Genomic DNA, 55,915 nt, shown 5'->3' with positions numbered 1-55,915 from the left:
ACCGGGGTGTTCTGCGCCTCCACGGGGGGCGTGACCGTCGCACAGGCGCTCAGCAGAACGGCGGCGCCGAAGGCGTAGGGCTTGCTCATGGGAATCGTGTGGTCCTGGTGCCCCGCGCGATCGGGATCAGGTGCGGGGCCGGTGCGAATGAAGGCCCATGAGGATACCGAAGCCCGCCATGATCGTCACGAGCGAGGTCCCGCCGTAGCTGACCAGCGGCAGCGGCACCCCGACCACCGGCAGGATGCCGCTGACCATGCCGGTGTTGACGAAGGCGTAGAAGAAGAACACCAGCGCCAGCGTGCCGCCGGTGATGCGCCCGAAGGTGTCCGGCGCGCGGCTCGCCAGCCACAGCGCGCGGGTGATCACGAAGAAGTACAGCGTCAGCAGGATGCACACGCCGATCAGGCCGAACTCCTCGGCGAGCGTCCCGAGGATGAAGTCGGTGTGGCTCTCGGGCAGGAACTCCAGGTGCGACTGCGTGCCGTTGAGCCAGCCCTTGCCGTAGATCCCCCCGGAGCCGATCGCGATCTTCGACTGGATGATGTGGTAGCCGGCGCCGAGCGGATCGGCTTCGGGGTCGAACAGCGTGCGCACGCGCTGGCGCTGGTACTCGCGCATGCCGTATTCCCAGAACAGCGGCGCCGCCACCGCGGCGATGGCGCCGAGGCCGATGATGATGCGCCAGGCGATACCCCCCAGGAACAGCGCGAACAGGCCGGCGGAGAGGATCACCAGCGCGGTGCCGAGGTCGGGCTGCTTGGCGATCAGCACGAAGGGCACGCCGGCCACCAGGGCGCCGACCAGCAGGTGGCCGAGACGCGGCGGCAGGGGCTTGTCGGCGAAGTGCCAGGCCATCATCAGCGGCACGCCGAGCTTCATGATCTCCGAGGGCTGGAAGCGCACGAAGCCGAGGTCGAGCCAGCGCTGCGCGCCCATCGAGATGTCGCCGAACGCGAGCACCGCCATCAGCAGCAGCAGCCCGATGAGGTAGATCCACGGCGTGGCGCGGCGCAGGTACTGCGTCGGTACCTGGGCGAGGGCGATCATCACCGCGAAGCCGAGGCCGAGGCGCGAACCCTGGCGGATGACCGATTCGAGGTCCTGGCGCGTGGCGCTGTAGAGCACCACCTGGCCGGCGCCGGCGATCGCCAGCAGGCCGAGGATCAGCGGCCCGTCGAGGTGCACCCGCGCCAGCAGCCCGAGTCGCGGCGCGGCGCTGTCGAGCAGCGGGCGGGCGTCGTGGTAGGGCGTCGTGCTCATCGCGGCGCACCCGCGGGGCCGGGGGCGTGTCGGCAGGTGTTCACGGATAGGCCTCCAGGTAGGCGTCCATCACCTGCTTCGCCAGCGGTGCCGCCACCGAACCGCCATGGCCGCCGTTCTCGGCGATCACGGCGATGGCGATGCGCGGCGCCTCGGCCGGCGCGAAGGCGATGAACAGGGCGTGGTCGAGCAGTTCGTCCTTGAGCCGGCTGGCGTCGTACTTCTCGTTCTGGCCGAGCGTGAACACCTGCGCGGTGCCGGTCTTGGCGGCGATGCGGTACTGGGCGCCGCGCCCCATCGCGCGGAACGCCGTGCCGCGTTCGGTGTGCACCACGTGGGTCATGAAGGCGACCACGGCGTCCCAGTTGCGCCGCTCCACCACCGGGATCGGCGGCAGCGGCTGCGGCTGCAGCACCGTGGTGGTGCGGGTGGCCTGGTCTTCGAGCGCGTGCACCACGCGCGGCTGGAAATGCTTCCCGCCCATCGCCAGCGCCGCGGTGGCATTCGCCAGCTGCAGCGGCGTCGTCAGCACGTAGCCCTGGCCGATGCCCGCGCTGATGGTGTCGCCGGGGAACCAGGCCTGGTTGTAGGTGCGCCGCTTCCAGGCCGGCGAGGGCATCAGGCCGCTCTTTTCGCCGCGCAGGTCGATGCCGGTGAGGCGACCGAAGCCGAACTGGCTCATGAAGTCGTGCATGCGCTCGATGCCGAGGTCGAGCGCGAGCTGGTAGTAGTAGACGTCGCACGACTCGGTGATCGCCCGGTCGAGGTCCACGCGGCCGTGGCCGCCGCGGCGCCAGTCGCGGAACTTGTGCTCCTGGCCCGGGAGCTGGAAGTAGCCGGGGCAGAAGGTGGCGCTGTAGCGCTCGCGCTCCTTCAGCTCCACGCCGGCCAGCCCGTAGAACGGCTTGACCGTCGAGCCGGGCGGGTACATGCCGCGCAGCGCGCGGTTGAACAGCGGCCGGTCGGGCGAGGTGTTGAGCGCCTTGAAGCTCTTGGCGTCGATGCCGTTGACGAACGGGTTGGGGTCGTAGCCCGGGTTGGACGCCATCGCGATCACTTCGCCGTTGCGCGGATCGATGGCGACGATCGCGCCGAGGAAGCCCGCGTCGATGAGCACCTGTTCGGCCACGCGCTGCACGTGCGAGTCGATCGACAGGTAGATGTTGCGCCCCGCCACCGGCGGCGTGCTTTCCAGCACGCGGATCACCCGCCCCTGGGCGTTGGTCTCCACCTGCTGCCAGCCGACCTTGCCGCGCAGCAGCTCCTCGTAGGAGCGCTCGACGCCGATCTTGCCGATGTGGCTGGAGCCGGAGTAGTCGGCCGGGTCGAGCCTGGCCAGTTCGGCCTCGTCGATGCGCCCGACGTAGCCGACCACGTGGGCGAGGTGCTGCCCCTGCGGGTAGACGCGGGTGAGGTCGTTGCGCACGTCCACGCCCGGCAGGCGGAACTGGTTGACGGCGACGCGGGCCATCTCGTCTTCGGTGAGGTTGAAGCGCAGCGGCACCCCGATCGAGCGCGAACTGCGCCGCACCAGGCGCTTGAAGCGGGCGATCTCGCCGTCGCTCAGCTCGATCAGCCCGCGCAGGTCCTCGAGCAGCGCGTCCATCGCCGCGTGGCCGCCGACCTGCTCGGGGGTGATGTCGAGGTGGAAGGAGGTCAGGTTGCCGGCCAGCAGCACGCCCTTGCGGTCGAAGATCTGCCCGCGGGTCGGTGGCAGCGGCACCAGCCGCACGCGGTTCTGGTCCGACAGCAGGCTGAAGTGCTCGTGGTTGAGCACCTGCAGATAGGCCATCCGCGCCGTCACGCCGAGGAAGGCGAGCAGCACGACCAGCGCGGCGACCAGCGCGCGGCCGATGAACAGGCGGCGGGCGGCGAGGTTGGTCTGGCGCAGATCGGCGACCCGGGCGCGCAGGGGCATTGCGTCACGACACCTGGAAGCGTCGGCGCAGGTCGCGCATCAGGATGTACACCGCCGGCCACACCAGCATGCCGCCGATCGGCGGGGCGAGGTACCAGAAGTCGGGCGGCGCGTAGCCGGTGATGCCGTTGATCCAGATCACCAGCAGCTGGTCGACCAGCAGGAACACCAGCACCGACAGTGCCTGCTGCCATGGCGGGTAGACGCGGATGCGCTGGTGGAAGCGCACCGTCAGGAAGGCGACCGCCGCCAGCCCCAGCGCGTGCTGGCCGAGCAGCGTGCCCTGGGCGGCGTCGGTGATCAGCCCGAGCACCCAGCCGGTGCCGACGTTGACGCGGTGCGGCAGCGCCATCGCCCAGTACACCAGCACCAGTCCCACCCAGTCGGGGCGGAAGCGGTCGAGCCAGGGTGGCAGGTGCAGGCTGGCGAGCGCCATCGCCAGCGCGAAGGTGCCGTAGACCAGCAGCCGCGAGCGCAGGTGCAGCGGCTGCATCTCAGCGCTTCGCCGGCGGCGCGGCCACGCGCTCGCTCTTCTCCGGCAGCGGTGCCGGCTTCTCGCCGCGGCTCGGGTCGGGGATGTCGTCGAGGATCAGCAGCACCTCGCGCACGCGGTCGAGGGCGGCGGTCGGCTGCGCGAATACCTTGGCGAAGGGCCGGCTGGGGTCGAACTCCACCCGCGTCACCCGCGCCACCGGGTAGCCGCGCGGGAAGCGCCCGCCGAGCCCCGAGGTGATGATCAGGTCGCCGACCCGGATGTCGCCGTTGTTGGGGATGTTCGGCAGTTCGAGCTCGTGGAAGCGGCCGGTGCCCACCGCGAGCGAGCGGATGCCGTTGCGGTTGATCTGCACCGGCAGCGCGTGCGACAGGTCGGTGATCAGCACCGCCGAGGAGGTGGTGAGGTTGACGTGGCTCAGCTGGCCGACGATGCCGTGCTCGTCGATCAGCGGCTGGCCGACGCGCGCGCCGTTCTGGCTGCCGCGGTTGATCAGGATCTGGTGGCGGTAGGGGTCGAAGTCCACCGCGATCAGCTCGGCGATCAGCACCCGCTCGGCGGCGACGTTGACGGTGGATTCGAGCAGGCCGCGCAGCCGGCGGTTCTCGGCCTCGAGCGCGGTCAGCTTCTGCAGCTGCGCGTTGATGAACAGTTGCCGTTCGCGCAGGCGCGTGTTCTCCGCCAGCAGCGCCGCGCGCGACTCGAAGGTCTCGGTCGCCCAGTCGACCGCGGCATAGGGCAGCTGCGCGAGCATCTGCAGCGGGTAGATCGAGGTCGCGAGCACGTTGCGCAGCGCTTCCAGGTGGTGCTGGCGGTGATCGACCGTCATCAGCGCCACCGACAGCACCGCGCAGATGAACAGCCGTATGCTCGCGGCCGTCTCCGGCGCGAACAGGGGTTTGTGCTCGCTGCTCAGGTGCGCCACGCGTACTCCGCAGGGGCGACGTGGGGGTCGGGGGTGCTGGGTGGCGCTGTCACTCCACCGAGAAGGTGGTGGCGCCGCGTTCGTCGATGAGTTCGAGCACCCGGCCGCCGCCGCGCGCGACGCAGGTCAGCGGGTCTTCGGCGATCACCACCGAGAGCCCGGTCTCCTCCATCACCAGCCGGTCGATGTCACGCAGCAGCGCACCGCCGCCGGTGAGCACGATGCCGCGCTCGGCGACGTCGGCGGCGAGCTCCGGCGGGGTCGATTCGAGCGCCTTCTTCACCGCGCCGACGATGCCGGCGAGCGGCTCCTGCAGGGCCTCGAGGATCTCGTTGGAGTTGAGGATGAAGCTGCGCGGCACGCCCTCGGAGAGGTTGCGGCCCTTGACCTCGATCTCGCGCACGTCCGAGGTCGGGAAGGCGCTGCCGATCTCCTGCTTGATGCGCTCGGCGGTGGGCTCGCCGATCAGCACGCCGAAGTTGCGCCGCACGTAGTTGATGATCGCCTCGTCGAAGCGGTCGCCGCCGATGCGCACGCTCTCGAAGTAGACGATGCCGTTCAGCGAGATCACCGCGACCTCGGAGGTGCCGCCGCCGATGTCGACCACCATCGAGCCGCGCGCCTCGTCCACCGGCATGCCGGCGCCGATCGCCGCGGCCATCGGCTCGGGGATCAGGTAGACCTCGCGCGCGCCGGCGCCCAGCGCCGATTCCTTGATCGCCCGGCGCTCGACCTGGGTCGAGCCGCAGGGGACGCACACCAGCACGCGCGGGCTCGGGTTGAAGAACTTGCGCGCGTGCACCTTGCGGATGAAGTGCTGCAGCATCTTCTCGGTGACGGTGAAGTCGGCGATGACGCCGTCCTTCATCGGCCGGATGGTGCTGAGGTTGCCGGGGGTGCGGCCGAGCATGCGCTTGGCCTCCATGCCGACGGCGGCGATGGTGCGCGGACCGCCGCGGTTCGGGTCCTGCTGGATCGCCACCACCGAGGGCTCGTTGAGGACGATGCCCTGGCCGCGCGCGTAGATGAGCGTGTTGGCGGTGCCCAGATCGATGGACAGATCGTTCGAAAAGAGCCCGCGTACGCGTCGGAAGACCATGATTCTGAACCGCCAGAAGCCAAAAAGGCGGGTATGCTAGCAGCGCCCGGCGATTGGGAGCAAGCAAACGACTGTGCTACCTTGCGCGCGGTTTCCCAACCCGCCGGAGGGCGTTTCGACGATGTCACTGGGGCCTGCCGAGGTCGCCAAGATCGCCCACCTGGCGCGACTGGCGATCGCCGAATCCGATGTGCCCGCCTACGCGCGCAACCTGTCCTCGATCCTCGAACTGGTGGCGCGGATGGACGCGGTCGACACCACCGGCGTCGAGCCGCTCGCGCACCCGCTCGACATGGTGCAGCGCCTGCGCGCCGACGAGGTCACCGAGGCCGACCGCCGCGACGACTTCCAGAGCCTCGCCCCGCAGGTCGAGGCCGGCCTGTACCTGGTCCCGCGCGTCATCGAATGACCCCGAGCCGCCGGTCGTGGCCCTGCCGCGCCGGCCCGCCTGACCGCCGCCCCACGGATCGACGATGCACCACCTGACCCTTGCCGAACTCGCTGCCGGCCTCGCCGCCGGCGACTTCTCCAGCCGTGAGCTCACCGAGACCCTGCTGAACCGCGTGCAGGCGCACGACGGCGACCTGAACAGCTTCATCACCGTCTGCCCCGAGCGCGCGCTGGCGCAGGCCGACGCCGCCGACGCCCGCCGCGCCGCCGGCCGCGCCGGACCGCTCACCGGGCTGCCGGTCGCGCACAAGGACATCTTCTGCACCCGCGGCCTGCGCACCTCGGCCGGCTCGAAGATGCTCGACGCCTTCGTCGCGCCCTACGACGCCACGGTGGTCGAGCGGCTCGACGCCGCCGGCATGGTGCTGCTCGGCAAGACCAACATGGACGAGTTCGCGATGGGCTCGTCGAACGAGTCGAGCCACTACGGCCCGGTGCGCAACCCGTGGGACACCGCCACGGTGCCCGGCGGCTCGTCGGGCGGCTCGGCGGCGGCGCTCGCCGCGCGCCTGGTGCCGGCGGCGACCGGCACCGACACCGGCGGCTCGATCCGCCAGCCCGCCGCGCTCAGCGGCATCACCGGCCTCAAGCCGACCTACGGACGGGTGTCGCGCTGGGGCATGATCGCCTACGCGTCGAGCCTCGATCAGGGCGGGCCGATGGCGCGCAGCGCCGAGGACTGCGCGCTGCTGCTGGGGGCGATGGCCGGCTTCGACCCGCGCGACTCGACCAGCGCGCAGGTGCCGGTGCCGGACTACGCGGCCGCGCTCGGCGGCGAGCTCGCCGGGCTGCGCATCGGGCTGCCGCGGGAGTACTTCGGCGCCGGGCTCGACGCCGACGTGGCGCGCGCGGTCGAGGCGGCGATCGACGAGTACCGCCGCCTCGGCGCGACGCTCGTCGAGGTCAGCCTGCCGAGCACCGAGCTCGCCATCCCGGCGTACTACGTGATCGCCCCGTCGGAGGCGTCGAGCAACCTCGCGCGCTTCGACGGCGTGCGCTACGGCCACCGCTGCGCCGCGCCGCGCGACCTCCACGACCTCTACACCCGCTCGCGCGGCGAGGGCTTCGGCGCCGAGGTGAAGCGGCGCATCATGGTCGGCACCTACGCGCTCTCGGCCGGCTACTACGACGCCTATTACCTGAAGGCGCAGCGCATCCGCCGGCTGATCCGCGACGAGTTCCTGCGCGCCTTCGAGACGGTCGACGTGCTGATGGGGCCGACCTCGCCGAGCGTCGCCTTCGGCCTCGGCGAGAAGGCCGACGACCCGATCGCGCTGTACCTCGCCGACATCTACACGGTCGCGGTCAACCTCGCCGGCCTGCCGGCGATCTCGCTGCCGTGCGGCTTCAAGCAGGGCCTGCCGGTGGGGCTGCAGATCATCGGCCGGCATTTCGACGAGGCACGCCTGCTCGCGGTCGCGCACCGCTACCAGCAGGTGACCGACTGGCACCGGCGCGCCCCCGCGGGCTACGCCTGAGGCCGCGGCGCGACGCCCATCCGCCGGGCTCCCCGGTGGCGTACCCCGAGCGACGTCAAGGTATTCGAACGATGGAATGGGAAGCGGTCATCGGGCTGGAGATCCACACCCAGCTCGCGACGAAGTCCAAGATCTTTTCCGGTGCCCCCACCGCCTACGGCGCCGAGCCGAACACCCAGGCCTGCGCGATCGACCTCGGCCTGCCCGGCGTGCTGCCGGTGGTGAACGCCGAGGCCGTGCGCATGGCGGTGATGTTCGGGCTCGCGGTGGACGCGACGATCGCGCCGCGGAGCGTGTTCGCGCGCAAGAACTACTTCTACCCGGACCTCCCCAAGGGCTACCAGATCAGCCAGTACGAGCTGCCGGTGGTCGCGCACGGGCGGCTCGACATCACCCTCGCCGACGGTTCGCACAAGCGCATCGGCATCACCCGCGCGCACCTCGAGGAGGACGCCGGCAAGTCGCTGCACGAGGACTTCCACGGCATGACCGGGGTCGACCTCAACCGCGCCGGCACGCCGCTGCTCGAGATCGTCTCCGAGCCCGACCTGCGCTCGGCGCAGGAAGCCGTCGCCTACATGAAGAAGGTGCACCAGATCGTCGTCTACCTCGGCATCTGCGACGGCAATCTGCAGGAGGGCAGCTTCCGCTGCGACGCCAACGTGTCGGTGCGGCGCAAGGGCGCCACGGCCTTCGGCACCCGCGCGGAGATCAAGAACATCAACAGCTTCCGCTTCGTCGAGCGGGCCATCGAGCACGAGATCGAGCGCCAGGTGGAACTCCTCGAAGGCGGCGGCCAGGTGGTGCAGGAGACCCGCCTGTACGACCCCGACCGCGACGAGACCCGCCCGATGCGCAGCAAGGAGGAGGCGAACGACTACCGCTACTTTCCCGACCCCGACCTGCTGCCGCTCGAACTCGACGCCGCCTGCGTCGCCGCGGCGCGCGCCGCGCTGCCCGAGCTGCCGGACGCCCGCCGCGCACGCTTCGTCGAGGCCTTCGGCCTGTCGCCCCAGGACGCCGAGGCGCTGACCGCGAGCCGGCCGTTCGCCGACTACTTCGAGGCCCTGGTCGCGGCCGTCGGCGGTGACGCCAAGCTCTGCGCCAACTGGATGATGGGCGAGTTCGCCGCGGCGCTGAACCGCGCCGGGCTCGACGTCACGGCGAGCCCGCTCGGCCCGGCACGGCTCGCCGGCGTGCTGCAGCGCCTGCGCGACGGCACGCTGTCGGGCAAGCTCGCCAAGGAGGTCTTCGACGCGGTGTGGGCCGGTGAGGGCGATGCCGATGCCGTGATCGCGGCGCGCGGGCTGCGCCAGATCACCGACAGCGGGGCGATCGAGGCGATCGTCGCCGAGGTGATCGCCGCCCATCCGAAGCAGGCCGAGCAGTACCGCGCCGGCCAGGAGAAGCTGTTCGGCTTCTTCGTCGGCCAGGTGATGAAGGCCTCGCGCGGCAAGGCCAATCCGCAGCAGGTCAACGACCTGCTGGCGGCGAGGCTGAAGGGGTGAAACGCCGCCTGCGCGTCGGGGCGGGGCTGCTCGCCGCGCTGCTGCTCGCCGCCTGCACCGCCACGCGGGCCCCCGAGTCCGGTTCCACGGGCCCCACCGTGTACGGTACGGTGGGGGTCAGCGTCAGCCGTGGCGAGACGCACTGAAGGCCTGCATCCGTGAGCGACCGATGAACGACTGCCTGCACCGTTTCGTGTTCGAACACCAGCCCGTCCGCGGCAGCCTGGCGAGCCTGGATGCGAGCTGGCACGCCGTGCTGGAGCGGCGCAGCTACCCGCCGGTGATCCGCGCCGTGCTCGGCGAGGCGATGGCCGCGGCGGTGCTGCTCGCGGCGACGATCAAGTTCGACGGCCTGATGACGCTGCAGATCCAGTCGCAGGGCGTGCTGCGGCTGCTGGTGGTGCAGATCACCGCGCAGCGCACGGTGCGCGGCCTCGCGCGCTGGGAGGGCGTGCCGCAGGCGGGATCGCTCGCCGAGCTGTGCGCACACGGCCAGCTCGCGCTGACGATCGACCCCGGCCGCGGGCGCGAAACCTACCAGGGCGTGGTCGCGCTCGACGGCGCCACGCTCGCCGAAGCGCTGGAGGCCTACTTCGCGCGCTCCGAGCAGCTGCCGACGCGGCTCGTGCTCGCCGCCGACGGGCAGCGGGCCGCGGGGCTGCTGGTGCAGCGCCTGCCGGGCGAGGCGGAGGACGCCGATGCGTGGAACCGCGTCGAGCAGCTCACCGCCACGCTGAGCGCCGCGGAGCTGCTCGGCCTGCGGGCCGACACGGTGATCCGCCGCCTGTTCCACGAGGAGGACCTGCGCGTGTTCGAGCCCGACCCGGTGGCCTTCCGCTGCACCTGCTCGCGTGCGCGGGCCGGCGGCATGCTGCAGGCGCTCGGCCCCGACGAGCTGCGGGAGATCCTGGCCGAGCAGGGCGAGGTGACCGTCGACTGCGAGTTCTGCGGCCAGCGCTACGCCTTCGACGCCGTCGACGCCGAAGGGCTGCTGACCCCGGGGACGCAGGCGGGCGTGTCCGGCACCCGCCACTGAAACCTTCCGCCGCGAGAGTCCACCCGCGCCCATGGCCGCCCTGCTGAAGCTCTTCCTCGACATCGCACTGCTGCGCCGCGGCCCGCAGGACGTGCCGGCGTCGCCCGTGCTGTGCGGGCTCGCGCTGCTCGCCTACGCCGCGCTCGGCTTCCTGCTGTTCGCGGTCGGTGCCTCGCCGCTGATCGCGGCCGGCCAGACCGTGCTCGACCTGGTGCTGCTGACCGGCGTCGTGCGCACCCTGCTCGCCGCGCACGGCCATCGCGCCCGCTTCCGCCAGACCTTCACGGCGCTCACCGGCACCGGCGCGCTGTTCGCGCTCGCCGGCCTGCCGCTGACGCTGTGGCTGCTCGAGACCGGCCCCACCCCCGACGCCCCCGCGCTGCCGTCGACGCTCTACCTGATGCTGGTGCTGTGGAGCGTGGTGGTGATGGGGCACGTGCTGCGCCACGCCCTCGGCGTGAGCCGCGGCGTCGGCCTCGCCTACGCTTTCGGCTATCTGGTCGTGTCCGTGGTCGTGATGACCGCGCTGTTTCCCCAACTGGGCTGATCCACCACCGTGCACATCCACATCCTCGGCATTTGCGGCACCTTCATGGCCGGCGTGGCGCTGCTCGCGCGCGCCGCGGGGCACACCGTGTCGGGCTGCGACGCCAACGTCTACCCGCCGATGAGCACCCAGCTCGCCGCCGCCGGCATCACCCTCACCGAGGGCTTCGACCCCGCGCAGCTCGACCCGGCGCCCGACTGCGTCGTGGTCGGCAACGTGATGAGCCGCGGCAAGCCCATCATCGAAGCGCTGCTCGACCGCGGCCTGCCCTACACCTCGGGGCCGCAGTGGCTGGCCGAGCACATCCTGCGCGAGCGCTGGGTGCTCGCGGTCGCCGGGACCCACGGCAAGACCACCACCAGCTCGATGCTGGCGTGGATCCTCGAGCACGCCGGGATGGCGCCCGGCTTCCTGATCGGCGGCGTGCCGGCGAACTTCGGTGTCTCCGCGCGCCTCGGCACCACGCCGTTCTTCGTGGTCGAGGCCGACGAGTACGACACCGCCTTCTTCGACAAGCGCTCGAAGTTCCTGCACTACCGCCCGCGGACCGCGGTGCTGAACAACCTGGAGTTCGATCACGCCGACATCTTCCCCGACCTGGAGGCGATCCAGCGGCAGTTCCACCACCTCGTGCGCACCGTGCCGGGCGCCGGGCGGCTCGTCAGCCACGCCGGCTCGGCGGCGCTCGAGGCGACGCTGGCGCAGGGCTGCTGGACCCCGGTCGAGCGCTTCGACGGTGCGCAGGCGGACTGGCAGGCGGTGGCGGTCGCGCCCGACGGCTCGGCCTTCGACGTGTGCCTGCGCGGCGAGCGCCTGGGGCGCGTGGCGTGGGCGCTGCTCGGGCAGCACAACGTCGCCAACGCGCTCGCCGCGATCGCCGCCGCCCGCCATGTCGGCGTCGCCCCGGCGCACGCGATCGCCGCCCTGGCGGCCTTCCGCGGGGTGGCGCGACGCCTGGAGCTGCGCGGCGAGGCCGCCGGCGTGCGCGTCTACGACGACTTCGCCCACCACCCGACCGCCATCGCCAGCACCCTCGCCGGCCTGCGCGCGAACCTCCCGGCCGACCGGCGCATCGTCGCCGTGCTCGAACCGCGTTCGAACACGATGAAGCTCGGCGTGTTCAAGGACACCCTCGCCCCGGCGCTCGCCGCGGCCGATCACGTGGTGTGCTACGGCGCGCCCGACCTCGGCTGGGACCTCGCCGCCGCGGTCGCCCCGCTCGGTGCGCGCGCCGCGGTGTGCGGCACGCTCGACGCCACGGTCGCCGCCGCGGTCGCCGCCACCCGCGCCGGGGACGCGGTGCTGGTGATGAGCAACGGCGGTTTCGGCGGCATCCACGGCCGCCTGCTCGAGGCATTGCGCGATGCACGCTAGCCGCCCGGCGGCGACGCCCGCCGCGGGCCCGTCGCGGCGGGGGCGCGCGCGGTGATGCCGCCGGCCCCGGCGGCCGCGCCGATCGCCCTCGCGCTGACCGGTGCCTCCGGGGCGCAGTACGGGCTGCGCCTGCTGGAGTGCCTGCTCGCCGCCGGCGAGCGGGTGTACCTGATGCTGTCGAAGCCGGCGCAGGTGGTGATCGGCATGGAGACCGACTGGGAGCTGCCCGGGCGCCCGGCCGAGATCCGCGCGGCGCTGCTGGCGCGCTTCGGCTGCGCGGCCGAGCAGCTGCGCGTGTTCGGCAAGGAGGAATGGACCGCGCCGATCGCCTCGGGCTCGGCGGCGGCGCGGGCGATGGTGGTGTGCCCGTGCACCACGGGCACGCTGGCGGCGATCGCCCACGGCCTGTCCGACTCGCTGATCGAGCGCGCGGCCGACGTCGCGCTGAAGGAGCGCAAGCCCCTGCTGCTGGTGGTGCGTGAAACGCCGTTCTCGGTGATCCACCTGGAGAACATGCTCGCGCTCGCCCGCGCCGGTGCCACGATCCTGCCGGCCAACCCCGGCTTCTACCACCGCCCGCGGCAGGTCGCCGATCTCGTCGACTTCGTCGTCGCGCGGGTGCTCGATCACCTCGGGGTGGCGCACGCGCTGCTGGCGCGCTGGGGGACGGAGGAGGGCGGGGCGGCGTGAACGACGAACTCCCGCTGTTCCCGCTCGGCCTGGTGCTGTTTCCGCAGGGCGCGCTGCCGCTGCGCATCTTCGAGCCGCGCTACGTCGACATGGTCGGCCGCTGCCTGCGCGAGGGCTCGCCGTTCGGCGTGGTCACGATCCGCGAAGGGCGCGAGGTCGGCGCGGCCGCGCGCTTCCACGCGGTCGGCACCAGTGCGCGCATCGTCGACTTCGATGCGCTGCCGGACGGGCTGCTCGGCATCGCCTGCCGCGGCGAGCGCCGGCTGCGGGTGCTGTCGTACCGGGTGCGGCCCGACCAGCTCGTCGTCGGCACGGTCGAGTGGCTGCCCGAGGTCTCGCCGCAACCGGTGCCGGCGCCCTACCATGCGCTGCCGGACCTGCTCAGGCGCGTGCTCGCGAGCGACGCTGCGCAGGCCTACGCCGCGCAACTGACGCCGGACTGGGACGACGCCGGCTGGGTGTGCGACCGGCTGGCCGAACTGCTGCCGCTGCCGGTCGGGCTGCGCCTGGCGCTGCTCGAACTCGACGACCAGCAGCAGCGGCTCGACCTGCTCTACGCCGTGCTGCAGGAGCAGCGCCTCGGGTGAAGGCATGACCAGCGTGATCCGCGACACCTTCGAACTGCGCGCCGCCGGCCGGCGCCTCGTCGCCGAGCGGCTGCTGCCGCCGCGGGCGGCGCCGGGGCCGGTGCTGGTGTTCCTGCACGAGGGGCTCGGCAGCATCGCGCAGTGGCGCGACGTGCCGGCGGCGCTGTGCACGGCGGCCGGCCTGCCCGGCCTGGTCTACGAGCGCTGGGGCTTCGGTGGCTCCGAGGCGCTCGATGCCCCGCGCACGCCGCGCTACCTGCACGACGAGGCGCTGGTGAGCCTGCCCGAGGTGCTCCGCGGCGCCGGCGTCGACGATTACGTGCTCGTCGGCCACAGCGACGGCGGTTCGATCGCGCTGCTGCACGCGTCGAGCCGGCCGGCGGGCCTGCGCGGGATCGTCACCGAGGCCGCGCACGTCTTCGTCGAGGAGCTCACGCTGAGCGGGATCCGCGCCGCGGTCCAGCTCTGGCAGCAGGGGGACCTCGCCGCGCGCCTCGCCCGCTACCACGGCGACAAGACCGCGGCGACCTTCGCCGGCTGGGCCGCTACCTGGCTGTCGGCGGACTTCCGCGCCTGGAACATCGAAGCCGAGCTGCGCGCGATCCGCTGCCCGGTGTTCGCGCTGCAGGGGCGCGACGACGAGTACGGCACGCCGGCGCAGATCGCGGCGATCGCGCGCGGCGTGGCGGGGCGCGTCGACACCTGGCTGGTGCCCGCGTGCGCCCACGTGCCGCACCTGCAGGCGCGCCGCGTGGTGCTGCGCGCGATCGCGGCCTTCGTCACGGGCCTGCGCGGCGGCGCCGACGGGCATGCGCCGTAAGGGCGACGCCGCCGCACGGCGCGCGGCGCGCCTGCGCAGCGCCGGGCGCGACTTCCTGTACGCCGGCCGCGCCGGCTCGCTGATCGACTCCGAACTGCGCCGCATCGTCTGCGTCAACTGCGCGTCGCTGGTCGGCAGCATCTACCTGACGGGGTTCGGCGTGGTCGCCCTGGCCAAGGGCCGCATCGCGCTGGCGATCGCGCTGGGGCTGGGGTGTGCGGTGGCGATCGCGCTGGTGGTGTGGCTGCGCCGCGGCGCCGCGGTGAGCGCGGCGTCCAACACCGCGCTGGCGGCGTACAGCGCGCTGGTGCTGTTCCTGCTGTTCGACGGCGGCATCACCGGGGGGGCGACCTACAGCCTGTTCCTGATCCCCGTGCTCGCGCTGTTCCTGAAGGGCGGGCGCATCGGGCTGCGCTGGATCGTCGGGCTGTTCGTCGGCCTGACCGCCCTGTACGCGCTGCAGGAGGCCGACTGGCTGCACACGGCCTACACCTCGCGCGAACTCGGCGGCGTGTTCGCGCCGCTGCTGCTGGTGTCGCTGCTGCTGGGCGTCATCGAGTCGGTGCGCGCCGAGGGCGAGGCGCGCATCGCCGAGCAGGCGGCGACGCTCGCTGCCGCCAAGCGCCACCTGTCCGAGAAGATCGAGGAGCAGCAGCGCACGCAGATGGCGCTGGAGCGCAGTCGCTCGCGGCTCAACTACCTCGCCTACTACGACGAGCTGACCGGGCTCGCCAACCGCCACCTGTTCTTCGAACACCTCGACCACACCCTCGCCGTCGCCAAGCGCATGAACCAGCGCGTCGGCCTGCTCTACCTCGATCTCGACCGCTTCAAGCAGGTCAACGACACCCACGGCCACCGCACCGGCGACCTGCTGCTGACCGAGGTCGCGGCGCGTACCCGCAACTGCCTGCGCGCCTCCGACCTGATGGCGCGGCTCGGCGGCGACGAATTCGTGGTGCTGCTGCCGGAGATCACCGACGCCGGCGACCTCGCGGTGGTGACCGGCAAGATCCGCCGTGCCCTGCTGCCGCCGTTCACGCTCGGCGCCGTCGAGTGCACGATCGACGCCAGCATCGGCGCGGCCAGCTACCCCGGCGACGCCGGCGACGCGGTGGCCCTGGTCGCCGCGGCGGACCGGCGCATGTACATGGAAAAGCACGGTGCGGCGCCGGCTGCCTCGCCCGGGCGCGACGAGGGCAGGGCATGGCGCGGCTGATCCTGTTCAACAAGCCCTACGACGTGCTGTCGCAGTTCACCGATCGCGCCGCGGGGCGCCGGACGCTCGCCGACCACATCGCCGTTCCCGGCGTCTACGTGGCCGGCCGCCTCGATCGCGACAGCGAGGGCCTGCTGGTACTGACCGACGACGGGCGCCTGCAGGCGCGCATCAGCGATCCGCGGCACAAGCTGCCCAAGGTCTACCGGGTGCAGGTCGAAGGGCAGGTGACCGAGGCCGCGCTCGAACATCTGCGCCGCGGCGTGGTGCTTGCCGACGGTCGCACGCTGCCGGCGCGCGCGCGGCGCATCGCCGAACCCCCCGGGTTGTGGCCGCGCGTGCCGCCGATCCGCGAGCGGCGCCACATCCCCACCGACTGGCTCGAACTCGAACTGCGCGAAGGCCGCAACCGCCAGGTGCGGCGCATGACCGCGGCGGTGGGCCTGCCGACCTTGCGGCTGATCCGCTGGTCGATCGGCGACTGGACGCTCGCCGGGCTGGCCCCGGGCGAGTGGCGCGAGCTGGACGTCGCGCTCCCGGTGTCGCCGCGCCCCCCCGGATGGCCGCGCCCGGGCGCGGCACGGCGCACGCGCTGACGCCCGAGCAGCACATCCGCGTTGCGCTGCCCTCGGTCCGGCGTATGGGCCGAACACGGCAGCGGTGCGTTACGGTAGCCGGGCCGCTCACCGCCCGCGGGCGGCCGGGGTCTCCCCGTCACGCCGTGCAGGAATCTTGCGATGCAGCGATCCGACTTCCGCCACTTCTACGAGATGCCCGTGCGCTGGGGCGATCTCGACGCCTTCGGCCACGTCAACAACGTGCAGTTCATCCGCTTCCTGGAGTCGGGGCGGGTGGCGTACGTCGAGGACGTGCTGGGCATGCCGGTGGGGGCCGGCACGGGCGAGAACATCATCCTCGCCGACCTGCAGTGCGCCTTCCGCAGCCAGCTCGAGTACCCGGGCGTGGTCGAGGTCGCGACCCGGGTCAGCCGCCTCGGCAGCAGCAGCTTCGACCTGACGGCGGCGATCTACCGGCGCGGCGAGGCGCAGGCGGCGGCGACCTCGAAGGGGGTGCTGGTCTGGTTCGACTTCGACGCCCAGCGCGCGCGCCCGATCCCCGAGCCTGTGCGCCGCGCGATCATCGCCTACGAGCCCGTCGCGCCGCTGTAGGCGCTGGCGGCGCCGCGTCAGGGCTTGCCCGCCTCGCGCATCGCGTCGGGCAGGCGCACCGCCAGCACGTCGCACGGCGCGCCGTGCAGCACCGCGTTGGCGGTCGAGCCGAGCAGCAGCGCGAGCCCGTGGCGGCCGTGGCTGCCGACGATGATGAGATCGACGCCGCGCTCCTTGGCGGTTTCGATCACCCCTTCCTTGGTGGAGATGGCGGTCACCACGATGCGATCCGCTTCCGGCACGCTCAGCTGCTCGCCGAGGCGCGCCAGCGCGGTCTGCGCCTCGCGCGTGATCGCTTCGTCGGGCAGCTCGGGCAGCAGCGGCATGAGCTCGTAGCCGGCGCTGATGTTGACTTCCTCGACCACGTGGACGAGCGAGAGCTTGGCGCCGTAGCGGCGGGCCATGTCGAGCGCGTGCGCACCGACCACGGGTGCAAGGGGGGAACAATCGGTGGCGAACAAGATGTGCTTGTACTGCTGCATGGCTGTCTCCTGAATGTTCGCGTGGGATGTGGTCGTTTCACGGAGCAGGAATCGCACCGGCGGCGTCCACGGCCGGGCGGGGTTGCGGGCTGCGCCTGTCCGGGGGCGAGGCCCTTGCGTCGAGGCCGTTCACGACCCTCGCGCCGCTTGCCGGGCCGGCCCGCGTCGCGGTGTACGCCTTGTCAAAACAGTATGGGCCCTATACGCCGTTCGACCTTGACGCAGCGCAGCGACAACGCCTGCAAGCCTGCATCAGGGGGCGGTTTCCATCAATGCCCGCAGGAACTCGCGGGTCTCGGCGCGCGCGCGGTCGCGCGCGGGCAACTGGCGCGCGGCTTCACGCAGGTTGTGCATGCCGAGCTGCAGCTGCACCAGTGCGAGGTTGTGCTGCGCGCGCGAATGCGCGGCGCGTTCGAGCGCGCGGCGGTAGGCGTCTTCGGCCTCGCTCAGGCGGCCCTGTTCGGCATAGGCGTTGCCGAGCAGGAACCAGGGATCGCCGATGTCCGCCGGCGCGGCGAGCGCCTGGCGGCAGGCGGCGAGGAGGGGGTCTTCGGCGTGCGCCGCCGTGCCCGCGGCGGCAGGCGTGGCGGCGGGCACCAGCGTGGTACAGGCCGGCAGGACCAGTGCGAGCGCCACGGCGACCGGTGGCAGGCGGCAGCGGGAACGGCACATGCGCAAGGCGTCAGCGCGCCGCGGCCGGGGCGGTGAACACCACGGTGCACGCCTCGGGCAGTTCGGGGGCGGGAGGGCGCGGCGCCGGCGGTTTGGGGCGGCGCGTTGCTTCCTGCTGTTCCCGGACCCAGCGCGTGAGGCCTTCGTCGCAGCCGTCGCTGGCTTCGACGGGCTTCTGCGGCGCGCACTCGGGGCTGTCGGCGGGGCAGCCGAGGCGCACGTGAAAGTGCTCGTCATGCCCCCACCAGGGGCGCAGGCGCCCGAGCCACGTGCGCTCCCGCTCGGTGTCGCACAGATGGGCCTTGATCACCGGGTTGACGAAGATGCGATCGACGCCGGGCATCTGCGCTGCCAGGAACAGGAGGTCGCGCTGGCGGCGGCCCCAGCGCTGCGCCAGCACGCGTCCGGCGGCGGCGTCGACCACGCTGAGCATCGGCAGGTCTTCGACGAAGCCGTCGTCCGCTGCGTGGCCCGGCGCTTCGCGGAACCAGATGTCGACGTCGAGCCCGATCTGGTGGCTGCGATGCCCGAAGCTCATCGGCCCGCCGCGCGGCTGGCCGAGGTCACCGACGAGGATCGGGCCGAGATGGCGGGCCTCGGCGTCGCGGCCCAGGCGCTGGATGAAGTCGAGCAGGCTCGGGTGACCGTAGTAGCGGTTGCGCGACGGGCGCATCACCCGGTAACCCGGGCCCGCCGCCGGCAGGCGGTTCGCGCCGGCGATGCAGCCGTTGGCGTAGCTGCCGATGACGCGTGTCGGGCCGGCGGAGGGGCGCAGCACGTCCCCCCAGGTTTCGACCGGGCTCGCATGGGCCGGGGACGTGAGCAGCAGCAGGGCGATGGACAGCAGCCGGGTCATGGATGCGTGCGCGTGGAGGGGGGAGGCGCACGAGTCTACGTGATCGGTGCGGCCGACGTCGCTGGCGACGTCGGCCGCACGGCTTCAGGCCTTGCGGACCTCGTTGACCGCCGACACCTTGCCGGTTTCGTCGACGGCTTCGAGCCGTACCGTGAAGCCCCACAGGCGGTGCAGGTGCTTCAGGACCTCGTAGGTGGGGCCGGCGGCGAGCGGGCGGCGGCTGTATACCGTGTGACGCAAGGTCAGCGAACGGTCGCCGCGCCGGTCGACGTTCCACACCTGGATGTTGGGCTCGCGCGAGCCGAGGTTGTACTGGTCGGCCAGGGCCTGGCGGACGCGGCGGTAACCGCGCTCGTCGTGGATGGCGGCGATCTCGAGGGTGTCCTCGCGATCGTCGTCGAGCACGGCGAACAGCCGCAGATCCCGGATCAGCTTGGGCGACAGGTACTGCGCGACGAAGCTCTCGTCCTTGAAGTTGCGCATCGCGAAGTCCAGCACCTTGATCCAGTCGCCGCCGGCGAATTCCGGGAACCAGTGGCGGTCCTCGTCGGTGGGGGCTTCGCAGATGCGCCGCAGGTCGCTCATCATCGCGAAGCCCAGCGCGTACGGATTGATGCCGCTGTAATAGGGGCTGTCGAAATCCGGCTGGAACACGACGTTGGTGTGCGACTGCAGGAACTCGATCATGAAGCCGTCGCTGACCATCCCCTTCTCGTAAAGCCGGTTGAGCAGGGTGTAGTGCCAGAACGTCGCCCAGCCCTCGTTCATCACCTGCGTCTGGCGCTGGGGATAGAAGTACTGGCCGATCTTGCGCACGATGCGCACGATCTCGCGCTGCCACGGTTCGAGCAGGGGCGCGTTCTTCTCGACGAAGTACAGCAGGTTCTCCTGCGGCTCGGAGGGGAAGCGCTGCGCCTCCGCGGTCGAATGCTCGTCGCTGCGCGTCGGGACGGTGCGCCACAGGTCATTGATCTGGCTCTGCAGATATTCCTCGCGCGAGCGCTGCCGGGCCTGTTCCTCGGCCATCGTCAGCGGTGCGGGGCGCTTGTAGCGATCGACGCCGTGATTCATCAGCGCATGGCATGAGTCCAGCAGTTCCTCGACGGCATCGACGCCGTAGCGTTCCTCGCACTTCTCGATGTACTTACGGGCGAACACCAGGTAATCGATGATCGAGTCGGCGCTGGTCCAGGTGCGGAACAGGTAGTTGCCCTTGAAGAACGAGTTATGGCCGTAGCAGGCGTGCGCGATCACCAGCGCCTGCATCGTCATCGTGTTCTCTTCCATCAGATACGCGATGCAGGGATCGGAATTGATCACGATCTCGTAGGCGAGCCCCATCTGACCACGCCGGTAGTGCTTCTCGGTCGATACGAAGTGCTTGCCGAACGACCAGTGGTGATAGCCGATCGGCATGCCCACCGACGAGTAGGCATCCATCATCTGCTCGGCGGTGATCACCTCGATCTGGTTCTGGTAGGTGTCGAGCCTGAACTCCTCGTGCGCGATCCGGGCGATCTCCCGGTCGTACGCTTCGAGTAGCGGGAACGTCCACTCCGAACCTTCGGAAATCAGCGTCTTGCCGCTCATACCATGCGCCTCTTGAAGAGTTCACGGAACACCGGATAGATGTCTTCGGCCCCACCCAGTTCCTGCATCGCGAAATGCTTGAACTGCTGCTTGACGATCTCGTACTCGGTCCACAGGCTCTGATGCCGTTCCGGCGTGATTTCGACGTAGGCGAAATACTGCACCGCTGGCAGGATGCGCGTGGTCAGGATCTCGCGGCAGTTCGGCGAATCGTCCTGCCAGTTGTCACCGTCGGACGCCTGGGCGGCATAGATGTTCCAGTCGCTGGTCGGATAGCGTTCCTCGACGATGTCGGCCATCAGCGCCAGGGCCGAGGACACCACGGTGCCGCCGGTTTCGCGCGAATAGAAGAACTCCTTTTCATCGACTTCCTTGGCGACCGTGTGGTGGCGGATGAACACCACCTCGATGTGCTCGTAGTTGCGGGTCAGGAACAGGTACAGCAGCGTGAAGAAGCGCTTGGCGAGGTCCTTGCGCTGCTGGTCCATCGAGCCGGACACGTCCATCAGGCAGAACATCACCGCCTGCGTGCTCGGCTTGGGCTGCCGGATGCGGTTGTTGTAGCGCAGGTCGAACGAGTCGATGAACGGGATCGCCTCGATACGGATGCGCAGCTTGCGCATTTCCTCGCGCAGGGCTTCGGCCGCCGGCGAATGTTCGCCTTCGCGGGCGATCACCTCCTCCAGCTGCCGCTCCAGTTCGCGCAGCTTGCCGCGATACGGCGCGCCGATCGCGGTACGGCGTGCCAGGGCGCCCTTCAGCGAACGGACGACGTTGATGTTGCTGGGGATGCCGGCACTGGTGAAGCCGGCGCGCACACTCTTCCATTCCGGGATCTTGGCGAGCTGCGTCTTCACCAGGTCCGGCAGCGCGAGGTCCTCGAAGAACAGGTCGAGGAACTCCTCGCGTGACAGTTCGAAGATGAAATCGTCCTCGCCTTCGCCATCCTTGCTCGCCTGCTTGCCGCCGCCCCCCCCGCCACCGCCGCCACGCGGACGCTGTACGCGATCACCGGCATTGAACTCCTTGTTGCCGGGGTGGATCGCTTCGCGCCGCCCGCCGGGCCCGTGACCGAACACGGGCTCCGACAGGTCGCGCGTGGGGATGCTCACCTTTTCGCCGCTTTCCACGTCCGTGATGCTGCGGCCGGCCATGGCATCGGCGACGGCCCGCTTGAGCTGGTCCTTGAAGCGGCGCAGGAAGCGCTGGCGATTGACAGCGCTACGGTTCTTGCCGTTCAACCGTCGATCGATGAGGTGAGACATGATGTCGGTCCTCTCTCTCTAGATCAGGACGATTTGCGAACGCGCAGATACCACTCGGACAGCAGGCGTACCTGCTTCGGCGTATAGCCTTTCGTGACCATGCGGTTCACGAAGTCCTCGTGCTTCTTCTGCTCGTCGGCGCTCGCCTTGGCGTTGAAGCTGATCACCGGCAGCAGATCCTCGGTGTTCGAGAACATCTTCTTCTCGATCACCACGCGCAGCTTCTCGTAACTGGTCCAGGTCGGGTTCTTGCCACCGTTGTTGGCACGCGCCCGCAGCACGAAGTTGACGATCTCGTTGCGGAAGTCCTTCGGGTTGGAAATGCCGGCCGGCTTCTCGATCTTCTCCAGTTCGGCGTTGAGCGAGGCGCGGTCGAAGGACTCGCCGGTGTCGGGGTCGCGGTACTCCTGGTCCTGAATCCAGAAATCGGCGTAGGTCACGTAGCGATCGAAGATGTTCTGGCCGTACTCGGAATACGATTCGAGATAGGCCGTCTGCAGTTCCTTGCCGATGAACTCGGCGTAGCGCGGTGCCAGCCAGCCCTTGATGTAGGAGAGGTATTTCTCCTCGGTCTCGGCCGAGAACTGCTCGCGTTCGATCTGCCGCTCCAGCACGTACAGCAGGTGCACGGGGTTCGCCGCGATTTCGGTGTTGTCGAAGTTGAACACCTGCGACAGGATCTTGAACGCGAAGCGCGTCGAAATGCCGGTCATGCCTTCGTCGACGCCGGCGTAGTCGCGATACTCCTGGATCGACTTCGCCTTCGGGTCGGTGTCCTTCAGGTTCTCACCGTCATACACGCGCATCTTCGAGAAGATGCTCGAATTTTCCGGCTCCTTGAGGCGTGACAGGACGCTGAACTGCGCCAGCATGTCGAGCGTGCCGGGGGCGCAGGGCGCCGCCGACAGCGAACTGTTGGCGAGCAGCTTGCCGTAGATCTTCACCTCTTCCGAAACCCGCAGGCAGTACGGGACCTTGACGATGTAGACGCGGTCGAGGAAGGCCTCGTTGTTGCGGTTGTTCTTGAACGACAGCCACTCCGATTCGTTCGAGTGCGCGAGGATGATGCCGTCGAACGGCAGCGCCGAGAGCCCTTCGGTGCCGTTGTAATTGCCTTCCTGCGTCGCGGTCAGCAGCGGATGGAGCACCTTGATCGGCGCCTTGAACATCTCGACGAATTCGAGCAGACCCTGATTGGCGAGGCACAGGCCGCCCGAAAAGCTGTAGGCGTCGGGATCGTTCTGCGCGAAGTGCTCGAGCTTGCGGATGTCGACCTTGCCGACCAGCGACGAGATGTCCTGGTTGTTCTCATCACCCGGCTCGGTTTTCGCCACCGCGGTCTGTTTCAGGATCGATGGGTACAGGCGCACGACCTTGAACTTGGTGATGTCGCCGTTGAACTCCTTGAGCCGCTTGACCGCCCACGGGCTCATGATGCCCTTCAGGTAACGGCGCGGGATGCCGAAGTCCTCTTCGAGGATCGGCCCGTCCTCGTCGGGGTTGAACAGCGACAGCGGCGACTCGTTTACCGGAGAGCCATGGATGGCATAGAACGGCACCCGCTCCATCAGATGCTTGAGCTTCTCGGCGAGCGAGGACTTGCCGCCGCCCACCGGGCCCAGCAGGTAGAGGATCTGCTTCTTCTCTTCCAGCCCCTGCGAGGAGTGCTTGAGGTAGGAAACGATCTGCTCGATCGAGTCCTCCATGCCATAGAACTCCTTGAACGCCGGGTAGAGCTTGATCACCTTGTTCTGGAAGATGCGCGACAGCCGCGGATTGAGGCGGGTGTCGACCATTTCGGGCTCGCCGATCGCCATCAGCAGGCGCTCCGCCGGCGAGGCATAGGCGCCCGGATCGGTCTTGCACAGCTCCAGGTACTCCTGGAGGCTCAAAACCTCTTCTCGGCTGCCCTCATAACGCGATGCATATCGACTGAAGATGCTCATTGCCGTAACCCTCATCCAGCGCCCAGACCGTGATGTGTACTACTGAGGATTGTTCTAGCAAGTGTCGGACCACTCCGCGCGGCCGTGTCGTCCGCGGTGCCGGGACTTGCTCGATCCCTGTGGCCTGACCGGCATTCCGGTCCGCCGTTTCCGCGCCACTCGCTGCCCAGTTACTCGCGCAGACCACAAGCGTTCGACCCAGTTTCGCGCACAGAAAGTGCCAGCGCGAAAAAACGGGTCGGCCGTCCGGCCGCGGCTGCACGCTCACCGTGCAAGCACGGCCGTCGCACCGTGTCGCGGCTCTCGGGCCCGACGCGCCTCGTGCCGACCCGCCGCTGCAACGGTTGCCTCGCCAGGTCGGAGCGGGCGTAAACAAGTGGGTCACAGCGCCGCAGGCGTGGTGCCGTCGGCATGCGATGGAGCGATCAGCCCCACTTCCGTGCGCCGATACGCCTGATGATCGTCGCAGTGTGCGAACGGATGACCTTCAGGGTGCGCGTGTCGCGCACAAATGGTGCAGTTGCACAACTGCGAGGCATCCAGACGCATGTCGATGAAGTATCGACCGTTACCCCGCCATGACAAGCGTAGACGTTCGGCGCGAGGGCGAGGGTTCGGGATGAGCCGCGCGGCACCACGATTGACCGCCCCGGAGGCATGCCCCACATTTCCTGGCCCTTCCCAGCCGCGGCCGCCCACGACGATGACCCCCTCGCTCGACACCAAGCTGCCCAAGGTCGGTACCACCATCTTCACGGTGATGTCGGCGCTCGCCCAGGAGTGCGGCGCGCTGAACCTGTCGCAGGGCTTCCCGGACTTCCCCGCCCCCGAGGCCCTGATCGAGGCGGTGGCGCGGCACATGCGTGCGGGCGCGAACCAGTATGCGCCGATGGCCGGCGTCGCGGCGCTGCGCGAGGCGGTGGCGGCGAAGATCGCCGCGTGTTACGGCGCGACGGTCGACGCCGTCAGCGAGGTGACCGTCACCTCGGGGGCGACCGAGGCGTTGACCGACGTCATCCTCGCGGTGGTGAGGCCGGGCGACGAGGTGATCGTGTTCGATCCGGCGTACGACTCCTACGAGCCGGCGGTCGAGCTCGCCGGCGGCCGCACCGTGCACCTGGCGCTGCCCGCACCGGCGTTTCGCCCCGACTGGGATGCCGTGGCGGCCGCGATCGGCCCGCGCACGCGCCTGATCGTGATCAACACGCCGCACAACCCCACCGGCCGCGTCTGGGAGGCGGCGGATCTGGAGCGCCTCGCCGAGCTGACCCGCGACACCGGCATCTTCATCCTCTCCGACGAGGTCTACGAGCACATCGTGTTCGACGGGCGGCGCCACGAAAGCGTCCTGCGCTACCCGGAACTCGCCGCACGCGCCTTCGTGGTGTCGTCGTTCGGCAAGACCTTCCATGCCACCGGCTGGAAGGTCGGCTACTGCGTCGCCCCCGCCGCGCTGACCGTCGAACTGCGCAAGGTGCACCAGTACGTGACCTTCGCCACGGTGACGCCGATCCAGTGGGCGCTCGCCGATTTCCTGCGCGAGCACCCCGGGCACTGGCAGGAGCTGCCGGCCTTCTACCAGGCCAAGCGTGACCGCTTCTGCAGCCTGCTGGCGGGTTCGCGGCTGCGCTTCGAACCCTGCGCCGGCACCTACTTCCAGCTGCTCGACTACTCGGCGCTCAGCGCCGAGCGCGACGTCGACCTGGCCCGGCGGCTGACGCGCGAGGCCGGCATCGCCTCGATCCCGGTGAGCGTGTTCTACGAGCATCCCCCGGCGTCGCGCTACCTGCGCTTCTGCTTCGCGAAGGACGACGCCACCCTGGAGCGCGCCGGCGCGATCCTGCGCGGCCTGTGAGCGCCGGCCGGTGCGTCGCGCATCCCTTGGCGCACGGCTATGGTTAGGCGGGACCGACCGGCACAGGAGACCAGGTGATGAAAGGCGACGCGAAGGTGATCGGTTATCTGAACAAGGCACTGAAGAACGAACTGACCGCCATCAACCAGTATTTCCTGCACGCGAAGATGTTCAAGAACTGGGGCTACGGCAAGCTCCACGACCACGAGTACCACGAGTCGATCGATGAGATGAAGCACGCCGACCGGCTGATCGATCGCGTGCTGTTCCTGGAGGGGCTGCCGAACCTGCAGGACCTCGGCAAGCTGCACATCGGCGAGAACGTCCCCGAGGCCCTGCGGGCCGATCTCGGCATGGAACTGAAGGCGCACCCGCTGCTCAAGGAGGCGATCGCGTACTGCGAATCGGTGGGCGACTACGTCAGCCGCGAACTGTTCGAGAGCATCCTCGAAAGCGAGGAGGAGCACATCGACTGGCTGGAGACGCAGCTCGAACTGATCGACGCCGTGGGCCTGCAGAACTACCTGCAGTCGCAGATGGGCGGTACGGGGAGCTGAGCGGACGGTCGGTGTTGACAATCATTCTCATATGACAGAGTATGATGATCATCCACCTTATCGGAGCGTGCGTGATGTACGTCTGCATCTGCAAGGGCGTGACCGACCGGCAGATCCGTCGCGCGATCGACGACGGCGCCCATTCGGTCCGCTGCCTGCGCCGCGAACTCGACGTGTGTACCGACTGCGGCAAGTGCGCGCGCGAAGTGCGCAAGCTGCTCGCCGACGCGCGCACCGAACACCGCTCGATGGAACTCGCCGTACCCGCCTGATCGGGCGCACCGCCACTATCCGCTGATCCCGCGCTCTCCCGCGGCGGGGCCGCCGCTTCCCGCCGCGCGCACCGTTCCATCACCGCCTTTGGGGTATCCTCGCCCGGGCCCGGCTTGTGGGCCCGACGCCATGGAGGATATTTCCCGATGCCCGTACGTCGTCTGCTGATCGTGCCGCTCGCGGTGCTGGCGGTGTCGCTGCTGCCGACGGGCTGCGCACTCAGCCCGCAGAGCGTCCAGGTGCAGCCCGTGCTCGACGTGGCCGTTCCGGCGCTCGGGCGCAACCGGCCGCTCGCGCTCGAGGTGGTCGACCAGCGCCCCACGCCGCAGTTCGGCGCGCGCGGCGGGGTCTACACCACCGCCCTGATCAGCCCGGCCGGCGACGTCGCCGCCGCGGTGCGCCGCGCGCTCGCCGAGCGCCTCGGCGCGGCGCAGTTCCAGGTGCTGCCGACGCCGGCTGAGGCGCCGCTCGGCCTGCGCGTGGAGATCCTGCGCGTCGATTACCGCGCGAGCGGCGAGCCGGTGGTCACCGAAGTGCGCGCGAGCGCCGAGGTGCGGGCGCTCGCGCGCAACGGCACGCGCAGCTTCACCGGCCAGTACCGCGCCAACAGCGCGCGCCAGGTGGTCGGCCCGCCCGGCGACGCCGACAACCAGGCGATCATCAACGAGATCATCACCCAGGCCCTGCAGCGCATGCTCGCCGACCAGGGACTGCTCGACGCCCTCTCCCGGTGAGCGCGCACCCCTACGCCGCGCTCGGCCCGGAGCAGTTGCTCGCCGCCGTCGAGGCTTGCGGCTACGTCTGCGACGGCCGCTTCCTCGCGCTGTCGAGCTACGAGAACCGCGTCTACCAGGTGGGCGTGGAAGACGGCGCGCCGCTGGTGGCCAAGTTCTACCGCCCCGGGCGCTGGAGCGACGCGGCGATCCTGGAGGAGCACGCCTTCGCCGCCGAACTGGTCGATGCCGAACTGCCGGTGATCGCGCCGCTCGCCGACGCCGCCGGGTGCACGCTGCACCATGCCGGCGGCTTCGCCTACGCGCTCTACCCGCGCCGCGGCGGCCGCTGGCCGCCGCTCGACGACCCCGACACCCTGCGCCGGCTCGGCCGCCTGCTCGCCCGCCTGCACCGCGTGGGCGCGACGCGGCCGTTCCGGCACCGGCCGGCGCTCGATGCCGCGAGCTTCGGGCACGCCTCGCGCACCTGGCTGCTCGCCGCCGGGGTCATCCCCGAGTACCTGCGCCCGGCCTACGCCTCGGTCAGCGCCGATCTGCTCGCCGGCGTCGACGCCGCCTTCGCCGCGGTACCCGTGCGCCGCATCCGCCTGCACGGTGACTGCCACCCCGGCAACATCCTCTGGACCGACGATGCCGGGGCGCATTTCGTCGACCTCGACGACGCCCGCAGCGGCCCTGCCGTGCAGGATCTCTGGCTGCTGCTGTCGGGCGAGCGTGCCGAGCGCGAGGCGCAGCTCGGCGCGCTGCTCGACGGCTACGAGGCCTTCGCGCGCTTCGATACGACCGAGCTCGCACTGGTCGAGCCGCTGCGCGCGCTGCGCCAGCTGCACTACGCCGCCTGGCTCGCGCAGCGCTGGGACGACCCGGCGTTTCCGCGCGCCTTCCCGTGGTTCGCCTCGCCGCGCTACTGGGAAGGGCACGTGCTCGAACTGCGCGAATGCCTGGCCGCGCTCGACGAGCCGCCGCTGGCGGCGGGGTGGTAGCGGTGCCGGCGCGGCTCAGCGCCCCTCGACGCCGGGGGGCGAGCCGTAGGAGCGGTTGAGGGCGCCGATCAGCTCGGTCGCTGCGCTGAGGATGTGGTCGCGGCCGAAGCCCGCCCCCTGCAGCTCGCGGAAGAAGCTGCGCCCGAGCACCCGCGCCATGCGCTCGGCGTCGGCGCCCAGGCGTACCGCGTCCATGCCCGGGTCGTCGCGCAGCTCGGCGGCGAGCGCGCGCTGCGCGAAGCGCGAGCGCAGCACCGCCTGCAGGCGCTGCGTCTGCAGCGCGACGCCGAGCAGCACCCCGAGCAGCCCGGCGAGCGCCAGCCCCTCCGCGCCGAAGCGCCCGGTCGCGCTGCGCGTGCTGAGGTTGAGCACGCCGGCCACGCGCCCGGCGATGGCGATCGGCGCGCAGATGAAGCCGCCGCCGCCCTGGCGCCCGAGCGCCGCGTACGGCGAGTGCGCGACGTCGTCGGCGAGGATCGGCCGGCCCTCGGCGGCGACGCGCCCGGCGATGCCCTCGCCCGGCGCCACGCTCGCCGCGTAGGCGCCGGGCGGCAGGTCGCCCCAGTGTGCCGACACGCGCAGCGCCGGGTGGCCCTCGGCGTCCTCCTTGAACAGCATGATCGAGCACGCCTCGGCGCCGAGCAGCCCGGCGGTCAGGCGCGCGAGTTCGGCGAGGTCGTCGTCGACGCGCTCCTTCGCCGACACGTAGGCGACCAGGCGCTGCAGGCGCCCGGGCAGGTCGTCGGCGGGCGGGGCGGCGGGGGCGGGGGGAGGCTCGATCGCGGACATGGCGGGTTTCCTGGCGGACGGCGGCGAAGGACAGGGGGATGCCGGGCGATGGTACAGTGTCGCGCCGCCGATCCACCCGCTGCGGCGCTCAGGTTCCGACGCACTCATGAAATTCATCATCGACTGGGTCGCGCGCGTGCTCAACGACGCGCAGACCGTGACCCTCGTGCTGCTGCTCGCCGTGATCAGCGCCGGCGTGCTGCTGTTCGGGCGCATGCTCGCGCCGGTGCTCGCCGGGCTGGTCATCGCCTACCTGCTCGAAGGGCTGGTGCGCACCCTGCAGCGGCTCGGCCTGCCGCGCCAGCCGGCGGTGATCGCGGTGTTCCTGGGCTTCTCGGTGTTCGTGGTGTTCGTGCTGTTCGGCCCGCTGCCGCTGCTGTCGCGCCAGGCCACCGACCTCGCGCAGAAGCTCCCCGACATGCTGCTGCGCGGCCAGAACTACCTGGCGAGCCTGCCCGAGCACTACCCCGAGTTCGTGTCGAGCGAGCAGATCGCCCAGCTCATCACGATGATCAAGGGCGAGCTCGCCGGCCTCGGGCAGAGCATCCTGAGCTGGTCGGTGGCCTCGGTGTTCGGGCTGATCACGCTGATCGTCTACCTGGTGCTGGTGCCGGTGCTGGTGTTGTTCTTCCTCAAGGACAAGGCGCGCCTGCTCGACTGGCTGCACCAGCTGCTGCCCGCCGACCGCGCGCTGGCGAACCGCGTCTGGCGCGACATCGACCAGCAGATCGGCAACTACGTGCGCGGCAAGTTCTGGGAGGTGCTGATCAACTGGGCGGTGTGCTACGTCACCTTCGCCGCGCTCGCACTGGAGTACGCGATGCTGCTGTCGTTCATGGTCGGGCTGTCGGTGATCGTGCCCTACATCGGCGCCGCCGTGGTCACCGTGCCGGTGGCGGTGGTGGCGCTGTTCCAGTGGGGCATCGGCCCCGACTTCTACTGGGTGATGGGCGCCTACGCCGCGATCATGATCCTCGACGGCAACGTGCTGGTGCCGTGGATGTTCTCCGAGGTCGTCGACCTGCACCCGATCGCGATCATCGTCGCGGTGCTGCTGTTCGGCGGGCTGTGGGGCTTCTGGGGGGTGTTCTTCGCCATCCCGCTCGCCACCGTGGTGCAGGCGGTGCTCAAGGCCTGGCCGCGCGCCGCGGCGGGGGTGGCGGCATGAACGAGGCGCTGCACTGGAACGTCGGCCCCGAGCTGCTGCGCATCGGCGGCTTCGCGCTGCGCTGGTACGGCCTGCTGTTCGCCGCCGGCTTCCTGATCGGCTTCGAGATCATGCGCCGCATCTACCGCGCCGAGGGCAAGCCCGAGAAGGACCTCGACCAGCTGCTGCTGTGGCTGATGGCCGGCACCGTGATCGGCGCGCGGCTCGGCCACACGCTGATCTACGAGCCCGCCTACTACCTCGCCCACCCGCTGAAGATCCTCGCCGTGTGGGAAGGCGGCCTCGCCAGCCACGGCGGCGCGCTCGGCGTGCTGCTCGCGGTGTGGCTGTACTGCCGCTCGCGCCCCGACCAGCCCTGGCTGTGGCTGCTCGACCGCCTGAGCATCCCGGTCGCGCTCACCGGCGCCTTCATCCGCGTCGGCAACCTGTTCAATTCCGAGATCCTCGGCAGCCCGGCCAGCGTGCCCTGGGCCATCGTGTTCGAGCGCGTCGACGCCGTGCCGCGCCACCCGGTGCAACTCTACGAGGCGCTCGCCTACCTCGTGATCTGCCTCGTGCTGCTCGCGCTCTACCGCCGCGAAGGCGCCGCCAGCCCGCGCGGCCGGCTGTTCGGCCTGTTCCTGGTCGGCGTGTTCGGCGCGCGCTTCCTGCTCGAATTCTTCAAGCTGCCGCAGGCCGCGTGGGAAGCCGGCCTGCCGCTCAGCGTCGGCCAGTGGCTGAGCCTGCCGCTGATCGCCGCCGGTGCCTGGCTGCTCGCCCGCGCCCGGCGCAGCGACAGCACCGTGGCGCCGCGCTAGGGGGGGCCGCGCCTCAGCGTCTGCCGGGCGTCTCCGCCGCGGCGCGCAGCTTCTCGTAATCGGCGGGCAGCACGTACTGCAGCACCGCCTTGCCGTCGCTGCCGAGGAAGAGGTCGAGGTTGCGTTCCGGGTAGAGCCAGTGGCTGCCGCGGGCCGGGTCGACGAGGCGTTCGTGCGGCTCGCCGAAGCGCTGGCGCACCAGCGCCTCGTCGAGGCGGGCCGCGGGCACGTAGGTGATGGCGCGCACTACCGCACCGAGCAGCAGCGGCTCGTCGGCGGGGGCGGGGGTGTACTGCCAGGTGTTCGAGGGTTGCGGGGCGGCGTCGCCGGCGCGCGCGACGATGCCGGCGGCGGTCGCCGGGTCGAGCGCGAGGCCGAGCACGAGTTGCGCGGTCAGGCCGCCGAGCTCGGCTTCCTTGAAGTAGGCCTCGGCCGTCACCGTGCCGTCGGCGGCGCGGAACAGGCCGAAGGCGTGGCGCCGGCCGAGCTTGGCGACGGCGTCGCCGAGGGTGCTGCGCCCGAGCGTGAGCCCGAACACCTGCACGCGGCCCTCGGCGTCGCGGTGCGTCTGCCAGGGCAGGTCGGTGCCCGGCGCCGACGGCTGCCCGCCGGGCTGGAACACCGGGATCAGCAGCAGCCCGAACGCGACCGCCGCGAGGACGATCAGCCAGGTCGCGGGGTGGCGCATCTCAGGCCCTGAGCGCGGTCGCGACCCGTCTGGCGAAGTAGGTGAGGATGCCGTCGGCGCCGGCGCGCTTGATGCACAGCAGCGATTCGGCGATCACCGCCTCGGACAGCCAGCCGTTGCGGATCGCCGCCATCTGCATCGCGTACTCGCCGCTGACCTGGTAGACGAAGGTCGGCACCGCGAACTGCTCCTTCACGCGACGGACGATGTCGAGGTAGGGCATGCCGGGCTTGATCATCACCATGTCGGCGCCCTCGTCGAGGTCGAGCGCGACCTCGCGCAGCGCCTCGTCGCTGTTCGCCGGGTCCATCTGGTAGCTGTACTTGTTGCCCTTGCCGAGCGCGCCGGCCGAGCCGACTGCGTCGCGGAACGGCCCGTAGTAGCTCGACGCGTACTTGGCCGAGTAGGCGAGGATGCGCGTGTGGATGAAGTCGTTCGACTCCAGCGCCTCGCGCAGCGCGCCGATGCGCCCGTCCATCATGTCGGACGGGGCGACCACGTCGGCGCCGGCCTCGGCGTGCGACAGCGCCTGGCGCACCAGCACCGCGACGGTCTCGTCGTTGAGCACGTAGCCGTCGGCGTCGACGATGCCGTCCTGGCCGTGGCTGGTGTAGGGGTCGAGGGCGACGTCGGTGATCACGCCGAGCTGCGGGAAGGCGTCCTTCAGCGCGCGCACCGCGCGCTGCGCGAGGCCGTCGGGGGCGTAGGCGGCGGCGCCGTCGAGGCTCTTCGCCTCGGGTGCGGTCACCGGGAACAGCGCCACCGCCGGCACGCCGAGGCGCGCCAGCTCCTCGCCCTCGCGCAGCAGCTCGTCGATGGTCAGGCGCTCGACGCCCGGCATCGACTCGACCGCCTCGCGCCGGCCCTGGCCCTCGATCACGAACAGCGGCTGGATCAGGTCGTCGACCGTCAGCACGGTCTCGCGCATCAGCCGGCGCGAGAACTCGTCGCGGCGCATGCGTCGCGGACGGGCGCCGGGGAACTGGCCTGGGACGATCTGCGGCATGGTTCGGGCCTCCGGTCGGTGGGGCCGCGGATTATTCCACAGCCCGCCGGCAGCGGTGGTTTACAGTGGAAGGCACGGCGGGGCGACGGGGAGCGCGCGGCGGATGGGCTTCGGTTACTGGCTGCTGACGGCGCTGCTGGTGGTCGTCGGCCTCGGCGTCGGCGACGCCGAAGGCGCGCCGCTGCTCGGGGCGCTGCTGGGCGCGCTGCTCGGGGTGCACCTCGACCTGCGCGCGCGGCTCGGCGCCCTCGAACGCCGGCTGGCGGCGTCCGCACCGACGCCGCGCGCCGCCCCGACACCGGCCGCGGCCGATGCCGCGCCGCCGCCCGCATCCCTGCCCGACGCCGCGCCGACGGTCGCGACGGCGGCCGCCGCCGAGCCCGCACCCGCACCTGCGCCCGCGGCGATGCCGGCCGCGGCGGTGGCCGATCCGTGGCAGGGCGCCGCGGCAGCGCCTGCCGGGCCGGGGCCGGCCGAGCGCCTCGTCGGCATCGCCTGGGGCTGGCTCAGCGGCGGCAACGCGCTGGTGCGGGTGGGGCTGCTGGTGCTGTTCTTCGGCGTCGCCTTCCTGCTGCGCTACGTCGCCGAGCACACGCAGTTGTCGATCGCCTGGCGGCTTGCCGGGGTGGCGGCGGGCGGCCTCGCGCTGCTCGGGCTCGGCTGGCGGCTGCGCACGCGGCGTCCGGCCTACGCGCTGAGCCTGCAGGGCGGCGGCATCGGCATCGTCTATCTGACGCTGTTCGCGGCGATGCAGTTCTACGGCCTGCTCGACGCCGGCCCGACCTTCGTCGTGCTGGTCGCCTGCACCGCGGCGGCCGGCGCGCTCGGCGTGGTGCAGAACGCGCAGGCGCTGGTGCTGCTCGCCGCGGTCGGCGGCTTCCTCGCGCCGGTGCTGGTGTCGACCGGGGCGGGCGACCACGTGGTGCTGTTCGGCTACTACCTGGTGCTCGACCTCGGCATCCTCGCGGTGGCGTGGTTCCGCGCCTGGCGCGGGCTCAACCTGGTCGGCTTCGCCTTCACCTTCGTCATCGGCGCGCTGTGGGGCGGGCTGCGCTACCGGCCCGAGCTTCTGGCCTCGACCGAGCCCTTCCTGGTCGCCTTCTTCGGGCTCTACACCGCGGTCGCGGTGCTCTACGCGCTGCGCCAGCCGCCGGCGCGGCTCGGCTGGGTCGACGGCACGCTGGTGTTCGGCGTGCCGGTGGTGGCCTTCCCGCTGCAGGCGGCGCTGGTCGCCCACGTCGACGACGGCATGGCCTGGAGCGCGCTCGCGATCGGCGCGTTCTACGCGCTGCTGCAGGCCGGGCTGCGCCGCCGCCCCGGCCTCGGCCTGCTCGCCGAGTGCTACCTCGCGCTCGCCGTGGCCTTCGCTACCGTGGCGATCCCGCTCGGTCTCGACAGCGGCAGTTCGGCGCCGCTGTGGGCGCTCGAAGGCGCGGCGCTGGTGTGGGTGGGGGCGCGGCAGCAGCGCTGGCCGGTGTGGGCCTTCGGCCTGCTGGTGCAGGCCGGCGCCGGGGTGCTGCGCCTCGACGAATGGCTGCGTTCATCACTGCACACGAGCAGCCTGCCGTTCTTCGACCAGCCCACGCTCAGCGACGGCCTGCTCGCCGTCGCCGGCGTCGCCAGCGCCTGCTGGCTGTGGCGCGCGCGGCCGCGCCACGCGCCGGTGGCGCTGATGCCCGCGGCGCTCGCCTGGGGCCTCGCCTGGTGGTTTGCCGCCGGCGCGCGCGAGGGCCTGCTGCTTGCGCCGCTCGCGCAGGGCGCGGCGTGGTGGCCGGGCTTCCTCGCGCTCGGCGTGGGGCTCGCGAGCGCGCTGCATGGCCGGCTGCGCTGGCATGCGCTGCTCGCGCCGCTGTGGCTGCACCTGCCGCTGCTCGCGGCCACCCTCGCGTGGCTCACGTTCGACGCCGCGCACCCGCTGGCGCGTGGCGGTGCGCTCGGCTGGCCGCTCGCGCTCGCCGCCTACGTCCTGGCGCTGCGCCGCCTCGACGCCGCGCCGCCGCCGCGGCTCGCCTGGCTGCACGCGGGCGGGCTGTGGCTGGTGGTCGCGCTGTTCGGCGCCGAGCTGCCCTACCAGGTCGGCGAGACCGCCGGGCTCGCCGCGGCCTGGCCGCTGGCGAGCCTCGGTGCCTGGCTCGCCGCGGTCACCGCGGCGCTCGCGGCTTACCGCGGCACGCGCTGGCCGTTCGCCGCGCACGCACCGGCCTACCGCGGCATCGGCCTCGCGCCGCTGCCGGTCGCGCTCGTGCTGTGGTGGCTGGCGAGCCTGCCGAACCCCGCCGCGGCGCCGCCGCTGCCCTGGCTGCCGCTCCTGAACCCGCTCGAACTCGCCGTGCTCGCCATGCTGGCCGCGCTCGCGGTCTGGCGCCGCGCGGTCGTCGAGGGCGCCGTCCCTTGCCCGGCGCCGCTGCGGCCGTGGCTCGGCCACGCGCTCGCGGCGCTCGCATTCATCAGCGGCAACGCGACGCTGCTGCGTGCGGTGCACCACTACGCCGGGGTGGCGTATGACGCCGGCGCGCTGTGGCAGTCGCGCCTCGCGCAGGCCGCGGTGGCGGTGGCCTGGGCGCTCGCCGGCGTCGCGCTGATGCTCGTCGCCGCACGCCGGGCACGGCGCGCGGCATGGCTCGCCGGCGCCGGCCTGCTCGGCGCGGTGGTGCTGAAGCTGTTCGCGGTCGATCTTTCCGGGCGCGACACGCTCGAACGCATCGTCGCCTTCCTCGCCGTCGGCGCGCTGCTGCTGCTGGTCGGCTGGTTCGCGCCGGTGCCGCCGCGCGCCGCGGCGGCGGGCGACGACGACGGGCGCGGCGCGCATCCGTGAGCGCCGCGGCGGCGTATCGGCCCGCATCGCGAGGTGTCCCATGCAGAGCCTGCTCGACCACGAAGCCGCGTTGCGTCTCGCCGCCAGCCTCGGCGTGCTGCTGCTGATGGCGGCGTGGGAGCGCCATGCCCCGCGCCGCCCGCCCGGCGCGGCGCGGCGCTGGGTGCGCCACCTCGCGCTCGCCGCGCTCGGCGCGCTGGCGGTGCGGCTGCTGCTGCCGCTCGGCACGGTCGCGCTCGCCGCCCTCGTGCAGGCGCACGGCGGGGGGCTGCTGCCGCGCCTGGCGCTGCCGGCGCCGCTCGCCTTCGGCCTGACACTGCTCGCCTTCGACCTCGCGCTGTACGCGCAGCACGTCGCCAGCCACCGCTGGGCCTGGTTCTGGCGCCTGCACCGCCTGCACCACAGCGATACCGCGTTCGATGCCGGCACCGCGCTGCGCTTCCACCCGCTGGAGATCGTCGTGTCGATGCTGTGGAAGCTCGCGCTCATCGCCGCGCTCGGCCCGGCGCCGCTCGCGGTGCTGGTCTACGAGGTGCTGCTGAACGCGCTGGCACTGTTCAACCACGGCAACGTGCGCCTGCCGGCGGCGCTCGACCGCGCGCTGCGGCGCGTCGTCGTCACCCCCGACATGCACCGCGTGCACCACTCGCCGTACCGCGACGAGACCGACAGCAACTACGGCAACGCGCTGGCGCTGTGGGACCGCCTGTTCGGCACCTACCGTGCGCAGCCGCGCGATGGCCACGCCGGCATGCGCATCGGCCTCGACGCCTTCCGCGACGCCGCCGCGCAGCGCCTGCCCGCGCTGCTCGCGCAGCCCTTCGCCGCGCTGCCGCGGGGGGCGCGGTGAGCGCGCTGCGGCGCTGGCTGCCGGCGGCGCTGCTCGGCGCCGGCCTGCTCGCGTTCTTCGCCTTCGATCTCGGGCGCTACCTGAGCTTCGAGGCGCTGCGCGACAACCGCGCGGCGCTGGTCGCCTGGGTGGCGGCGCACGGCTGGCGCGCCGGGCTCGCCTACTGCGCGCTGTACGTCGTCGTGGTGGCGTTCTCGCTGCCGGGCGGCGCGGTGATGACGCTCGCCGGCGGCTTCCTGTTCGGCGTGCTCGCCGGCACCGCGTGGACCGTGTTCGGCGCCACCGTCGGCGCCACCGCGGTGTTCCTGGCCGCGCGCAGCGCGCTCGGCGACAGCCTGCGGCGGCGCGCGGTGCCCTGGCTCGCGCGCTTCGAGGCGGGCTTTCACGCCGACGCCATCGCCTACCTGTTCGTGCTGCGGCTGGTGCCGCTGTTCCCGTTCTTCGTCGTCAACCTGGTTCCGGCCTTCCTCGGCGTGCGGCTGCGCGACTACGTGTTCACCACCTTCTTCGGCATCCTGCCCGGCACCTTCGTCTACGCCAGCGCCGGCAACGGCCTCGGCGCGCTGCTCGCCGCCGGCCGGCGCCCCGACCTGGCGCTGGTCTTCTCGCCGCCGGTGCTGCTGCCGCTGCTCGGGCTGGCGCTGCTGGCGCTGCTGCCGGTGTTCTACCGGCGCTGGAAGGCGCAGCGCGCCGCAGACCCCCGGCACGGCCGGGGAGGGGAGTCGTGATGACGCACACCGTGGACGCCGACCTCTGCGTGATCGGCGCCGGCTCGGGCGGGCTCTCGGTGGCGGCCGGTGCGGCGCAGCTCGGCGCGCGCACGGTACTGATCGAGCGCGCGCTGATGGGCGGCGACTGCCTCAATCACGGCTGCGTGCCGTCGAAGTCGCTGCTCGCCGCCGCCGCCGCCGCGCAGGCGGTGCGCGACGCGCCGCGCTTCGGCGTCGATGCCGGCGCGCCGCACGTCGACTTCGCGCGCGTGCGTGCGCACGTGGACGGGGTGATCGCGGCGATCGCCCCGCACGACTCCGAGGAGCGCTTCACCGCGCTCGGCTGCCGGGTGATCCGCGCGCACGCGCGCTTCACCGCGCCCGACACGCTGGTCGCCGGCGATCTGAGCGTGCGGGCGCGGCGCTTCGTCATCGCCACCGGCTCGCGCCCGGCGCTGCCGCCGCTGCCGGGGCTCGCCGAGCGGCCGTACCTGACCAACGAGAGCGTGTTCGCGCTGCCGGCGTGCCCGGCGCACCTGCTGGTGCTCGGCGGCGGCCCGGTCGGTGCCGAGCTGGCGCAGGCCTTCCGCCGCCTCGGCGCGGCGGTGACGCTGCTCGCGCGCACCCGCCTGCTGCCGAAGGAGGATCCGCAGCTCGCCGCGGTGGTGCTGGCGCGGCTGCGCGCCGAAGGCGTCGACGTGCGCGAGGGCTGCCGCGTCGAGCGCGTCGGCGGTGCCGCCGGCGCGCTCGTGCTCGAACTGCGCGATGCCGCCGGCGCCACCAGCACGCTCACCGGCTCGCACCTGCTGGTCGCCGTCGGGCGCCTGCCGAACGTCGAGGACCTCGGCCTGGAGGCCGCCGGCATCACCACCGGCGCCGGCGGCATCGCGGTCGATGCACGGCTGCGCACCAGCAACCGGCGCGTGTTCGCGATCGGCGACGTCGTCGGCAGCTACCCGTTCACCCACGTCGCCGGCTACCACGCCGGCATCGTGATCCGCAACGCGCTGTTCCGCCTGCCGGCGAAGGTCGACTACCGCGCCGTGCCCTGGGCCACCTACACCGACCCCGAACTCGCCCGCGTCGGCCTCGACGAAGCCGCCGCGCGCGCGCGCCACGGCGCGGTGCGCGTGCTCACCTGGGCGTTCGCCGACAACGACCGCGCCCGCGCCGAGGCGGCGACCGCGGGCCTGGTCAAGGTGGTGGCGACGCCGCGCGGGCGCCTGCTCGGGGCCGCCATCGTCGGCCGCCACGCCGGCGAGCTGATCCAGCCGTGGTGCCTGGCGCTGGCGCGCGGGCTCAAGGTCGGCGCGCTCGCCGGGCTCACCGTGCCCTACCCGACGCTCGCCGAGGTCAACCCGCGCGTCGCCGGCAGCTTCTATGCCGCCACGCTGTTCGGGCCGCGGATGCGGCGGCTGGTGCGCTGGCTCGCGCGGCTCGGCTGACAAACCGGCGCTTTCGCCGATACTGGGGTTCGCCCGCCGCCACCGCCGTCGTCCCGCATGAACCTGCGCCCGCGCATCCTGCTCACCACCGGCCTGCTGCTCGGCACCCTGCTCGCCGGGCTCTACGGCTTCGCCTCGCAGCAGCTCGCCGAGGGTTACCGCCGCTTCGAGCGCGCGCAACTGCATCTGCACCTCGAAGGCGTGCGGCGCATGCTCGACTACGAGCTGGCCGGGCTCGACGCGGTGGCGCTCGACTGGTCGGCCTGGGACGAGACCTACGCCTTCATGCGCGAGCCGCAGCAGGGCTTCCTCGACCGCAACCTGGCCGGCGGCGCGCTGGGCTCGATCAGCATCGACCTGATGCTGTTCGTCGACGCCGCCGGGCGGCCGGTGGTCGCGCTGCGCGAGCGCGGCGCGCCGGGGTCGCTGCCGGCGCCGGTGCCGGGCCGGCCCGCGCTGCGGCTGGTCGAGCCGCTGGCGCCGGCCGACGCGGCGGAGGTCGACGCGCTGCTGCAACTGCCGGCGCTGCACGCCGGCGCGACGCTGCCGGTGCGCGGCGTGGTGCGCGCCGGCACGCGCCTGCTGCTGGTCGCGGCGCGGCCGGTCACCACCAGCCTGCACACCGGCCCGGCGCGCGGCACGCTGCTGGTGGCCCGCGAGCTCGACGTCGCCGGCCTCGCCACCCTCGCCGAGCTGGCCCGCGTCGGGCTCGCCTTCGCCCCCGAGGCGCCGACGACGGCGCTCCCGCCCGATGGCATCGTCGAGGCCGGCGACGGCGAGGCGCCGCCGTACGGCCTGCTCGCCCTCGCCGACCTGCGCGGCGGTACCGCCGCGGTGCTGCGCACGGCGCCGATCACCGACCTGCGCGAGCAGGCCGCCGCCGCCGAATCCAGCCTGCGCCGCAGCCTGCTGCTCGCCGGCGGGCTCTGCGTGCTGCTGCTGCTGTGGGTGCTCGAACGCCAGGTGCTGCGCCGCATCGCCGCCTTCGACGCGGTGATCCGGCGCATCCGCGGCACCCAGGACGTGCGCACCCACCGCCTGCCGAGCGCCGGCCGCGACGAGCTCGGGCGCCTCGGCGAGGCGGTCAACGACATGCTCGACACGCTCGCGCTCGACCACCAGCAGCTCGTCCACGCCGCCTCGCACGACACCCTGACCGGGCTCGCCAACCGCCGCCGGCTGTTCGAGCGCCTGGAGACCGAGATCGGCGAGGCGGTGGCGGGCGGGCGGCGGCTGGCGGTGCTGCTGATCGACCTCGACGGCTTCAAGACGGTCAACGACACGCTCGGCCACGCCGCCGGCGACGAACTGCTGCGCCACGTCGCGCAGCGCCTGCGCGACACGCTGCGCCGCTCCGACCTCGCCGCGCGCCTGGGCGGCGACGAGTTCATCGCCGTGCTCGGCGACGTCGATTCGACCGAGGATGCCGCCTGGGTCGCGCGCAAGTGCCTCGCCGCGCTGGCGCGCCCGGTGCCCTGCGCCGACACCACGGCGACGGTGTCGGCGAGCATCGGCGTCGCGCTCTGCCCCGAGCACGGCAGCGACGTCGCCGGCCTGCTCGCCGCCGCCGACGCCGCGATGTACGCCGCCAAGCAGGCCGGCAAGGCGACCTGGAGCCTGGCCGCGTCCGGCACCTGAGGCCGGCGGGCGGCGCGGCCGGCGATGCCGCCAGAGCCTTTTCGGCGGGCGTGTGCTATCAATCCGCACCCTTTTCGCACAGACCGGGTGAGCCCGCGCATGATCCTCAAGCGACTGTTCCGGCGTACGCCGTCCTGGCGCCATCGCGATCCGCGTGTGCGCCAGCAGGCGGCGCGCGGCCTGGCGACCGACGACCCGCACCTGCTCGAACTCGTCGCCGATGCCGACGCCGGCGTGCGCCGCGCCGCGCTCGAACGCATCGGCGCGCCGGCGGTGCTGCTCGACCGGCTGGCCGCCGAAACCAATGCCACGGTGCGCGAGATCGTGCTGCTGCGCCTGCGCCAGGTGCTGGCCGGGCGCGGCGACGCCGCGCTCGCGCTCGACCAGCGCCTGGCCGTGCTCGCCGACCCGCGCCTGCCCGAAGAGCTGTTCGTGCCGCTCGCCAGCGAAGGTGCCGAGGTGGCGCTGCGCCTCGCCGCGCTCGCCCGCGTGCAGGCGGGCGAGCGGCTGGTCGAGATCGCCATCGCCGACCCCTCGGCCGAGGTGCGCCTGGCCGCGGTCGAGCGCCTGCACGAGCCGGCAGCGCTGGAGCGCGTGCTGCGCGACAGCCGCGGCCGCGACAAGCGCGTGCACCGCATCGCCCGCGAACGCCTCGCCGGCCACGCCAGTGCCGCCGCCGCGCATGCCCGCGTGCAGGCGCTGTGCGAGGCGATGGCGCAGCTCGCCGCGCAGGAGACGATCGACGCCGCCGCCGCCGCGCGCTTCCTGCAGCTCGAACGCGACTGGGCGGCGGCCGGCGACACCGCCGCGCACGCCGCGCGCTACCAGGCGGCGCGCGTACAGGTCGACGCCCGCCTGCGCGAGCACAACGCCCGGCTGCTCGGCGCCCAGCGCCTGGCGCAGCGCCTCGCCGCCTGCGCCGACGGCGGCGCCGACGTGGCCACGCTCGATGCGCTGGCGGCCGACTGGGAGGCCGCCGGCCGCCCCGGCGGCGGCAGCTTCGGCGAACGCCTGGCGGAGCTGCGCGCGGCGGCGCAACGCCGCGCCGGCGAGCACGCCGGGGCCGCCGCGCGCGAGGCGCTGCTGCGCGAGCTCGACGGCCTCGCCGCGCCTCGCCGCGCCGACCTGGAGCGCCTGCGCGCGGCCTGGGAGCAGGCGCCGGCGGGCCTGCCGGCGCCGCTGCGCGAGGCGCTGCAGCAGCGCTTCGAGGCCGCGCTCGGCCGCGCCCGCGAGCGCCAGGCACGGCAGCACGACGATGCCCAGGCCGCGGGCAGCGCGCTCGCCGAGCGGGTCGCCGCGTTCGAACGCGCGCTCGACGCCGGCGAGTTGCGCGAGGCCGGCGCGCTCGCCGACCAGATCCACGCCGCCGCCGCCGACGGCCCCCGCCCCGACGCCGCGCTGCAGCGGCGCCTGCAGGCCGGCACCGCGCGCCTCGCGCAACTGCGCGGCTGGCAGCGCTGGGGCGGCAGCCAGGCGCGCGAGCACCTGTGTGAGTCCGCCGCCGCGCTGGTCGGCAGCGCCCTCGAACCGGCCGAGATCGCGCGCCGCGTGCAGGCGCTGCGCGAGGCCTGGAAGCACCTCGACCACGAGGGCGCGCCGTCGGCGCGGGCGCTGTGGGACCGCTTCAACACCACCTGCGAAGCCGCCTACGCGCCCTGCCGCGAGCACTTCCAGGCGGCCGCCGAGGCTCGCCGGGCGAGCCTCGGGGCGCGCAACGATCTGTGCGAGCAGCTCGAAGCCTGCGCCCGCGACACCGACTGGAGCGCTCCCGACTGGCGCGCACTGGAGCGGGTGGTGCGCGAGGCCGTGCGTGCCTGGCGCACCCTGGGGCCGGCGCCGCGCGCCAGCCACAAGGCGCTCGAACGCCGCTTCCGCCAGGCGCAGGACGCCATCGGCCGGCGCCTCGACGCCGAGCGCGCGCGCGAGCGCTCGCGCCGCGAGCGGCTGATCGAGGAGCTCGAACGCCACACCGGTGAGACCACCGAGCTGCGCGCCGCGATCGCCGCCGCCAAGCAGGCGCAGGCGACCTGGGCGCCGACCGTGCAGTTGCCGCGCGACGCCGAGCAGGCGCTGTGGCTGCGCTTTCGCGCCGTCTGCGACGCGATCTTTGCGCGGCGCGAGGCGGAGCGCGATAGCGTCGAGGCCGAGCGCCGCGACAACCTCGGCGCGCGCCTCGCCGCCTGCGCCGAGCTGGAGGAGCTGGCGGGCCTGTCGCCGCCCGACGCGGTGCTCGCCGCACGCCTGCGCGCCGCCGAGCTGGTCACCGGCTGGGAGCACCTCGGGCCGGTGCCGCGCGGCGAGGCGGCGGCGCTCGACGCCCGCTTCGAGGCCGCACGCGCGGCCTTCGCCGCCGCGGTCGAGGCGGCCGAGCGCGCCCGCGACCGCCGCGCCGTGCGCGAGCTCGCCGAGAAGGCCGCGCTGTGCGCGCGCGCCGAGGAGCTCGCGCTCGCCGGTGCGCCGATCGACGCCCCGCTGGTCGAGGAGATCCGCGCCGACTGGGCGGGCTTCGCGATGCTGCCGCCGGCGCTCGAACGCCGCCTGCAGGTGCGCCTCGAACGCGCGCTCGCCGCGCACGACGACGCCGCGCTCGCCGCGCTCGCCGCCACCCGTGCCGCCGGGGCGGACACGCGCCGGCTGCTGTGCCTGCGCCTCGAACACCTCGCCGGCTTCGAGCTGCCGCCCGAGCAGGCGCGGACCCTGCTCGAATTCCGCGTGAACCAGCTTCCCGACGCCTTCGGCCGCGGCGAGCGCGAGGTCGACGCGGCGGCGGTGATCATCATCGAGTGGTACTGCACGCCGGCGCCGCGCGACGCGGAGCTCGACACCCGCTTCGCCACCGCGCTGCTGGTGCTCGGTCGCGCCTGAGCGGCGGCGGTCGCGTGCATGCCGGGGCGGGCCGCGCCGCCCCGGCCGCCACCCGGGAGGACGCAGCGCGCCATGGCCACCTACGACAACATCGTCGCGCTGCACCGCGAACTCAGCGGCCGGCGCGTGCCGGTGGGCGTGCGCGACCTCGCCGTGGCGCTCGAAACCTCCGAGGCGACGGTCAAGCGTGCGATCGGCAAGCTGCGCGACCACTTCGGCGCGCCGCTCGAAAACGTTCGCGGCCACGGCTACCGCTACGCGCGCGACGAGCGCAACCGCTTCGAGCTGCCGGGGCTGTGGTTCAGCGCCGATGAACTGCAGGCGCTGGCGCTGCTGCACCAGTTGCTCGAACAGATCAACCCGGAGCTGCTCGGCCGTGCGCTGGCGCCGGTGCGTGACCGCATCGACGGCCTGGTGCGGCTGCTGCCCGGCGGCCACCGCGGGCTCGCGCGCCTGAGCCTGCTGCCGCAGGGGCAGCGGCGGGTGCGCCCGGCGACCCTCGGCGTGCTGGCACAGGCGGTGGTGGCGCGCCGCCGCGTGCACTTCGCCTACCACGCCCGCGGCCGCGACGCCGACAGCCTGCGCGAGGTGTCGCCGCAGCGCCTGGCGTACTACCGCGACAACTGGTACCTCGACGCCTGGTGCCACCGCCGCGACGCGCTGCGCCGCTTCGCCGTCGACCGCGTGCGCGACGCGCGCCTGCGCGAGACCGACGCGCAGGAGGTGCCGGCCGAACTGCTGCAGCGCCACCTCGGCGAGGCCTACGGCATCTTCACCGGCCCGGCCGCGCACACCGCGGTGCTGCGCTTCAGCGCCCACCGCGCGCGCTGGGTCGCCGACGAGCAGTGGCACCCGCGCCAGTACGGCCAGTGGCTGCTCGACGGCCGCTACGAGCTGCGCGTGCCCTACGCCGACCCCACCGAACTGCTGATGGACGTGCTGCGCCACGCCCCCGAAGTCGAGGTGGTGGCGCCGCCCGAACTACGCGCCCACTACAAGACGCGGCTGCGCGCCGCGCTGGCCGCGCACGACCCCGACTGAACCCCGCCGATCCCCGCCAGCGCCAGCTGGAATGCGGACTTGCGCCAGGTGATGGGGTGCACGCAGGGGGGCGGCCGTGCCCACGGGGAGGCCGCGGACGGGCTGCACCGGGTATGTTCCTCATTCAAATCCTGCTTTATGTTGCAGTGAACAAAAGTCGTTTGATGTAGTTTTACTACAGAGAGAAAATGCATCCAACGAAGCCGCCACGACAGCCACCCGGCACGGCGGGTTCAACCGATGAACCTCACGACTTTGTTCAGGAGATCACCATGGCCGCTCTTCGTCTCGTCCAGTTCGACCCCGCCACGGGCCGCGTCCTCAACGTTCCCGGCTACGCCGACGCTCCCGCGGAAAGCACCGATGCCATCCTGGCCCGCCTGAAGGGCTACTTCACGCACACCCCGGCGCGCGTCGGCGGTCCCTCGCTGCTGGCGATCATCGGTGCCGGCCTGCGCGACCAGTTCGCCGAGTGGGGCCGCCGCAGCGCCGAGCGCGAGGAACTGCGCCGCTCCAGCGACCGCGAGCTGCTCGACATGGGGCTGACCCGCGACGAGGCCCTCAGCGAAGCCAACAAGCCGTTCTGGCGCGTCTGAGCATGCGGGCCGGTCGAATCCGCCCGCGGCCTCTGCCAACGCCAGACGCCGAGCGCGTCCTTCGGGACGCGCTCTTTTTTTGCCCCGCACGCCGCCGCGCGTGACGCCGGAGCACCCCGCAGCACCCGTCCCCCACCGCTTCCATCGCCCGTTGCCCGGCACCCGGGTCGCGCGCGACAGGTGCAGGTTCTGATCCGATCGCCTGTCAGGCTGGCCCCATCGCATCTGCTGGAGCCGCCCGATGACCGCCTGCCTTTCCCCGTCCGTCCGCCCCGCCACGCCCGCCGACGCGCCGTGCCGCCCGCCGTGCACCGCTGCCGCTCACGCACGCCTGCTGCTGCAGGTCCCGCTCGCCGGCTTCGCCCACCACGCCGGTGAGCACGTCTGGCCGCTGCTCGGCATCGGCAGCGAACTGCGCCTGCTGCGCGAGGCCGCACACCCGCACGACCACCACGCCGTCGCCGTGTGGTTCGGGCATCACCGGATCGGCTACCTGCCGCGCCCGGACAACCGCACCGTCGCTGAACGGCTCGACCGCGGCGAACGCCTGAGCGCCTACGTCGTCACGCTGCGCCCGCGCGGCAACCCGTGGCAGCGCCTGCGCCTCGCGGTCGAGTGGTGGGGGTGATGGTCACTTCTGAGCCTTCTAACTCTCAATTCCATCAACATTGATTTCTGTATGTGCTCGACGTAGAGTCAAATAACGCGGAGCCGCGCCAACGGCTCCGCGTTGTGGCCCCGCCGCGATCGCGGCGGAAATCCAGCCTTGCCGCCTCCGGACAGGGATTGGGCGCGCCAAGCATGGCGGTCCGACTCACGCGCGGCAAGGCTCCTCGCTCGATAGAGGTGAACGTATGGGCACATGGCATCCCGCCAAACCGCGTAGGCGTCGACGTCGACGTTGCATCGCCATACGGCCGTCCGTCCGGTTGCGGGCCAGACGCATAGTCAGCGTGTGTGACTGCAATCCTCGAACCGTTTCCGGTGGAGGTTCCCGCTGAGGTGTGTGGCAGGGAGAAATCCCTGCCGATCTCCAAGGCTGGCAGCGTCGCTGGCCGAGCCGAAGGGTCTCTGCGTTCACCCGGCTGTTGGCGTTGTGGTGTTCCGCGGCTTCGTGTCGCGGCCTCATTGAAGCATGGACTGGAGCGTTAGATATGGACTTCACCGGCACATCTCCGGGGCCTCTAAAGCCCCGGCCTCATTGCGAATTCTGGGCGGCGGCGGGCCGCTGCTTTTTCTCTGGGCCGGCCGCGCAAAGGTGCAGGTTTTGATCCTGTCGCCTGCCAGCATCCCCCCGTAGCCGCGCCGGGTGGGCGTCAGTCGCCCGGCGTGCACCACCGTTCGAACGCTGTCGACGCAGGAGCCCTACCATGACCAGCGACGTGTCCCCGACCCTCGAAACCCTGCGGCAGGCCGTGCGCGGCGGCGCGGCGATCCGCCTGCGTCAGCGCCTCGCGCCGGCCGGCGGCCCCGGCAGCAAGGTGTTTCCGCCGACGCACGAGGGCGGGCAGTACGCGTGGGAGACGCGCCGCGTCGCCGGCCAGGAGCTGCGCTGCGTGCTGCTCGACTCGGTGCAGTCGCAAGCCAACCGCATGGAACTCGCGCTGCTCGACGCGCTGCGCGCGGGGCGCCTCGCGCTGCCGCTGGTCGAGGCGCGTTTCGCCGGGTTTCCCGACATCGGTGCCGTCAGCACGCTGGAGGCGCCGCACCGCATCGCCGACGCGATCTTCCGCGACGCCACGCTCGACGGCGTGCCGTTCCGCGACTCGGTGGTCGGCCGCGCCTTCATCGAGGCGACGATCCGCGACGCCGGCGGCCTGTACCGCTGGTGCCCGACGGCGCTGGTGTTCGGCATGTGGGATTCGACGGCGCTCGCACAAGGAGCCGGACTCGGCACGAAGTTCCAGCGTTGCATCGCGAGCGAGATCGTCGGTTTCGGGGCCGTCCCCGGCGTGTTGACCAAGAGCCGGCGCGATCCCCTCGAAACCAACAAGGCAGCGGTGGTCTACGCGGCGCACGGAGGTACCGACTGGACGGCGTTTCCGAACGAGGCGGACAAGGACAAGTCCGGAGAAGCGGTGCTTTTCCGGCGCAAGGACGGGGCCGCTGCCGAGGCGGGCAAGCCCTCGGCGATCAACCACTCCTCGGTTCCGCCGTCGTTTCATACCGCCGACAAGGCTTACCTGACCGTCGCTGTCGGTGAGCCGGTGCGCGGTGGCGTCACCGTCGATTACGCCGAGCTCTGCGCGGTGCTGTCGCTGCCGGGGCTGCGGCGGCTGCGCTTTCCGCGCCCCGACGGCAGCGCGGACGCCGCGCGCAACGAGGCGGCGCGCAGCGTGCTCGCCGCGCTGGCGCTCGCCGCGCTCGCGCTGCAGCGGGAGCAGGGCTACGACCTGCGCTCGCGCTGCCTGCTGATCCCGGAGGGCGCCGCCGGCTACGAACTGATCGCCGCCGACGGCAGCGCCACGGCGCTGCGCCTCGATGCCGACGCCGCCTGCGCGCTGCTTGCGGCGGCGGTCGCGGCGGCGGCCGGGCACGGGCTGGAATGGCCGCAGGCGCCGGTGGTGCTGGAGCCCGAGCCGAAGCTGCTCGAACTGGTGCGGCGCAGTCGCGCCGCGACCGGGGCCGAGAGCGCGGAGTGAGCGGCGATGCTTGCGCTCGAAATCGACTACCTGCTGGGCCGCGTGCTGGCGACGGCACGCAGCGACCGCGCCGCGCCGGAATGGCCGCCACACCCGGCGCGGCTGTTCTCGGCGCTGCTGGCGACGCTGCACGAGGCCGAACTCGACCCGGCCGAGCACGCCGCCGGCCGCGCCGCGCTGGCCTGGCTGGAGACCCTGCCGCCGCCGGCGCTGAGCGTGGCGCCGGCGCGTGCCGCCGAGGCCGGCCGCGCGGGGGCGCGCAGCGCGCTGAGCACCTGGGTGCCGGTGAACCCGAGCGCTGCCGAGGTCGCCGATGTGCGCAACACGCCGCGCGCCTTCGTCGCCGAGGGGCTGCGGCTGCCGCGCAAGCGTGCTGAACGCAGTTTCCCGGCGTTCGCTCCGGATGAGCCGCGTGTCGCCTTCATCTGGACCGCGGATGCCGCGGCCTGCACCGAGCACGCGCCTGCGCTCGACCGCCTCGCCCGCGAACTCGGCTACCTCGGCCACTCGGCGAGCCCGGTGCGGGCGCGGCTGCTCGCCGCCGACGCCATTCCCGCGCCGACGCTGCAGCCGGCCGCGAGCGGCGAGCTGGCGCTGCGCGTGCCCGGCCCCGGGCGGCTCGCGCGCCTCGAAGCCTGCTTCGCCGCCGGGGTGCGCTGCGGCCGGCGCATCGAGCCGCCGCCGGGGCGGATGCAGGCGTATGCGCCCGTGCGCGAAGTCGAGGCCGAGCCGCCGCAGGGGCTCTACCGCATCGGCGCGATCTACCGCCGTGCCGAGGGGCCGCCGCTGCCGGCGCCCGGCGTGCCGGTGCTGGCGCAGGCGGTGCGCAACAACCTGCTGCGCCTCGCCCCGCAGCCGGTGCCGACGGTGATCAGCGGGCATGAAGCCGACGGCAGCGCCACGCGCCAGGCGCATCTCGCAGTGGTGCCGCTGCCGCGAGTCGGCGACGAGCATGCCGACGGCGCGCCGCTCGGCGTCGCCGTGCTGGTGCCGGCACTGCTCGAGGCGGCCGGGCATGAGGCCGTCGATGACGTCCTCGCCGCGCTCGCCGGGGCGCCGCTGACGCTCGGCCGCTTCGGCGTCTGGGCCCTGGAGCGCCTGAGCGCCGCCACCGCGGCGCAGGCCGCGCGCACGCTGCAGCCGCAGACCTGGAGCCGGCCGGCGCGGGTGTGGGCCTCGGCGACGCCGGTGGTGTTCGGCCACCACCCGCGGCCGGGCAACCCGAAGCGCGACGCACTGGCGCTGCTCGCGCGCCACTGCGCCGACCTCGGCCTGCCGGCGCCGGTGGCGGTCGCCCACGGACCGCTGAGCCGGCTGCGTGGTGCGGCGCCGGCGGCGGCGTTCCGACAGGGGTCGGCGGGGGCGCGCTGGCACGGGCAGTTCGTCGCGCACGTGGTGGTGACCTTCGCCGCGCCGGTCGCCGGGCCGCTGGTGCTCGGTGCCGGGCGCCACTTCGGCCTGGGGCTGATGCGGCCGTTCGACGACAGGGGGCGCACATGACATCGCCCGATCTCCCGGCGCTGGCGGCGGAGGACTTTCCCGCCTACTTCGCGGCCGTCCACGGCTGCGCGCCGTTCCCGTGGCAGGTCACGCTGGTGCGCCGCCTCGCCGCCGGCGGCGGGTGGCCGGCGGCGCTCGATCTGCCGACCGCGGCGGGCAAGACCGCGGTGCTCGACGCCGCGCTGTTCCACCTCGCGCTCGATGCCGCCCGGGCGCCGGCCGAACGCCGGGCGCGGCTGCGCATCGCGCTGGTGGTGGACCGGCGACTGGTGGTCGACGGTGCCCGCGAGCGGGCGCTGAGGATCGCCGACAAGCTCGCCGCCGCCGAACGCGACGCCACCGCCGCGCCGGTGCTGCGCGCGGTCGCCGAGCGCCTGCGCGCACTCGCCGGTGGCACGGCCGGCGACGGCGGTGCACCGCTCGGCGTGGCCTGCCTGCGCGGCGGCATCCCGCGCGAGAACGCCTGGGCCGAGTCGCCGGTGCAGCCGCTGCTGATCCTCGCCACCGTCGACCAGATCGGCTCGCGGCTCCTGTTCCGCGGCTACGGCCTGAGCGAGTACGCGCACCCGCTGCACGCCGGCCTGCTCGGCGAGGACACGCTGATCCTGCTCGACGAGGCGCACCTGTCCGCGCCCTTCCTCGACACGCTGCGGGCGGTCGCCGACTACGGCGGTGCGCGCTGGCGCGAGACGCCGCCGCTGCGTCCGCTGCAGGCGGTGCCGCTGAGCGCCACGCAGGCGCCGATCGACGGCGCGCTGCGCCTCGGCGTGGAGGACCGGGCGTGCGAGGAGCTCGCCCGGCGGCTGCGGGCGGCCAAGCCCGCACGCCTGCTCGATGCCGACGCCGCGCAGCTCGTCGCCCGGCTCGCCGACTGCGCCCGTGCGCTGCGCCGTGACTGCGAGCCGGCGCCGGTGGTGACCGACCTGTTCACGCCGGCCGAGCGGTGCGCGCCGGTGGTCGGCGTGGTCGTCAACCGCATCGCCACCGCCCGCGCCGTGCACGCCGAACTGCGCCAGGACGCCGAGGCCGACGCGCTGCTGCTGATCGGCCGCATGCGCCCGCTCGACCGCGACGTGCTGGTCGCACAGCACCTGCCGCGCCTGCGCGCCGGCCGCGCGGACGGCGACAACCCCCGACCGCTGTACGTGGTGGCGACGCAGACCGTGGAGGTCGGTGCCGATCTCGACTTCGACGCCCTGGTCACGCAGTCGGCGCCGCTCGATGCGCTGCGCCAGCGCTTCGGCCGCCTGAACCGGCTCGGTGCGCGGGACGCGGCGGCGCCGGCGGCGATCGTCCACGTGCGCGATGCGAAGGACGACGATCCGGTTTACGGCGGGGCGATCGCGGCGACGTGGAAATGGCTTGCAAGCATCGCCGAGGCGCCGGCGAAGCGTCGCGGGCAACCGAAGCCCGAGCCGACGGTCGACTTCGGCAGCGACGCGCTGGCCGCGCGGCTGCCGGCCGGTGGCGCCCCGCCCGGCTGCCTGAGCCCGCGGCCGCAGGCGCCGGTGCTGCTGCCGGCGCACGTCGACCGGTTGGCGCAGACCAGCCCGGCGCCGGCGCTGTCGCCGGAGCCGGCGCTGTGGCTGCACGGGCCGGACACGGCACCGGCCGAGGTGCAGCTCGTCTGGCGCGCCGACCTGCCCGAGCTGGGGGCGGATGGCGAGGACGACGACGGTGCACTCGAAGCCGCGCTCGCCGCGGTCGGTGCGCTGCCGCCGGCGTCGCTGGAGGCGCTGTCGCTGCCGCTATGGACGGTGCGCGACTGGCTCGCTGGGCGCGGCGACGGGGCCGGGGACGACGGCGATGTCGAAGGCGCGCGCGAGCCCGCCGGGCGACGCGGCGACGACCGCGGCGGCCGCCGGGTGCTGCGCTGGGCCGGTACCGACAGCCGGGCGGTGGCGCCGCGCGAACTGCGCCCGGGCGACACGCTGGTGGTGCCGACGACGTGGGGCGGGCTCGACCGGGAGGCCGGCTGGGCGTGGAACCCGGCGACGCGGGCGCCGGTGCCGGACCTCGCCGAGGCCGCGTACGCGCAGGCGCGCCAGCGCACCGTGCTGCGGCTCGGTACGGCCTGCGTGGCGCAGTGGGCGGTCGCGCACTCCGGGGCCGCCGACGCCGTCGCGGCCGCCCTCCGGGTGCTCGCCGAAGTCTTCGACGACGCCGACGCACCGCCGTCGGCGCACGCGCTGCTGCAGGGACTCGGCGCGCTCGATGGCCTGCCGGACGCGGTCCGTGCGCGGCTCGACGCGCTGGAGGCGAACGGCGCGCGGCTGCTCGTCTACGGCCACGGCCGCATGCTGGTCGAGCGCCGCCCCGCCGTGGTCGCCGCCGACGACGGCGACGACGCCTCGCTGACCGTGCCGGTCGGGCTCGATGACCACTGCCGCGGCGTCGGCGCCCAGGCCCGCGCCTTCGCCGCCGCGCTCGGGCTGGCACCGGCGCTGGTCGACGACCTCGGCCGCGCCGGCGACCTGCACGACCTCGGCAAGGCCGACCCGCGCTTCCAGGCCTGGCTGTACGGCGGCGATGCGCGCGCGGCGCGGCGGGCGCCGCTGCTCGCCAAGTCGGGGCTGGCGCAGGGCATGGACGCGAGCGACCGCCGCGCCGCCGCCGCCGCCCGCGATCGCGCCGGCTACCCGCGCGGGGCGCGCCACGAGTGCACCTCGGTGCAGTTGCTGCGCGCGCACCCCGCGCTGCTGGCCGGGGCGCACGACGCCGAGCTGGTCGAGTACCTCGTCGGCACCCACCACGGCCGCGGCCGGCCGTTCCTGCCGGTGGTCGACGACGCCGGCGCCGAGCGGCTCGACGCGCGCTTCGAGGCGCTCGGCCAGCACCTGCACCTGCGCGGCGCGCACCGGCTGGAGCGCCTGGAGGCCGGCTGGCCGGAGCTGTTCGCACGCCTGCAGCGCCGCTACGGCTGGTGGGGGCTCGCCTACCTCGAAGCGCTGCTGCGGCTCGCCGACCACCACCGTTCCGCCGCCGAACAGGCAGGGGCCGCCGCCGCAATCCCTCTCCCACTGGGAGAGGGGCAGGGGTGAGGGTGTCTTTCCGTCGCCTGTCACCCCCGACCGTCAGCCCCCGACCTGGAGTCCTGCCATGTCCGCGACCCCCGAACTGCCCCTGACCGGCCTGATCGGCAGCCGCCCGATCGCCGCGCTCGCCGCCTTCGGCCTGCTGCGCTGGAGCGCCGGGATTCCCGCGCTGCGCGGCGCACGCCTGCACTGGGAACTCGAAGACGACTGGATCGCCGTGCTGACGCCGCCGGCACCGCTCGCCGCCGACGATCTGTGCCGGCTGCTGCTCGACGCCCACGCCACCGGCGCCGGCTGGCCGCACCTTGCCGGCGCCCCGACGCTGCGCATGCCGGTCGCCGATTTCCGCGCACGCTGCCGCGCCGACGTGTCGGCCGCCGGTGTCGACGACCGCCTCGCCGCGGACTTCGACGCCGCTTGCGGCTGCGATGCGATCGCCGACACCCAGGGCCGGTTGACACCGACGCGCCTGCACATGACCTCGGGCCAGCAGCAGTTCGTGGCGCTGCTCAGGGAGCTGGCGGCCTCGCTGTTGGCGGACGGGCGCAGGAAAGGCCGACAGACGCCCGCGGCGCTGCTCGACGCGGCGCGCGAGGCGCTGTTCGGGCCGTGGACCTACCCCGACGCCGAGCACGCTCTCGGCTGGGACCCCGACGCCGAGCGCCTGCACGCGCTGCGCCCGCTCGCCCCGACCGTGGACAACGCCAACAAGAGCGTGCGCTTCGCGGTGTGGCTGGCGCACTGGGCGCTGCCGCTGCTGCCGTCACTGCCGCGCGGCCGGCGCCTGCAGACGACGGCCTTCGTGCCCGAGCTGCGCGGCGCGGCGCGGCGCTTCCGCTGGCCACTGTGGACGGCGCCGCTCGGCGTCGACGGCGTCGCGGCGCTGCTTGCGACGCCGGAGCTGGTCGGCGACGGGGCGGCGATCGCGCGCTTGCAGGCGCGTGGCGTCAGCGCCGTGTTCGAGTCGCTGCGCCACGAGTTCGGTCAGGGCTACGCGGTGTTCCGCCCGGCCCGCCTGGTCCCGCCCGGTGAGGGCGAACGGCGCCCCCTGCCGGCGGCGGCGCTGGTGTTCTGAGCGGCAGCCGTCGGTCGGGGGTGCGTGGGGCAGGAGCCCGCACCCCAACTCCTCTCCCACGGGGAGAGCAACTGTAAGCATGGCCGACGGGGGAGGGCCGGTGGCATGAGCGGCGATCCCCTGCACCCACGTTCGGAGGACCCGCGATGGACACCGAGGACTGCACCCCCGACCCCGCGTTCGCCGCCGTGCCGCCGCTGCCGGCGCGCATGGTCAACGAGTACGTCTATTGCCCGCGGCTCGCCTACCTGATGTGGGTGCAGCAGGAGTGGAGCGATTCGGCCGAAACCGTCGACGGCCGCCACGTCCACCGCAACGTCGACCGGCCCGGCGGCGTGCTGCCGGAAACGCCGCTCGCCGATGGCGAGCGCATCCATGCCCGCTCGGTGACGCTGACCTCGGCGGCGCTCGGCGTGATCGCCAAGCTCGACCTCATCGAGGCCGAAGGCACGTGCGCGACGCCGGTCGACTACAAGCGCGGTCGGCGCCCGCACAGCGCCCGCGGCCCCCATGCCCCGGAACGCGTGCAACTCGCGCTGCAGGGCCTGCTGCTGCGTGAACGCGGCTTCGACTGCCGCGAGGGCGTCCTCTACTACGCCGCCAGCCGCGAGCGCGTGACGGTGCCGCTGGACGACGCGCTGCTCGAACAGGCGCGCGACGCGGTCGCCGGCCTGCGCGCGCTGGCCGCCGCCGGCACCCTGCCGCCGCCGCTGGAGGACAGCCCGAAATGCCCGCGCTGCGCGCTGGTCGGCATCTGCCTGCCGGACGAAACCCGGCAGCTGCGCGACGGGGCGCTGCCGCCGCGCCCGCTCGCGGTGGCGGCCGACACCGCGCTGCCGCTGGTGGTGCAGGCGCCGTTCGCACGCATCGGCCGCGACGGCGAGACGCTGACGGTGGCGATCGAGCGCGAGGCGGCGCGCAGCGTGCGGCTGATCGACGTCTCGCAGGTGGTGCTGCTCGGCAACGCGAGCCTGAGCACGCCGGCGCTGCACGAGCTGATGGCGCGCGGCATCCCGGTGAGCTGGCACAGCCACGGCGGCTGGTTCCTCGGCCACACCGTCGGCACCGGGCACCGCAACGTCGAGCTGCGCACGGCCCAGTACCGCGCGAGCTTCGACCCGCGCCACTGCCTGGCGCTGGCGCGCGCGCTGGTCGCGGCGAAGATCGCCAACGGCCGCACCCTGCTGCGGCGTAACTGGAAGGACGGCAGCGCACCGCCGCCGCTGCTGGAGGCGTTGAAGCGCGACATCGAGGCGGCACGCAACGCCGTGGCGATCGACAGCCTGCTCGGCATCGAGGGTGCGGCGGCGGCGCGCTACTTCGGCGCCTTCGGGCAGTTGCTGCGCGCCGGCACGGCGGACGCGAACGGCTTCGCGTTCGACTTCCGCACCCGTAACCGGCGCCCGCCCGCCGACCCGGTGAACGCGCTGCTGTCGTTCGCCTACGCGCTGCTGACGCGGGCGCTGACGGTGACGCTGTCGGCGGTCGGCTTCGACGCCTACCGCGGCTTCTATCACCAGCCGCGCTACGGCCGGCCGGCGCTGGCGCTCGACGTGATGGAGCCGTTCCGGCCGCTGATCGCCGATTCGGTGGTGCTGCAGGTGGTGAACAACGGCGAGATCCGCCCGCGCGATTTCGTCCGCGCCGGCGGCGGCGTGGCGCTGCAGCCCGAAGCGCGCAAGGCGCTGATCGCGGCGTTCGAGCGGCGCCTGTCGCACGAGGTGACGCATCCGCTGTTCGGCTATCGCATCGCCTACCGGCGGCTGCTGGAAGTCCAGGCGCGGCTGCTCGGCCGCCACCTGCTCGGCGAATTGCCGGACTACCCCAACTTCACGACGCGGTGAGGCCCATGCCAGGCGCGCACGAGCATCTGTACGTGGTGGTCTACGACATTCGCGACAGCCGCCGCTGGCGGCGCGTGTTCCGGCTGATGAAGGGGTTCGGCGACTGGGTGCAGCTATCCGTCTTCCAGTGCCGCCTGACGCGGGTGCGGCATGCGGAGCTGGTGCAGTTGCTGGACAACCTGATCCTGCACGGCCACGATCACGTGATCCTGATGGACATGGGCCCGGCCGACGCCATTGCACCGCGGGTGATCAGCCTCGGTCAGTCCTATGAACCGCCGGAACGCGGCCCCGTCATCCTGTGACCGCCGCCGGCCGCGCGAGCGCTCCACTGCCGGCACCACCCCGGGCAGCGCTCGCAAGCGCCAAGCTCATTGACAATCAGGACCTTGCGTCGGTCCGGCATGCCAACCCGGAGCGGCGCGCACTGCAGGAGTCCGCCCCTGCCCGCAGCGCTCGCAAAGGCCCCTGCAAGTCGGCGCCGCACAACGACATTTCGAGCGGTATCCTCATCCGCGGCTAATTGCCGCGGCCTCATTGAAGCTTCAACTCGGCGCCGGCGCAGTACTTGAAGCTGAAGCCCTCATCCGCGGCTAATTGCCGCGGCCTCATTGAAGCCCGTGCCGGCGCGCCAGGCGCCGAAGCCGTCGTGGACCTCATCCGCGGCTAATTGCCGCGGCCTCATTGAAGCCCGGGCGGCGTCGATCAGCCGCGCGGCCTCGGCGCGCCTCATCCGCGGCTAATTGCCGCGGCCTCATTGAAGCCGCGGATCGCTCGGCGGTGCAGACCTTACAGGCTCCCTCATCCGCGGCTAATTGCCGCGGCCTCATTGAAGCCGCGGATCGCTCGGCGGTGCAGACCTTACAGGCTCCCTCATCCGCGGCTAATTGCCGCGGCCTCATTGAAGCGCTCCGAGGCGACCCACTCGGCGCGCCGTCGCTTGGCCTCATCCGCGGCTAATTGCCGCGGCCTCATTGAAGCACCTCACCGATTTCGGTATAGGTCTGCGGCGTCGCCCTCATCCGCGGCTAATTGCCGCGGCCTCATTGAAGCATTTTGTGGATCACGCTCTCGGTGTTCTGCGGCTGGCCTCATCCGCGGCTAATTGCCGCGGCCTCATTGAAGCCTGGCGGGACGATGATCAGCCGCCGCGGCGCCACGACCCTCATCCGCGGCTAATTGCCGCGGCCTCATTGAAGCATTTTGTGGATCACGCTCTCGGTGTTCTGCGGCTGGACCTCATCCGCGGCTAATTGCCGCGGCCTCATTGAAGCATGCGGTCCCAGAGCACGGCCTGCATGCGGGCCATCGCCTCATCCGCGGCTAATTGCCGCGGCCTCATTGAAGCCTGCGACTGACCAGAGGAGGGGCGTGGTGGTCATGTCCCTCATCCGCGGCTAATTGCCGCGGCCTCATTGAAGCCTGAACGCGGTCGTGTCGAGCGCCTCGCGCAGCGCCTCCTCATCCGCGGCTAATTGCCGCGGCCTCATTGAAGCTCATTGTCGAACGCATTACTCGCAGGATACGAGCCCCTCATCCGCGGCTAATTGCCGCGGCCTCATTGAAGCTCGGACAAATCCGGCGCGCGAATCGGCAGCATCCGCCCTCATCCGCGGCTAATT

At 72.7% G+C, this 55,915-nt stretch carries 50 protein-coding genes and 1 CRISPR repeat array (1 of these 51 only partly in view); of the genes, 35 read left to right on the top strand and 15 right to left on the bottom strand.

Going from position 1 to position 55,915, the window contains the following annotated elements; translation table 11 throughout:
• The 6 genes in view from mltB to EV699_RS17165 are tightly spaced (at most 49 nt apart) and all read right to left on the bottom strand, a layout consistent with a single transcriptional unit that may run on beyond the window.
• On the bottom strand, positions 1-89 hold the 5' end (the start) of the coding sequence (gene mltB, locus EV699_RS17190) for a lytic murein transglycosylase B (protein WP_132545086.1). Its footprint begins 961 nt before the window's first position; 89 of the gene's 1,050 nt are visible here — the first part of the coding sequence; the start codon lies at positions 87-89; its stop codon lies off the left edge, out of view.
• A gap of 37 nt (positions 90-126) precedes the next feature.
• The gene (gene rodA / locus EV699_RS17185) at positions 127-1,263 is read right to left on the bottom strand and encodes a rod shape-determining protein RodA (protein ID WP_132545084.1); all 1,137 of its coding nucleotides are present in this window, start codon (positions 1,261-1,263) and stop codon (positions 127-129) included.
• Positions 1,264-1,303: 40 nt separating this feature from the next.
• A complete protein-coding gene (gene mrdA / locus EV699_RS17180; RefSeq protein ID WP_132545082.1) occupies positions 1,304-3,181 on the bottom strand; it encodes a penicillin-binding protein 2 in 1,878 nt (625 codons plus the stop codon).
• Positions 3,182-3,185: 4 nt separating this feature from the next.
• Positions 3,186-3,674 carry a rod shape-determining protein MreD gene (mreD, locus tag EV699_RS17175; protein ID WP_132545080.1) on the bottom strand — a complete coding sequence of 163 codons (489 nt, stop codon included), beginning with the start codon at positions 3,672-3,674 and terminating at the stop codon, positions 3,186-3,188.
• Position 3,675: 1 nt separating this feature from the next.
• The gene (mreC, locus tag EV699_RS17170) at positions 3,676-4,599 is read right to left on the bottom strand and encodes a rod shape-determining protein MreC (RefSeq protein ID WP_243662716.1); all 924 of its coding nucleotides are present in this window, start codon (positions 4,597-4,599) and stop codon (positions 3,676-3,678) included.
• Between the two features lie 49 nt (positions 4,600-4,648).
• Positions 4,649-5,698 carry a rod shape-determining protein gene (locus EV699_RS17165; protein ID WP_132545078.1) on the bottom strand — a complete coding sequence of 350 codons (1,050 nt, stop codon included), beginning with the start codon at positions 5,696-5,698 and terminating at the stop codon, positions 4,649-4,651.
• 121 nt (positions 5,699-5,819) lie between these two features.
• On the opposite strand from EV699_RS17165, the gene gatC reads away from it, so the two are divergent.
• The 13 genes from gatC to EV699_RS17105 all read left to right on the top strand — a co-directional run bounded on the left by gatC (position 5,820) and on the right by EV699_RS17105 (position 16,576).
• A complete protein-coding gene (gene gatC / locus EV699_RS17160; protein ID WP_132545076.1) occupies positions 5,820-6,107 on the top strand; it encodes an Asp-tRNA(Asn)/Glu-tRNA(Gln) amidotransferase subunit GatC in 288 nt (95 codons plus the stop codon).
• A 64-nt stretch (positions 6,108-6,171) separates the two neighbouring features.
• On the top strand, positions 6,172-7,626 hold the full coding sequence (gatA, locus tag EV699_RS17155; protein ID WP_132545074.1) for an Asp-tRNA(Asn)/Glu-tRNA(Gln) amidotransferase subunit GatA: 1,455 nt from the start codon (positions 6,172-6,174) through the stop codon (positions 7,624-7,626).
• Between the two features lie 71 nt (positions 7,627-7,697).
• The gene (gatB, locus tag EV699_RS17150; protein WP_132545072.1) at positions 7,698-9,134 is read left to right on the top strand and encodes an Asp-tRNA(Asn)/Glu-tRNA(Gln) amidotransferase subunit GatB; all 1,437 of its coding nucleotides are present in this window, start codon (positions 7,698-7,700) and stop codon (positions 9,132-9,134) included.
• On the top strand, positions 9,131-9,280 hold the full coding sequence (locus EV699_RS20015; protein ID WP_165904190.1) for a hypothetical protein: 150 nt from the start codon (positions 9,131-9,133) through the stop codon (positions 9,278-9,280). Before gatB ends, EV699_RS20015 begins: the two co-directional genes overlap by 4 nt.
• Before the next feature lie 23 nt (positions 9,281-9,303).
• Positions 9,304-10,170 (top strand): Hsp33 family molecular chaperone HslO, encoded by an 867-nt coding sequence (hslO, locus tag EV699_RS17145; RefSeq protein ID WP_132545070.1) that lies wholly within the window; start codon positions 9,304-9,306, stop codon positions 10,168-10,170.
• Positions 10,171-10,201: 31 nt separating this feature from the next.
• A complete protein-coding gene (locus EV699_RS17140; RefSeq protein ID WP_132545068.1) occupies positions 10,202-10,717 on the top strand; it encodes a hypothetical protein in 516 nt (171 codons plus the stop codon).
• Between the two features lie 9 nt (positions 10,718-10,726).
• Complete coding sequence (gene mpl / locus EV699_RS17135; protein ID WP_132545066.1) at positions 10,727-12,091, top strand: UDP-N-acetylmuramate:L-alanyl-gamma-D-glutamyl-meso-diaminopimelate ligase; 1,365 nt, start codon at positions 10,727-10,729, stop codon at positions 12,089-12,091.
• 54 nt (positions 12,092-12,145) lie between these two features.
• Positions 12,146-12,781, top strand: coding sequence for a flavin prenyltransferase UbiX (locus EV699_RS17130; protein ID WP_132545064.1), 636 nt, complete (start codon positions 12,146-12,148; stop codon positions 12,779-12,781).
• Positions 12,778-13,368 (top strand): LON peptidase substrate-binding domain-containing protein, encoded by a 591-nt coding sequence (locus EV699_RS17125; protein WP_132545062.1) that lies wholly within the window; start codon positions 12,778-12,780, stop codon positions 13,366-13,368. The genes EV699_RS17130 and EV699_RS17125 overlap by 4 nt, the downstream gene beginning before the upstream one ends.
• A 4-nt stretch (positions 13,369-13,372) precedes the next feature.
• Positions 13,373-14,188: an alpha/beta fold hydrolase gene (locus EV699_RS17120; RefSeq protein WP_132545060.1), complete on the top strand. Its 816-nt coding sequence runs from the start codon at positions 13,373-13,375 to the stop codon at positions 14,186-14,188.
• Positions 14,178-15,407 carry a GGDEF domain-containing protein gene (locus tag EV699_RS17115; RefSeq protein ID WP_132545058.1) on the top strand — a complete coding sequence of 410 codons (1,230 nt, stop codon included), beginning with the start codon at positions 14,178-14,180 and terminating at the stop codon, positions 15,405-15,407. The genes EV699_RS17120 and EV699_RS17115 overlap by 11 nt, the downstream gene beginning before the upstream one ends.
• The gene (locus EV699_RS17110; protein WP_132545056.1) at positions 15,395-16,003 is read left to right on the top strand and encodes a pseudouridine synthase; all 609 of its coding nucleotides are present in this window, start codon (positions 15,395-15,397) and stop codon (positions 16,001-16,003) included. Before EV699_RS17115 ends, EV699_RS17110 begins: the two co-directional genes overlap by 13 nt.
• A gap of 141 nt (positions 16,004-16,144) precedes the next feature.
• A complete protein-coding gene (locus EV699_RS17105; protein WP_132545054.1) occupies positions 16,145-16,576 on the top strand; it encodes an acyl-CoA thioesterase in 432 nt (143 codons plus the stop codon).
• Positions 16,577-16,593: 17 nt separating this feature from the next.
• Here the strand turns inward: EV699_RS17105 and EV699_RS17100 are convergent, their stop codons facing one another.
• The 6 genes from EV699_RS17100 to EV699_RS17075 form a co-directional block, all read right to left on the bottom strand.
• The gene (locus EV699_RS17100) at positions 16,594-17,058 is read right to left on the bottom strand and encodes a universal stress protein (protein WP_132545052.1); all 465 of its coding nucleotides are present in this window, start codon (positions 17,056-17,058) and stop codon (positions 16,594-16,596) included.
• A gap of 252 nt (positions 17,059-17,310) precedes the next feature.
• On the bottom strand, positions 17,311-17,730 hold the full coding sequence (locus EV699_RS17095; protein ID WP_132545050.1) for a tetratricopeptide repeat protein: 420 nt from the start codon (positions 17,728-17,730) through the stop codon (positions 17,311-17,313).
• A 10-nt stretch (positions 17,731-17,740) separates the two neighbouring features.
• Complete coding sequence (gene mepA, locus EV699_RS17090) at positions 17,741-18,586, bottom strand: penicillin-insensitive murein endopeptidase (protein ID WP_132545048.1); 846 nt, start codon at positions 18,584-18,586, stop codon at positions 17,741-17,743.
• An 84-nt stretch (positions 18,587-18,670) separates the two neighbouring features.
• Positions 18,671-20,176, bottom strand: coding sequence for a SpoVR family protein (locus EV699_RS17085; RefSeq protein WP_132545046.1), 1,506 nt, complete (start codon positions 20,174-20,176; stop codon positions 18,671-18,673).
• Positions 20,173-21,441: a YeaH/YhbH family protein gene (locus EV699_RS17080; protein ID WP_132545044.1), complete on the bottom strand. Its 1,269-nt coding sequence runs from the start codon at positions 21,439-21,441 to the stop codon at positions 20,173-20,175. Before EV699_RS17080 ends, EV699_RS17085 begins: the two co-directional genes overlap by 4 nt.
• 23 nt (positions 21,442-21,464) lie before the next feature.
• Entirely contained in the window at positions 21,465-23,387 is a 1,923-nt protein-coding gene (locus tag EV699_RS17075) for a PrkA family serine protein kinase (RefSeq protein WP_132545041.1), read from the bottom strand.
• A 703-nt stretch (positions 23,388-24,090) separates the two neighbouring features.
• Between EV699_RS17075 and EV699_RS17070 the strand changes: the two genes are divergently transcribed.
• From EV699_RS17070 to EV699_RS17050, 5 genes are all read left to right on the top strand, one after another.
• Positions 24,091-25,242 carry a pyridoxal phosphate-dependent aminotransferase gene (locus EV699_RS17070; RefSeq protein WP_132545039.1) on the top strand — a complete coding sequence of 384 codons (1,152 nt, stop codon included), beginning with the start codon at positions 24,091-24,093 and terminating at the stop codon, positions 25,240-25,242.
• A gap of 77 nt (positions 25,243-25,319) precedes the next feature.
• Entirely contained in the window at positions 25,320-25,799 is a 480-nt protein-coding gene (gene bfr / locus EV699_RS17065) for a bacterioferritin (protein WP_132545037.1), read from the top strand.
• Between the two features lie 74 nt (positions 25,800-25,873).
• Entirely contained in the window at positions 25,874-26,071 is a 198-nt protein-coding gene (locus EV699_RS17060; protein ID WP_132545035.1) for a (2Fe-2S)-binding protein, read from the top strand.
• Between the two features lie 147 nt (positions 26,072-26,218).
• Positions 26,219-26,806 (top strand): YajG family lipoprotein, encoded by a 588-nt coding sequence (locus EV699_RS17055; protein WP_132545033.1) that lies wholly within the window; start codon positions 26,219-26,221, stop codon positions 26,804-26,806.
• Positions 26,803-27,789, top strand: a complete 987-nt coding sequence (locus EV699_RS17050) for a serine/threonine protein kinase (RefSeq protein WP_132545031.1) — start codon at positions 26,803-26,805, stop codon at positions 27,787-27,789. The genes EV699_RS17055 and EV699_RS17050 overlap by 4 nt, the downstream gene beginning before the upstream one ends.
• A gap of 15 nt (positions 27,790-27,804) precedes the next feature.
• On the opposite strand, the gene EV699_RS17045 is transcribed toward EV699_RS17050, so the two are convergent.
• On the bottom strand, positions 27,805-28,578 hold the full coding sequence (locus tag EV699_RS17045) for a GAF domain-containing protein (RefSeq protein WP_165904189.1): 774 nt from the start codon (positions 28,576-28,578) through the stop codon (positions 27,805-27,807).
• Positions 28,579-28,684: 106 nt separating this feature from the next.
• On the opposite strand from EV699_RS17045, the gene EV699_RS17040 reads away from it, so the two are divergent.
• Both EV699_RS17040 and lgt read left to right on the top strand, forming a co-directional pair.
• Positions 28,685-29,746, top strand: a complete 1,062-nt coding sequence (locus EV699_RS17040; protein WP_132545027.1) for an AI-2E family transporter — start codon at positions 28,685-28,687, stop codon at positions 29,744-29,746.
• Positions 29,743-30,543, top strand: coding sequence for a prolipoprotein diacylglyceryl transferase (gene lgt, locus EV699_RS17035; protein ID WP_132545025.1), 801 nt, complete (start codon positions 29,743-29,745; stop codon positions 30,541-30,543). The genes EV699_RS17040 and lgt overlap by 4 nt, the downstream gene beginning before the upstream one ends.
• A gap of 13 nt (positions 30,544-30,556) precedes the next feature.
• On the opposite strand, the gene EV699_RS17030 is transcribed toward lgt, so the two are convergent.
• Complete coding sequence (locus EV699_RS17030; protein WP_132545023.1) at positions 30,557-31,231, bottom strand: hypothetical protein; 675 nt, start codon at positions 31,229-31,231, stop codon at positions 30,557-30,559.
• 1 nt (position 31,232) lies between these two features.
• A complete protein-coding gene (gene hemB, locus EV699_RS17025; protein WP_132545021.1) occupies positions 31,233-32,237 on the bottom strand; it encodes a porphobilinogen synthase in 1,005 nt (334 codons plus the stop codon).
• A gap of 103 nt (positions 32,238-32,340) precedes the next feature.
• Between hemB and EV699_RS17020 the strand changes: the two genes are divergently transcribed.
• The 15 genes from EV699_RS17020 (at position 32,341) to cas2 (ending at position 54,598) form a co-directional block, all read left to right on the top strand.
• Entirely contained in the window at positions 32,341-35,052 is a 2,712-nt protein-coding gene (locus tag EV699_RS17020) for a DUF2339 domain-containing protein (protein ID WP_132545019.1), read from the top strand.
• Positions 35,053-35,092: 40 nt separating this feature from the next.
• Positions 35,093-35,902: a sterol desaturase family protein gene (locus EV699_RS17015; RefSeq protein ID WP_132545017.1), complete on the top strand. Its 810-nt coding sequence runs from the start codon at positions 35,093-35,095 to the stop codon at positions 35,900-35,902.
• Positions 35,899-36,630 carry a TVP38/TMEM64 family protein gene (locus EV699_RS17010; protein ID WP_132545015.1) on the top strand — a complete coding sequence of 244 codons (732 nt, stop codon included), beginning with the start codon at positions 35,899-35,901 and terminating at the stop codon, positions 36,628-36,630. The genes EV699_RS17015 and EV699_RS17010 overlap by 4 nt, the downstream gene beginning before the upstream one ends.
• The gene (locus tag EV699_RS17005; protein WP_132545013.1) at positions 36,630-38,057 is read left to right on the top strand and encodes a dihydrolipoyl dehydrogenase family protein; all 1,428 of its coding nucleotides are present in this window, start codon (positions 36,630-36,632) and stop codon (positions 38,055-38,057) included. Before EV699_RS17010 ends, EV699_RS17005 begins: the two co-directional genes overlap by 1 nt.
• Positions 38,058-38,114: 57 nt before the next feature.
• On the top strand, positions 38,115-39,695 hold the full coding sequence (locus tag EV699_RS17000) for a diguanylate cyclase domain-containing protein (protein WP_132545011.1): 1,581 nt from the start codon (positions 38,115-38,117) through the stop codon (positions 39,693-39,695).
• A 99-nt stretch (positions 39,696-39,794) separates the two neighbouring features.
• Positions 39,795-42,560: a DUF349 domain-containing protein gene (locus tag EV699_RS16995; RefSeq protein ID WP_132545009.1), complete on the top strand. Its 2,766-nt coding sequence runs from the start codon at positions 39,795-39,797 to the stop codon at positions 42,558-42,560.
• A gap of 72 nt (positions 42,561-42,632) precedes the next feature.
• A complete protein-coding gene (locus EV699_RS16990; RefSeq protein ID WP_132545007.1) occupies positions 42,633-43,601 on the top strand; it encodes a helix-turn-helix transcriptional regulator in 969 nt (322 codons plus the stop codon).
• Positions 43,602-43,873: 272 nt separating this feature from the next.
• Complete coding sequence (locus tag EV699_RS16985) at positions 43,874-44,197, top strand: DUF1127 domain-containing protein (RefSeq protein WP_165904188.1); 324 nt, start codon at positions 43,874-43,876, stop codon at positions 44,195-44,197.
• 241 nt (positions 44,198-44,438) lie between these two features.
• Positions 44,439-44,825, top strand: a complete 387-nt coding sequence (locus EV699_RS16980) for an HIRAN domain-containing protein (RefSeq protein ID WP_132545003.1) — start codon at positions 44,439-44,441, stop codon at positions 44,823-44,825.
• Between the two features lie 742 nt (positions 44,826-45,567).
• Positions 45,568-46,839 carry a type I-G CRISPR-associated RAMP protein Csb1/Cas7g gene (gene cas7g / locus EV699_RS16975; protein ID WP_132545000.1) on the top strand — a complete coding sequence of 424 codons (1,272 nt, stop codon included), beginning with the start codon at positions 45,568-45,570 and terminating at the stop codon, positions 46,837-46,839.
• A 6-nt stretch (positions 46,840-46,845) separates the two neighbouring features.
• Positions 46,846-48,339 (top strand): type I-G CRISPR-associated protein Csb2, encoded by a 1,494-nt coding sequence (gene csb2 / locus EV699_RS16970; RefSeq protein WP_132544998.1) that lies wholly within the window; start codon positions 46,846-46,848, stop codon positions 48,337-48,339.
• A complete protein-coding gene (gene cas3g / locus EV699_RS16965) occupies positions 48,336-51,380 on the top strand; it encodes a type I-G CRISPR-associated helicase/endonuclease Cas3g (RefSeq protein WP_132544996.1) in 3,045 nt (1,014 codons plus the stop codon). The genes csb2 and cas3g overlap by 4 nt, the downstream gene beginning before the upstream one ends.
• 58 nt (positions 51,381-51,438) lie before the next feature.
• Entirely contained in the window at positions 51,439-52,449 is a 1,011-nt protein-coding gene (locus EV699_RS16960; RefSeq protein ID WP_132544994.1) for a type I-G CRISPR-associated protein, Cas3-extension family, read from the top strand.
• 146 nt (positions 52,450-52,595) lie between these two features.
• Positions 52,596-54,293, top strand: coding sequence for a CRISPR-associated endonuclease Cas4g/Cas1g (gene cas4g/cas1g / locus EV699_RS16955; protein ID WP_132544992.1), 1,698 nt, complete (start codon positions 52,596-52,598; stop codon positions 54,291-54,293).
• 5 nt (positions 54,294-54,298) lie between these two features.
• A complete protein-coding gene (cas2, locus tag EV699_RS16950) occupies positions 54,299-54,598 on the top strand; it encodes a CRISPR-associated endonuclease Cas2 (RefSeq protein WP_132544990.1) in 300 nt (99 codons plus the stop codon).
• A gap of 202 nt (positions 54,599-54,800) precedes the next feature.
• Positions 54,801-55,861: direct repeats of the CRISPR family, unit length 37 nt; unit sequence CCTCATCCGCGGCTAATTGCCGCGGCCTCATTGAAGC.
• Between the last annotated feature and the right edge of the window lie 54 nt (positions 55,862-55,915).

It is taken from the genome of Plasticicumulans lactativorans (assembly GCF_004341245.1).
GTDB classification, from domain to species: Bacteria; Pseudomonadota; Gammaproteobacteria; order Competibacterales; family Competibacteraceae; genus Plasticicumulans_A; species Plasticicumulans_A lactativorans.
The sequence above is the reverse complement of the archived record's forward strand: the minus strand, read 5'-3'. Positions and strand labels throughout refer to the sequence as shown.

What these genes read in the sequence shown, in the direction of transcription:
- rodA (WP_132545084.1), bottom strand. Translation starts at nt 1,263, where the DNA reads ATGAGCACGACGCCCTACCACGACGCCCGCCCGCTGCTCGACAGCGCC.
- mrdA (WP_132545082.1), bottom strand. Translation starts at nt 3,181, where the DNA reads ATGCCCCTGCGCGCCCGGGTCGCCGATCTGCGCCAGACCAACCTCGCC.
- mreD (WP_132545080.1), bottom strand. Translation starts at nt 3,674, where the DNA reads ATGCAGCCGCTGCACCTGCGCTCGCGGCTGCTGGTCTACGGCACCTTC.
- EV699_RS17165 (WP_132545078.1), bottom strand. Translation starts at nt 5,698, where the DNA reads ATGGTCTTCCGACGCGTACGCGGGCTCTTTTCGAACGATCTGTCCATC.
- gatC (WP_132545076.1), top strand. Translation starts at nt 5,820, where the DNA reads ATGTCACTGGGGCCTGCCGAGGTCGCCAAGATCGCCCACCTGGCGCGA.
- gatA (WP_132545074.1), top strand. Translation starts at nt 6,172, where the DNA reads ATGCACCACCTGACCCTTGCCGAACTCGCTGCCGGCCTCGCCGCCGGC.
- gatB (WP_132545072.1), top strand. Translation starts at nt 7,698, where the DNA reads ATGGAATGGGAAGCGGTCATCGGGCTGGAGATCCACACCCAGCTCGCG.
- hslO (WP_132545070.1), top strand. Translation starts at nt 9,304, where the DNA reads ATGAACGACTGCCTGCACCGTTTCGTGTTCGAACACCAGCCCGTCCGC.
- EV699_RS17140 (WP_132545068.1), top strand. Translation starts at nt 10,202, where the DNA reads ATGGCCGCCCTGCTGAAGCTCTTCCTCGACATCGCACTGCTGCGCCGC.
- EV699_RS17130 (WP_132545064.1), top strand. Translation starts at nt 12,146, where the DNA reads ATGCCGCCGGCCCCGGCGGCCGCGCCGATCGCCCTCGCGCTGACCGGT.
- EV699_RS17120 (WP_132545060.1), top strand. Translation starts at nt 13,373, where the DNA reads ATGACCAGCGTGATCCGCGACACCTTCGAACTGCGCGCCGCCGGCCGG.
- EV699_RS17115 (WP_132545058.1), top strand. Translation starts at nt 14,178, where the DNA reads ATGCGCCGTAAGGGCGACGCCGCCGCACGGCGCGCGGCGCGCCTGCGC.
- EV699_RS17110 (WP_132545056.1), top strand. Translation starts at nt 15,395, where the DNA reads ATGGCGCGGCTGATCCTGTTCAACAAGCCCTACGACGTGCTGTCGCAG.
- EV699_RS17105 (WP_132545054.1), top strand. Translation starts at nt 16,145, where the DNA reads ATGCAGCGATCCGACTTCCGCCACTTCTACGAGATGCCCGTGCGCTGG.
- EV699_RS17100 (WP_132545052.1), bottom strand. Translation starts at nt 17,058, where the DNA reads ATGCAGCAGTACAAGCACATCTTGTTCGCCACCGATTGTTCCCCCCTT.
- EV699_RS17095 (WP_132545050.1), bottom strand. Translation starts at nt 17,730, where the DNA reads ATGTGCCGTTCCCGCTGCCGCCTGCCACCGGTCGCCGTGGCGCTCGCA.
- mepA (WP_132545048.1), bottom strand. Translation starts at nt 18,586, where the DNA reads ATGACCCGGCTGCTGTCCATCGCCCTGCTGCTGCTCACGTCCCCGGCC.
- EV699_RS17085 (WP_132545046.1), bottom strand. Translation starts at nt 20,176, where the DNA reads ATGAGCGGCAAGACGCTGATTTCCGAAGGTTCGGAGTGGACGTTCCCG.
- EV699_RS17080 (WP_132545044.1), bottom strand. Translation starts at nt 21,441, where the DNA reads ATGTCTCACCTCATCGATCGACGGTTGAACGGCAAGAACCGTAGCGCT.
- EV699_RS17075 (WP_132545041.1), bottom strand. Translation starts at nt 23,387, where the DNA reads ATGAGCATCTTCAGTCGATATGCATCGCGTTATGAGGGCAGCCGAGAA.
- EV699_RS17070 (WP_132545039.1), top strand. Translation starts at nt 24,091, where the DNA reads ATGACCCCCTCGCTCGACACCAAGCTGCCCAAGGTCGGTACCACCATC.
- bfr (WP_132545037.1), top strand. Translation starts at nt 25,320, where the DNA reads ATGAAAGGCGACGCGAAGGTGATCGGTTATCTGAACAAGGCACTGAAG.
- EV699_RS17060 (WP_132545035.1), top strand. Translation starts at nt 25,874, where the DNA reads ATGTACGTCTGCATCTGCAAGGGCGTGACCGACCGGCAGATCCGTCGC.
- EV699_RS17055 (WP_132545033.1), top strand. Translation starts at nt 26,219, where the DNA reads ATGCCCGTACGTCGTCTGCTGATCGTGCCGCTCGCGGTGCTGGCGGTG.
- EV699_RS17045 (WP_165904189.1), bottom strand. Translation starts at nt 28,578, where the DNA reads ATGTCCGCGATCGAGCCTCCCCCCGCCCCCGCCGCCCCGCCCGCCGAC.
- EV699_RS17040 (WP_132545027.1), top strand. Translation starts at nt 28,685, where the DNA reads ATGAAATTCATCATCGACTGGGTCGCGCGCGTGCTCAACGACGCGCAG.
- lgt (WP_132545025.1), top strand. Translation starts at nt 29,743, where the DNA reads ATGAACGAGGCGCTGCACTGGAACGTCGGCCCCGAGCTGCTGCGCATC.
- EV699_RS17030 (WP_132545023.1), bottom strand. Translation starts at nt 31,231, where the DNA reads ATGCGCCACCCCGCGACCTGGCTGATCGTCCTCGCGGCGGTCGCGTTC.
- hemB (WP_132545021.1), bottom strand. Translation starts at nt 32,237, where the DNA reads ATGCCGCAGATCGTCCCAGGCCAGTTCCCCGGCGCCCGTCCGCGACGC.
- EV699_RS17020 (WP_132545019.1), top strand. Translation starts at nt 32,341, where the DNA reads ATGGGCTTCGGTTACTGGCTGCTGACGGCGCTGCTGGTGGTCGTCGGC.
- EV699_RS17015 (WP_132545017.1), top strand. Translation starts at nt 35,093, where the DNA reads ATGCAGAGCCTGCTCGACCACGAAGCCGCGTTGCGTCTCGCCGCCAGC.
- EV699_RS17005 (WP_132545013.1), top strand. Translation starts at nt 36,630, where the DNA reads ATGACGCACACCGTGGACGCCGACCTCTGCGTGATCGGCGCCGGCTCG.
- EV699_RS17000 (WP_132545011.1), top strand. Translation starts at nt 38,115, where the DNA reads ATGAACCTGCGCCCGCGCATCCTGCTCACCACCGGCCTGCTGCTCGGC.
- EV699_RS16995 (WP_132545009.1), top strand. Translation starts at nt 39,795, where the DNA reads ATGATCCTCAAGCGACTGTTCCGGCGTACGCCGTCCTGGCGCCATCGC.
- EV699_RS16990 (WP_132545007.1), top strand. Translation starts at nt 42,633, where the DNA reads ATGGCCACCTACGACAACATCGTCGCGCTGCACCGCGAACTCAGCGGC.
- EV699_RS16985 (WP_165904188.1), top strand. Translation starts at nt 43,874, where the DNA reads ATGGCCGCTCTTCGTCTCGTCCAGTTCGACCCCGCCACGGGCCGCGTC.
- EV699_RS16980 (WP_132545003.1), top strand. Translation starts at nt 44,439, where the DNA reads ATGACCGCCTGCCTTTCCCCGTCCGTCCGCCCCGCCACGCCCGCCGAC.
- cas7g (WP_132545000.1), top strand. Translation starts at nt 45,568, where the DNA reads ATGACCAGCGACGTGTCCCCGACCCTCGAAACCCTGCGGCAGGCCGTG.
- csb2 (WP_132544998.1), top strand. Translation starts at nt 46,846, where the DNA reads ATGCTTGCGCTCGAAATCGACTACCTGCTGGGCCGCGTGCTGGCGACG.
- cas3g (WP_132544996.1), top strand. Translation starts at nt 48,336, where the DNA reads ATGACATCGCCCGATCTCCCGGCGCTGGCGGCGGAGGACTTTCCCGCC.
- EV699_RS16960 (WP_132544994.1), top strand. Translation starts at nt 51,439, where the DNA reads ATGTCCGCGACCCCCGAACTGCCCCTGACCGGCCTGATCGGCAGCCGC.
- cas4g/cas1g (WP_132544992.1), top strand. Translation starts at nt 52,596, where the DNA reads ATGGACACCGAGGACTGCACCCCCGACCCCGCGTTCGCCGCCGTGCCG.
- cas2 (WP_132544990.1), top strand. Translation starts at nt 54,299, where the DNA reads ATGCCAGGCGCGCACGAGCATCTGTACGTGGTGGTCTACGACATTCGC.